Here is a 42,403-nt window from a genome sequence, read left to right on the forward strand (position 1 = left end):
TTCTCGCCGCCATGCTCGCGGGCGATGGCCTGCGCGATGTGCAGGCCCAGCCCCAGCCCGCCCTTGTTGCGGACATTGGGCTGGGCCGCGCGCTTGAAGGCGCTGAAGAGGTCGGCCGCCACCTCGGGCGGGATGGCCGGCGCCCTGTTCAGCACCTCGAAGCGCACCCGCTCGCCCAGGTCCGCGAGGCGCACCGTCACCGGCTCGCCGGGCAGGCCGTGGTGGCGCGCATTGCTCAGCAGGTTGCCGAAGAGCTGCGCCATGCGGTCGGGGTCGGCCTGCATGGGCAGGTGCTCAGGCATGTCCTTCAGCAGGCGCACGCCGGGGTAGGCGACCACGGCCTCGTCGAGCAGGTCGTCGAGGATGCGGGCCAGGTCCACCGGCACGCGGCGGATCTGCAGGCCCAGGTCGGCCTGCAGCCGCGAGGCGTCGAGCACCTGCGAGATGAGCCGCGCCATGCGCGTGCTGGACGACTGGATGCGCTGGCCGAGGCGGGCGCTGGGCCCGGCGCCGTCGGTCCCGGCGGCATCGCCGCCGCGCTCCAGCACGCGCGCGGCCATGGCGATGGACTGCAGCGGATCGCGCAGGTCGTGGCCCAGCATGGCCAGCAGCTGCGTGCGGGCGCGGTGCATCTCGGCCAGCCGGTGCGAATGGGCGCGCGTGAGTTCGTCCAGCAGCTGGCGCGCCAGGTTCTGCTCGAAGGCGCTCCAGGGCACGCTGATGCCGCGCACCTCCTGCTTCCACAGGTCGAAGGAGCCGCGCGGCGTGAGGCGCGGGCCGTTGGGGCCGGTGGCGTAGTCCTTGTCGGGCTTGCCGCCCCAGTGGATGGTCTCGATCTGCTCCTTGCGCAGCATCAGCAGCCAGCCGCCCTGCACCGGATCGAAGCGCAGGCCCAGCAGGCCGCACCAGGGCGCGGTGACGGGCATGGGCGGCGGCAGCACCTGCTTCATGGCCTGGCTGACGACCAGGTCGCGCTCGGCCAGCTGGGCGCGCTGCAGGCTCTGCACCAGGCCGGCGGCGATCTCGTGCGGCAGCTCGCCGTGCACCACCAGCTTGCCTTCCTGCGCCAGCACCACGGCCTGGGCGTCGAAAGCGCGGGCGATGGGCTCGGCCAGGGGCGCGAGCGCGGCCAGCAGCTCGTCGCCATGCAGCGCCGCCTCGATCACCTGGGCGCGCAGCTGGGCGGCCATTTCGGCGGCGCGGGCGCGCTGGCGGGCCAGCAGGCTCTGCACGTTGGCGGCCAGCACCTGGGCCAGCACGTCGCAGGCCATGCGCACCGCATAGGCCACGTGGCGCGGTGCCCGGTGGTGGCAGGCGATCATGCCCCACAGTTCGCCCTCGACCACGATGGAGATGCTCATCGAGGCCGCCACGCCCATGTTGCGCAGGTATTCCAGATGGATGGGCGAGACGCTGCGCAGCACGCAATGGCTCATGTCGAGCGGCGCGTCCCGGTGGCCGACGCCGAGCACGGGCACGGGCGCCGCATTCACGTCGGCGATCAGCCGCAGCGTGTTGACGAGGTAGAGCCGGCGCGCCTGGGCGGGGATGTCGCTGGCCGGGTAGCGCCGGCCGGCGAAGGGCTCCAGCGCCGCGTGCCGGTCTTCGGCCACCACCTCGCCGCTGCCGTCGTGCAGGAAGCGGTAGGCCATCACGCGGTCGAAGCCGGTGAGCTCGCGCACGGCGGTGGCGGCGGTCTGCAGCAGGCTGTCGACGTCGGGCTGGCGCTTGAGGCGGTCGATGGCGCGGTGGGCGCGCAGGGCGTATTCGCTGACCTGGGGCTCGTCGCGGTCGCGCAGTTCCAGCTCGAGCACGACGGTGTCGCCGCTGCGGTGCACCAGCAGGTCGGCCGGGCGGTCGCCGCAGCGCACCTCCTGCTGGATGGACAGCTGCGGATCGGGGTTGCGCAGGCCGGCGGACAGGGCCTCGCCCAGCGCCGGGAGGGCGGCAGCCCAGCCGTCGGCGGCGGGCTCGCCCAGGGCGGGCAGGCCGCTGCCGAGGATCTGCGCCGCGTTGGCGCTGCCGTACACGAGCCGCCGTCCGGCATCGAAGGCCAGCAGCAGGCCGTGCGACTGGATGGCGCCCGGAATGTGGATCGGCTCGCGGTCGCAGTTGTCCAGGGTGACGGGCGGCGCGGCCGGGGCGCCGGGGATGGCTGAAGGGGCGGTCACGGCGAAGCGGCGTCTTGTTCTGTGGGTGGGGGCGGCGCCTGCGCGGCGGCGGCGTCCAGGGCCTCGCGCACGCGCGCGGCCAGCTGGTCGATGGTAAAGGGCTTGCCGAGCAGCAGCACGCCCTGGTCGAGCACGCCGTTGTGGGCCATCACGTCCTGCGCGTAGCCGGTGGTGAACAGGACGGGCAGGCCGGGGCGGCGGCGCAGCACCTCGTCGGCCAGGCGCCGGCCGTTCATGTCGGGCATGAGCACGTCGGTGAAGAGCAGCTGGATGTCGAGCCGCTCCTCCAGCAGCCGCAGCGCACGCCGGGCGCCGTCGGCCTGCAGCACGTCGTAGCCGAGCTCCTGAAGGGCATCGGCGGAGAACTGGCGCACGGCGGGCTCGTCGTCCACCACCAGCACGAGCATGCGCTCGCCGGGCCCGCGGACCTCGCCTGCCGCCGGCGGCGCCGATGGAAACGCCGCGGCGGGGGCGGGGGCGGCGGCGGTGGCGCGCGGCAGGTAGAGCCGCACGGTGGTGCCCTGCCCTGGCGTCGATTCCATGTCCACGTGGCCGCCCGACTGGCGCACGAAACCGTAGACCTGGCTCAGCCCCAGGCCGGTGCCGCGCCCCACGGCCTTGGTGGTGAAGAAGGGCTCGAAGGCGCGGGCCAGCACCTCGGGCGCCATGCCGGTGCCGCTGTCGGTGACGGCGATGCACACGAAGTCCCGCTGCGGCCCGGTCTGGCCGGCCGCCATGGGCAGCGCACCGGCAGGGACGTTGGCGGTGCGGATCAGCAGCCGGCCGCCCTCGGGCATGGCGTCGCGCGCATTGACGGCCAGGTTGAGCACCACGTTCTCGAGCTGGTTGGGGTCGGCATGCGTGTGCCAGAGCTCGGGCGAGAGCGAGGTGTCCAGCCGGATGTCCGCCCCCAGTGAATGGCGCAGCAGGTCGGCCATGCCAGCCACCAGGCGGTTGACGTCCAGCGACTCGGGGCTGAGCTGCTGCTGGCGCGAGAAGGCCAGCAGGCGCTGGGTGAGCTGCGCCGCGCGGCGCGCGCTGTCCTTGGCCGACTCGACGTGGCGCAGCGCGCGCGGATCGTCGCCGACGAAGCGGCGGCCCAGCAGCTCCAGCGAGCCCATGACCACCGCCAGCATGTTGTTGAAGTCGTGCGCGATGCCGCCCGTGAGCTGGCCCACGGCCTCCATCTTCTGCGACTGGCGCAGGGCTTCCTGGGCCTTCAGGCGCTCGGCGACTTCCTGCTCCACACGCCGCTCCAGCGTCTGGTTGAGGTCGCGCAGGGCGATCTCGGCGCGGCGGCGCTCGGTCACGTCCTGGAACAGCACGGCCACCTGCCGGCTCTCGGGCGGCTCGACGCGGAAGGCCGACAGCTCCAGGTGGCGGCCGGTGGCGACCAGCTCGCGCTCGAAGCGCACCGGCCGGCCGCTCTGCAGCACCTCGCGGTAGATGGCGACCCAGCCCTCGGCTTCGTCCGGCACCATGTCGCGCACCTTCTGGCCGACCACGTCGCGGATGCCAGCGTTGGCCGCGTAGGCCGGGTTGGCCAGCACGTGCACGTAGTCGCTCAGGGGGCCGTGCGGGCCGTCGATGAATTCGATGACGCAGAAGCCCTCGTCCATCAGCTCGAACAGCGTGCGGAAGCGGTTCTCGCTGATGCGCAGCGCGGCCTCGACGCCCTTGCGCTCGGTCAGGTCGAGCATGGCGCCGATCATGCGCAGCGCCTGGCCGTCGGGCCCGCGCAGCACGGTGCCGCGGTCGAACACGTGGGCATAGCTGCCGTCGGCCCGGCGGAAACGGTATTCGTCCGACCAGGTCAGGCCGCCGCCCAGGATGACCGAGTGGATGCCCTGGTCGATGCGTCGGCGGTCGTCGGGATGGATCTGCGCCAGCCACCAGTCGGCGTCGCTGTCGATGCGGGCATGGCCGAAAAGGCGGCTGAGGGCCTGGCTCCAGGTGACGTGGCCGTCGGCCAGGCGCCAGTCCCAGATGGCGTCGTTGGTGGCGAGCGCGGCCAGGCGGTAGCGTTCCTCGATCTCGCGCTGGGCGGGCGGCTGGCGCTGCACCTCGTCCTCGGGCCGGCGCTGCGGGTCCAGCAGGTGCGTGGCGTCCTGCGCGATCATGCAGTGGCCGCAGACCCGGCCGTCGGCGTCCAGCAGCGGGCGCAGCCGCAGGTCGCAGGTGCGCCAGCCGCCGGCCGCGGCATCGGGCACGGTGGCCACGGCGGTGGTGGCGCGCTGGCCGCCCAGGGCCGTGCGCCAGGCCTGGCGCCACGGTTCGGCGAAGGCCACGTCGCGCAGGGCCAGCACCTCGCCGCCCAGTTCGGGCGGCTGCGCATACAGCGGCGCCAGGCCGTGGCGGGCGGAACGGTTGAGCGCGATCCAGCGGCCCTGCAGGTCGACCGCCTGCACCATCGCGTCCGAGCCTTCGAGGATGGCGGCGAACATCGCCTCCTGGTCCGGCGCCTGAAACAGCGGGACAGCGTCGTTCATGAAAAGCGGCGCCCTCCTGTGCGGCGGCGAGGCGCCAGGCCGGCGGCGTGGCGGTGGCACAGGGGCATGGGGCAAGGACGGGCGGGCATCGGGCGGCGACCGATGATCACCGAAGACGGCGATTTTTGTCGGCGCCAGTTAACAATTTTGTGGGACGGCAACCCGTCCCGCGCCGCGCGCCCTCGGGGCGCCGCGTGCGGGCGCCGGACCGTCAGGCGCCCGGCCTGGCACCGGCCATGATCACGGCCATGCCGGCCAGGCAAAGCCCCACGCCGATCAGATCGGTGGCGCTCGGCACCACCCGGTCGACGGCCCAGAGCCAGAGGATCGCCACCGCGACGTAGACCCCGCCGTAGGCCGCGTAGACGCGCCCCGCACCCGTGGGATGCAGCGTCAGCAGCCAGGCGAAGAGCGACAGGCTCAGCGCCGCCGGCACCAGAAGCCAGGCCGAACGGCCCTGCCGCAGCCAGAGGTAGGGCAGGTAGCAGCCCACGATCTCGGCCAGCGCCGTGAGCAGGAACAGGCCGAAGGTCTTGAGCAGGTCCACGGGCGGCATTGTGCGCGTGCCGCGCTTCGGCCCGCGCAGCGGCGGACCGGTGCGGCGACCCTCCGAATGGCGGTACATGCGGTCTTTCTGGCATGCCGCCACGGTGCCGCGTAACACTCTATGAACTAGGTCAATCAAGGTGAACTGATCGTTAGACTCGCCGCCCTCATGGCGATCCACGACCGACTGCAGCTGCGCATCCCTCCCGCATTTCCGCTTCTTCTCCGCCGCGTTCCCGGCGCCGTCCTGGCCGTGGCATTGGCCGCCGCGCTTGCGGCCTGCGGCCCCTTGCACGGCAGCGACCGGCGGGCCGTCGCGACACCCCGGCCTTCCGCCGTGGCCGAGGCCGCCACCGCCCGTTCCCCCGCGCCTGCGCCGGCGCCCGCCGCCGCCACGGCGGGCACCGGCTTCGCCGCCTGCCCCCAGTTCTTCGTCGGCGGCCGCGCGCCGGCCGTCGCGGTGGCGGGGCGGCTGCGCGAACTGTGCTTCGACGGTTTCGCGGTGCTGCATTCCGGCGAGAGCCGCACGCCGGTCTATGTGGCCGAGCGGCTCAGCCGCCAGTCGCTGCAGCGGGCCCGCGGCATCGAACGGCACGACCGCTTCTATGCCGACGCCCGCCTGCCCGCGGCCGAACGCGCGGACCTGACCGACTACCGGGGCTCCGGCTACGCACGCGGCCACATGGCACCGGCCGCCGACATGCCCACCGACGCGGCCATGGCCCAGTCCTTCAGCCTGGCCAACATGGTCCCGCAGGACCCGCGGCAGAACAGCGGCCCCTGGGCCAAGGTCGAGGAGGACACGCGCCGCTACGTGCAGCGGGCCAAGGGCGAGGTCTACGTCATCACCGGGCCGGTGTTCGCCGACCGCAAGGCCATCGGCCGCAACCAGGTGCGCGTGCCCACCCACCTGTTCAAGCTGGTCCACGACCCGGCCGCCGGCCGCACCTGGGTGCACTGGCAGCAGAACGCGCCCGATGCGCAGGTCAACAGGCCGCTGACCTATGCCGAGTTCCGCCAGTGGCTGAACCTGGACCTGCTGCCCGGCGCCGCCGTGCAATGAGGCTGCGCCGGGGCCCTGCGCCTTGGGGGGCACGAGCGCGCCTGTTCCGACGCTGAGGTGGCCGGGGCCGGCTCAGCCGCCCACCATCGCCTGCACGCGGCGGCCGAATGCCTCCAGCCCGAACGGCTTGGTAAGCACCTGCATGCCGGCGGGCAGCGCGACGTCGCCGATCGCGGTGCCTTCCGCATAGCCGGTGACGAAGAGCACGCCCAGCCCCGGGAACAGCACCCGCGCCGCATCGGCCAGATGCCGGCCGTTCATGCCGCCGGGCAGGCCCACGTCCGTGACCAGAAGGCGGGGTCGCGGCAGGCCGGCCAGCCGTTTCATCGCCTCGGGCCCGTCGGCGGCTTCGAGCACGTCGAAGCCCATGGCGCGCAGCGCCTCCACCATGATGCCGCGCACGCCGGCCTCGTCGTCCACCACCACGACCGTGCCGGAGGCAGCGACCGCGCCGGCAGTCGCCGGCTCGGCCGCGCCGCTCTCGGCCACGGCCGCGCCCTGGTGGGCGGGCAGCAGCAAATGCACCGCGCTGCCCCGGCCCTGCACGGAGGCGATGTGCGCCACGCCGCCCGATTGCTGCGCGAAGCCGTAGACCATCGACAGGCCCAGCCCCGTGCCCAGGCCCAGCGGCTTGGTCGTGAAGAAAGGATCGAAGGCGCGCGCCACCACCTCCGGCGGCATGCCGCAGCCCGTGTCGCGCACGCAGATCGAGACGCGCGGACCATCCGACGGGGCGAGCCCCTCGGCCACCCGCGCGCCCGGCGCATGGTTGAGCGCTTCGATGACGAGCCGACCGCCGTCCGGCATGGCGTCGCGGGCATTGATGCACAGGTTGAGCAGCGCGCTTTCCAGCTGAGCCGGGTCGGCATAGACCGGCCACAGCGTCGGCGCCGAGCGCACCTCGAGCGCGATGGCCGGGCCGATGGTGCGCTGGATCAGGTCCTCGAAGTTGGCCACCAGCGCATGCACGTCCACCACACGCGGCTCCAGCGTCTGCTGGCGCGAGAAGGCCAGCAGCCGGTGGGTGAGCGCGGCGGCGCGCCGGGTGGCCGTCAGGCCCACCTCCACATAGCGGGCCGTGGCCGCGTCGGCCCCGGCGCGGCGCTTGAGCAGCTCGAGGCTGCCGGAAACCGCGGCCAGCAGGTTGTTGAAGTCGTGCGCCAGGCCGGCCGTGAGCTGGCCCACGGCCTCCATCTTCTGGGCCTGATGCAGCGCGGCCTCGGAGGCGATGAGCTTGCGGGTGCGCTGCTGCACCTGCTCTTCCAGCGAGGCCGCGAGCTGGCGCAGCTCGTCCTCGGCACGGCGGCGCTCCACGGCCTGGCGGGTGCGGTGGGCGACTTCGCGCACCAGCGACATCTCTTCCTCGGTCCAGACCCGCGCCGTAGTATGGTTGAGGTAGAGCAGCGCGACCAGCCCGCCGTCCTCGCTCACGGGCATGTTGACGACGGCCTGGGCGCTGATGGCGATGAGCGCGTCGGCGGTGTCGCGCGTGCGCGGGTCGGTCCGCGCATCGTCGAAGACCACCGTCTCGCCGCGCTTGAGGTCCTCGATGTAGCTGCCGTAGTCGCGAAAGTGCAGGGTGCCCGCCAGTGTGCGGATGCCGGGCGCGTTCCAGTCGCGCTCGATGGTGATGGTCTCGGCCCGCTTGTCCACCGTGCCGTAGCCGGCCCGGCTCACGCCCAGCGCGCGGCCCAGGGCTTCGGCGGCGCGGTAGGCGATCTCGGCCGCGTCGGCGGCGCCGCCGTACAGGTCATGCCCAAGGAAATCGAACAGGGCGATGCGGTGCCGGGCCAGGCGCAGGTCGGTGATGTCCTGGTAGGTGCCGGCCACTTGCCGCCAGCCGGTGTCGGGCGGCGCGTCCACGCGATAGACCGTGAGCCGCAGCCAGGCCGTGCGGCCATCCGCGCGCATGACCTGGTGCTCGATGCAGGCACCCACGGCGGCCTGCGCCACCAGCCCGGCGATCCGGGCGCGGTCGTCGGGATGCACGGCCTCCAGCCACTGCGCCTGGTCGAACGGCCCTTCGCCACGCAGGCCGAGCTGACGCGCACCGCGAGGCGACACCGTCACCGCGCCGGTGCCGGAATGCCACGACCACAGGCCGGTGCCGGCCGCTTCGAGCGCAGCGCTCAACTCAGAGTGCTCAGGATCCATGGGCGCCGATGCTAGCCGTCGGCGACGGGAACGGGTGGCGTCACGCCCAGCCGCTTCGTCATCGGCAGCGGCGTGTGTGCGGCACCGCCCTTGCCACTGCGGCTCGAAAAACAAAAAGCCCGGCTCTTGCGCGTCGGGCCTGGTGTTCTGGGTGAACGGAAGAAATTTGGTGGCTGCGGCGGAATCCGAAGATCTCGATAAAGCCACATCAGGACCATAGGTCCGGGATGCGACCACGCGCGCCACTGCATTTGCTACTGCAGGTCGCGCGCAAGGCCGCAACACCGAGTTCCCAGGCAAGCAACTGCCAGTCGCAATGCTGAGAGTACCTGCGTCGATCAACGCCGACCAAGGCCCGAGTCCGCAGGCCGTTTCGCCCCTGCCACAGGGCGCGACGAAGGCCTCAAAACCCACACCACCCATCGCTCACCTGCTTCGAGCATTTCCTGCGATCAGGGAATTTGACAGTTTTCCGCATAGGAAAGTATCATTCGACCAGACTGAAGGAAACAGTCATGATCCACCCATGCAGCTCCTGGGCCTTCTCAAGCTGGACGACTTCAAGCGCAAACATGCTGACGCACGTGGGCCGCTTGACGCTTGGCGCTCCGAGGCTGAGCGCTCCCGGTGGACGGGGCCACAGGACATCAAGACCCGGTATCCCAACGCCAGCATCCTGGCAGACAACAAGGTCATCTTCAACATCATGGGCAACACCTATCGACTGGTCATCAAGGCCAAGTACCGAAACGGCTTGATCCTGATCGAGTGGGTTGGCACGCATGCTGAGTACGACAAGCAGAAGTTCTAGGTCGGACGCAGCACATGAAAGGAACGGACATGAGGCAACAGGTGAAAGTGATCAAGACGCAGCGTGACTACGATGCGGCGATCGCTCGTCTGTCGGCTTTGATGGATGAAGACGTGACGCCGGGTTCCAGCAAGGAAGCCGAGTTGGAATTGCTGGCCCTGGTCATCGAGTCTTACGAGCACAGCAAGGTCGAGCCGGTGGTGCTCGACCCGATCGAAGCCATCCTGTTTCGCATGGACCAGCTCGGCCTCAAGAAGGTGGACTTGGTGCCCTACATGGGCTCGCTGCCCAAGGTGTCCGAGGTGCTCGCGCGCAAGCGCCCGCTCAACCTGGCCATGATTCGAAAACTGCATCAGGGCCTCGGCGTCCCGGCTGATGTGTTGCTGGCGCAAACCGATGATGCGGTGGATCTGGATGAGGCGCTCCCCTATGACACGGCCAAGTTCCCCTTCAAGGAGATGTTCGCCCGCGGGTACTTCGAAGGCTTCAACGGCACCCTCCGAGAAGCCAAGGACAAGACGGAAGAATTGATCCGCAGGTTCATGCGCGGCTTCAACCTGCAGCCGATCCACCAGGCTCGGCTGCGTGCCCCGATGCACCAGAGCGGCAGTCGCCTGATGGACGAATATGCCCTGCTGACCTGGCATGTGGCGGTGCTCAAGAAGGCACGTCAACTCAAGCTCAAGTCCGCATTCGTGAAGGGCAGCTTGACCGAGGAGCGCCTGCGCGAGCTGGCCCGCCTGTCGCGGTTCGAACAAGGGCCACGGCTAGCGCAGGAGTTCCTGGCCGACATGGGCATTGCCCTGGTGTTCGAAGAACACTTCAGCAAGACATACCTCGATGGTGCCGCCATGTTCGATGGCGATCTCCCCGTGGTGGCTCTGACCCTGAGACACGACCGGCTCGACAATTTCTGGTTCGCGTTGCTGCACGAACTGGTGCACATCCAAAGACACCTGGGCCCGGATCGCTGGTTCATCGCAGACAACCTCGAAGACAAGGTCCATCAACAGACTCAGGAAGAACGCGAGGCCGACGACGGCGCTCGGGACATCTTGATCCCACAGGCCGAATGGCTTGCCTCGGGGTTGACCGTAGAGCCGACGATGGAGGCCGCGATGGCCTTGGCGGACAAGTTGCGCATTCATCCCACCATCGTGGCTGGGCGCGTTCGTCACCAAACGGGCAACTGGCGCCTGCTCAGCAGCATCAAGGCGGATGTGCGTCGACTGTTTGCCGACCAACTGCAGGTGACCCGTCCTGAATTAGGTTGACACCCAAACAGCCGGCGTTCAGCCGGCCAGGGACGCCCGGTGCACCGCATCGGGCGTTTGCATTTTGGTAAGCGTCCTCTCACCACCGCCTTGAAGTGCATGCTGCAACACAGCAGCATGCGTGCACATGCAAGACAGCGGACACATCCCGATCTGGCCCGGTGAGCGAGTCGAGAGCACCAACGCACGAGGCCGTCATCGCTACCACGCAGCCTTCAAGGCCTGGATCGTCGAGCAGGCGCAGCAGCCGGGCATGTCGCTGGCGGATTTGGCCATGCGCAACCAGATCAACGCGAACCAGTTGCGCCGCTGAGTCGTCGTGCTGCAAAGACCAGGCTGCGCCGAGCCCTCTGCGGTGATGCTGCCCGTCACGCTCGCCGCAGCGCCGCAGCGCCGCTGCCTGCGGCCGCCACCACCGCATCACCACGGGCCTGCATCGAACTGTCCATCGCCGAGGTCATGATGCGAGTGCACGCGGGTGCGGACACCCAGACCCTGCGGGCTGTGCTCGAAGCGCTGAGAGGTGACCTGCGGTGATCGGCCTTCCCGCCAACGCGCGTGTGTGGCTGGCCGCCGGCCACACCGACATGCGCAAGGGCTTCGACGGCCTGGCCGCGCAGGTGCAGGGCACGCTGGCGGCCAATCCTTTCGGCGGTCACGTCTTCGTCTTCCGCGGGCGCCGCGGCGACATCGTCAAGCTGCTGTGGTTCGACGGCCAGGGCCTGCTGCTGGCCAAGTGCCTGGAACGTGAACGCTTCGTGTGGCCAAGCGCGACGCAGGGACGGGTCGTGCTGACGGCGGCGCAACTGTCGATGCTGCTGGAGGGTATCGACTGGCGCATGCCCGCCAGGACGCACACGCCCTCACTGGCAGCCTGAGCCCTGGGCCGAGGGCTCGCGTGCGCACGCGGGCACGCGTGGCGCGTGACGCAGCGCCGAACCTCGGGCACATTACGGCCCGTGCCCAGCCCCAGCGCCCATCCCGAACGACTGCCCGACGACCCGCAGTGGCTCAAGGGCGAGGTCAAGCGGCTCGAACTGCTGGTGCAGAAGCTGACGCTGCAGCTGGCACGCCAGCAGCGCGCGCGATTCGGCGCGAGCAGCGAACGCTACGCCGATGGCCAGGCGAGCCTGATCGAGGCCGAGTCCGCTCAGGCAGAACAACCCGCGGCCCCCTCGCCGAAGCCGGCACTCGCCGCCGCCAACCAGGGCCTGGACCGCAGCCTGCCCGCACATCTGCCCCACGAGCAACTGCTGCTGAGCGCGCCGGCAAGCGAGGCGCACCACGACGCGCAAGGCCGCCCATGCGGCTGCGCTGCCTGCGGAGGGCGACTGCGGGCATTGGGCCATGACGTCTCGCATCACCTGGAGTACGTGCCCGGGCGCTTCAAGGTCATCCGCACCGTGCGCGAGAAGCAGGTGTGCACGGCCTGCGAGGCGATCTGGCAGGCCCCTGCGCCCAGCCGTCCGATCCCCCGGGGCCTGGCCGGCGCGGGCCTGCTGTTGCACGTGATGGTCAGCAAGTATTGCGACCACCTGCCGCTGCACCGTCTCAGCCGCATCTTTGCCCGCGAGGGTGTGCCCATCGAGCGTGCCACGATGGCCGGCTGGGTCGAGCAGGTCCACACGCTGCTCGAGCCGTTGGTCGCCGCGCTGGGGCGCCACGTGCTGCAAGGCGCGAAGGTGCACGCCGACGACACCCCGGTGAAGGTGCTCGCGCCAGGGCGCGGCAAGACCCTCACCGGGCGGCTATGGGTGTATGTGCGCGACGACCGGCCCAGTGCCGGCACCGCGGCGCCGGCGGCGTGGTTCCGCTACAGCCCCGACCGCAAGGGCGAGCACCCACGCGCGCACCTGCGCGGCTTCGGCGGCATCCTGCAGGCCGATGCCTATGCCGGCTGGGGCGGCCTGTACGAGCAGGGCGTGACCGAGGCGGCCTGCTGGGCCCACGCGAGGCGCCCGTGGTGGGACTTGTACGAGCAGCACCGCGGCGATGACGGCCTGGCGGCGCAGGCGCTGCGGCGCATCCGGGCGCTGTACGCCATCGAGGCGGACATCCGAGGGCGGCCGCCGGACGTGCGCCGCGCCCAGCGCCGGGCGCGGGCTGCCCCCCTGCTGCTGGCGTTTCATGCGTGGCTGCACGGCGTGCTGGCCCAGGTCTCGGCCAAGTCGGAATTGGCCAGCGCCGCGCGCTACAGCCTGGCGCGCTGGCCTGCATTGACGCGCTACGTCGACGACGGGCGCATCGAGATCGACAACTCGGCGGCCGAGCGCGCCATCCGGGGCGTTGCACTGGGGCGCAACAACTACCTGTTCATGGGCTCGCACGAGGGCGGGCACCGCGCTGCCAGCCTGTACAGCCTGATGGAGACGGCCAAGCTCAACGCTCTGGATCCGCAGGCCTGGCTGCGCGAGGTGCTCGCGCGCATCGCCGATCACCCGGTCAACCGGATCGAGGAGTTGCTGCCGTGGAACATGGCCGCCCAGCCCTGGGCGCAAAGGAAGGCGGCGTGAGCGCGGCTGGCGTGGACTCGCGCCTGCTGGAGGTGCTCGGGCGCGCCAGCAGCCTGGAGCTGCTGCAGCTCAAGGGCGTGATCGAGCGGATGCTGGCCGATCCGAAGCGCAGTGTGCCCATCCGCCTGAACCTGCATCTGGGGCAGGCGGTGCGGTTCATGGATTGGCGGGACGGCCGGATGTGCTCGGGCACGGTGCTGGCCATGAAGGAGACGCAGGCCACGATCCAGGAAGAGGGCACGCGCATCGCCTGGTCCGTGCCCTACACGGCCATCGAGCCGCCGGCGCATGCGGCCCGGGCTGCAGCCGCACCCGAGCCGCCGGCTGCGCCCCAGCCAGGGCGCAACGACTTGCGCTGCGGCGAGAAGGTGGCCTTCGAGGACAAGTACCTCAACACCGTCGTGGGGACCATCGTGCGTATCAACCAGCGCACCGCCAGCATCGACCCCGGCGATGGCACTACGTGGCGCGTCGGCTTCCCGCTGCTGCGCCATGTCGTGGATATCTGACCGCCATAGCCCCGCCCAGAGGGCCTTGGGGATACGCTTACCGATAACCGGCACGCATGCACTGCTCAAAGAAGCCGACCACATCGAACTGTCCCTGCCCAGGAAAGTTGTGGTGGTGCCACGCCCAGTCGATCACGTTCAGCCCCATCAGTGGTGCATCGGCCATCTGCACGAAGAAGAGCTTGGCGCCAACCTCGGCGATGCCCTCGGGACTGTCACCCAACGAAGCCGTGTGGAAGCTGTCGACGAACAGACCCAGATATGGATGGATTGGCGCGCTGCACGATGTCCCAGGCTTGGCGCCATTTGTTCACATGCCGGCCCCAAGCGAGTGCCTCTAACCCGATGCGCAGGCCCCTGCGCGCAGCGCGCTCGGCCAGCACCCGCAACTGCTCGGCCGCGCGCTGCGGCTCGGGCAAGGCCAGCGGTGAGGTGTTGGAGCACACGACCAAGGGGCAGTCCAACGCCTGCATGAAGTCGTCTTGCGTTCGACCCGCACCAGGCTGCGCGCGAAGCTGTCCGCCGGCATGCCCTCGAAGTCGCGCAAGGGCTGGAACAGTTCGATCTTGAGACCGTGGTCGGCGCAGCGCGAGCTAAGCCCGGCCGCCGACATGCGTGCATTGGTGGAGTCCGGCTCGAACAATTCGATGCCGCCGAGGCAGCCGCCGCGATGGCATCGAGCTTGTTGGCCAGCGTGCCGGACAGCGAGACAGTGCCAATGGAGCGGCGCATGGCTTCTTGCTTCGGTGCCTCAGTAGACGGCGCGCCCGCCCGACACGTCGAAGGTGAACCCCGTCGTGAAGCTGCAATCCGGGCCGACGATGAAGGCCACCGTCGCGGCGACATCGTCCACCTGGACGAAGCGCCCCATCGGGATGCGGCTCTTCATGTTGGCGATGTGCTCGGGCGTCATCTGCCTGAACAGGTCGGTCTCGGTCATGGCGGGCGCGACGGCGTTGACCATCACGCCGCTGTCGCACAGTTCGCGCGCGACGGTCTTGGTGAACGAGATGACACCGCCCTTGGCTGCGGCGTAGGCCGCGATGCCCGGTGCGCCTTCCTTGCCCGCCATTGACGAAATGTTGACGATGCGACCCTGCTTGCGTTCGCGCATGGCTGGGACCATCACGCGCGTGCAGTAAAAGACCCCGGCCAGGTTCACCCCCATGACCTTGTCCCATGTCTCGACGGGGTAGTCCCACATGTTGACCACGGGACCGTTGATGCCCGCGTTGTTGACGAGGATGTCGACCTGGCCTAGGGCCTGCACGGTGTCGGCGTAGGCCTGCTCCACGCTGGCGAAGTTGGAGACGTCGACCGACTGAGTCAGCGCCGGCACGAAGCCTGCAGGCTCGCTGCTGAAGCCGTCGAAGCCAAGGTCCCATAGCGCCACGCGTGCGCCGTCTTGCGTCAGTCGCCGGGCGATGCCCAGGCCGATGCCGCGAGCGCCGCCGGTGACGACGGCGACCTTTCCAGAAAGAGCGTTCGTCATGATGTTTCCTCTGAGGATGGTGAAGTGACGGATCGGAGGCGGTGGGCCGCTCAACGCGCGGGTTGGCGCGCCGCAAGCACGGCGCGCGCGGCGGCACTGGCGCGCTGGGCGCGTTCGTGCGCGTCCCAGGCCGGATGGGTCGCAGCCGTCGGGACTTCCACGCCCATCGGGATGTCCAGGGGCAAGGCGTTCAGGTAGTCCAGCAGCGGCAGCTCGCCCTCGCCAGGAAGAAGCCGCCCCTCTCTGGCCTCGGCCACGATCGCCGCATCGCCCGGGTCGGCGAGCCGGGCATCGCACAGCTGCACCGAGCCGAAGAGCTCGCCGGGCGTGGCGGCCAGTTGTTCGGCCGTGCCGCCAGAACGGTGGAAGTGCAGCAGGTCCAGCAGGACCTTGCCGTTGGCACGCCCCGCCTTGGTCACGAGCGCGACCGCTTGGCCCAGATTGGCGAGGACCCGAAAGCGCATGAACTCCAGGTCGACGACCAGGCCGAACTGGCCTGCCAGGTCGCAGATGACACCGAACCGGTCCACCAGGCGCGCGAAGTCGGTGTCATCGCCCGAGACATTCAAGCGTTGGGCACCGAGTTCTGCCGCCAGGGCCAGCGTCGGCGCATAGGCTTCGACCTGCACGTCCGGCGTCAGCGGAATGAATTCCACGTCGTAGACGCCCACGCCCGCGTCTCGGGCACGTGCGCGCCACGTGGCCAGCGTTGCCGGCGTGAGCGCGTAGGCGACGGCGCCTGGCGCGGCCGGCAGGATGCGGATGCCCACGCTCTGGTAGCCGGTAGCGGCGGCCAGGTCGAACAAGGCCGGCGGGGCGACATCTAGCGCGGTGAGATGGGCGAGAGAAAGTGCGGTCATCGTGTCTACCCGGAGGGCATGTCACCGCAGATCAACAGACAAGGCTGCGCCATCCCGGCAATCGATGTGCATCGATAGCGTGGCTGCTCTGTGCTGGCCGAAGCGGTGTCGCCGTGCGGCGTTGGTTACTTGTGGAGGATCTGTCCGAGGAAGTCGCGCAGGCGTTCATGGCGGGGCGCCGTGAAGAACTCCTCGGGCGGCGCCTGCTCGACGATCTCGCCGCGGTCCATGAACAGCACGCGGTCGGCCACGCTGCGGGCAAAGCCCATCTCGTGCGTGACGCACAGCATGGTCATGCCCTCGTCGGCCAAGCCGATCATGGTGTCCAGGACCTCCTTGACCATCTCCGGATCCAGGGCCGAGGTGGGCTCGTCGAACAGCATGATCTTGGGCGTCATGCACAAGGCCCGCGCGATCGCCACGCGCTGCTGCTGGCCGCCCGAGAGTTGTGCAGGGTACTTGCGGGCGTGGTCTGGAATGCGCACGCGGGTCAGGTACTTCATGGCGATGGCTTCGGCGTCGCCCTTGCTCGTGCCGCGCACCTTCATCGGCGCCAACATGCAGTTCTCCAGCACCGTCAGGTGCGGAAACAGGTTGAACTGCTGAAACACCATGCCGACTTCGGCGCGCACGGCCTGCACGCTCTTCGTGCTGGCGCCGAGGTCGATCCCATCGACGACGATCCGGCCCTTCTGGAAGGGCTCCAGCCTGTTGATGCAGCGGATCGTCGTCGACTTTCCAGAGCCCGATGGCCCGCAGATCACGATGCGTTCGCCCTTGCGCACCTTCAGGTTGACGTCAGTGAGCACGCGCATGCTGCCGTACCACTTGCTAACGTCCTCCATGGAGATGATCGTCTCGTCGCTGGCAACATGGGCGACCGCATGGTCTGCCGTGATACCTGAATCTGTGGGAAGCATCTGGAGTCTCGCTCGGGATCGTTGCGGCGCTTACTTGGCCAGCATGACAGCCAGCGCCGCTTCGCCTTCGCCGGTGGTGGGCATATCCTTGGCCATCTCCTGGCCCATCCACTTCTTGTACAGGGCATCGAGTTCGCCGCTGGCGATCTTGCGGCCGATGAAGTCGTTGATGTAGGTCATCCACTCACGCTCGCCCGGGCGCACGGCTGCGCCCTGGTAGTTGCGCGAGATGGGGAACTTGATGGCGTACTTGCCGGCGCCGGCGACCTGGTCGATCGGCGCGATCTGGGTGTTGGAAGCCCCCACCAGATCCACCTGGCCAGACAGCAGTGCCTGCACGGCGGCTGCGTCGTCGTCGAAGCGCTGGATGGTCGCGCCCGTCTTGGCCTGGGTCACAGCGGAGTCCTGCACGCTGCCGCGCGGCACACCGATGCGGTAGCTCTTGAGGGAATCCCAGTTGCCAAGCGCCGGCATGCTGGCCTTGCCGATGAGCACGACCTCGTTGTAGGAGTACGGACGCGAGAACAGCACGACCTTCTGACGGTCCGGGAATATCGACACCACCGCGGCCAGCACGTCGACCTGACCCGTCAGCAGGGCCGCGGTGCGGTTGGCCACCGTCACGGGTGTGAAGTCGGCCCTCACGCCCAGGTCCTTGGCCAGCATCTCGGCGAACTCGATGTCGTAGCCCGTGAGCTTGTTGTTCTTGTCCGTGAAGCCGAACGGCACCTGGGCCACCTGGGCGCCGACCTTGAGCACGCCCGACTTCTTGATGTCGGCAACCTTTTGGGCATGGGCCGTGCCGGTCAGTGCCGCCATGACGGCCAGGGCAACGGCTGCGCGCCGCGTGATCTTGTGAAGCATTCTCAGGTCTCCTGAAGTGGGTGCGGATGTGCCGCGGTTGGGGTGAAGGGGTCAGTTGTTGACGGCGAAGCGTCGTTCCAGGCGCGCGCTGTAGCGCGACAGCGGGAAGCAGATGGCGAAGTAGCACAGGCCGACCAGGCCAAACGCCAGCAGCGGCTTGTAGGTGATGCTGGAGACCAACTGGCCCGAACGCGACAGCTCGACGAATCCGATGATGGCGGCCAGAGAGGTGCCCTTGATCAGTTGCACCAGAAAGCCGACCGTGGGCGCGAACGACATGCGCAGTGCCTGCGGCAGCACGACATAGCGCATGCGGTCGTAGTACCCCAGGCCCAGCGCATCGGCCGCTTCGGACTGGCCGCGCGCAACCGCCTGGATGCCGCCACGCCAGATCTCGCCCAGGAAGCCGCCCGCGTGCAAGGCCAGGCCCAGGCCGGCGGCGACCCACAGGTTCACCTTCACGCCCAGCACCGGCAGGCCATAGAACACCAGGAAGAGCTGGAGCAGCAGCGGCGTTCCCTGGAAGAAGTCGATGAAGGTCGCGGCCGCGATGCGCAGGCTCTTGATCGGCGCGGTGCGTGCCAGGGCCACGCCCAGGCCGGTCAGCCCGCCCAGACCGAACGCGATCAGCGACAGGGCCAGCGTGGCCCAGATGCCGCTGACGATGACCCAGACTTCGGTCAGTGAGAATTCTCGAATCATGGCCGGCTCACTTGGTCGGGTAGGAGAAGTACACGCGGTCGATCAGGCGGAACACCGTCGAGAAGATGGTCGACATCGCCAGGTAGAGCAGCGCGGCGACGATGTAAACCTCGAAGCTACGGAAGGTCATTGAGTCAATGTTCTGGGCCACCGAGGTCAGCTCCTCCGCCGAGATCGAGGACACGATGCTGGTAGTGAGCAGCAGCATCACGAACTGACCGGACAACGCCGGATAGATGGTGCGCAGGGCAGGCTTGAGCACGATGGAGACGAAGGTCTGGAATGGGCTCAGGCCGAGCGCTGCACCCGCCTCGAACTGCCCGCGTGGCACCGATTCGATGCCGGTGCGAATGATCTCCGCCGAGAACGCGCCAAGGTTCAGGCTCAATGCCAGGACGGCAGCAACCATGGGCGTAAGACTGACACCAGCGGTCGGCAAGCCGAAGAAGATGAACAGCACCTGCACCAGAAATGGCGTGTTCCGGATCACCTCGATGTAGGTCTGCGCCGCCAGGCTGACGGGTTTAAACCCACTGCGCTTGCACACTACAGCGGCCAGCCCGATGCCCAGTCCGATCAGCACCGAAATGGCGGACAGACGCAGGGTCAGCCAGCACCCCTCGGCGAATTGCTCCCAGTACGGCAGCAAGGCTCCGAAATCGAACTTGTATGTCACCCGTCTCTCCTGAACTGCGGCCGCTCGACTGCACCAAAAACCTGTCCCGACGACAGCGCCTTGGCGCCCACAATACTGTTACCCTCACGCCTGAAGTACGGTACCTCAGTCGATCTGGGGCACTGTACCTCAGTCAAATCACCTCCCCATAGGTGGTAACCCGGGAGCAAATCGAGCCCGCATGAATTAGTGAGGTACTGAACCTCAGAGTGCTACAGTGGGCTTCAGTCTCGGAAAAGATCTATGGAACCGACCAGTGACAAGACGGTCCGTCGCCCCCTGCGCCACCAACCCATGGCGCGCGCGCCCACGCTCGTGGCGCGCGTCACGGAACATGTGCGCCGCTGCATCGTGGAAGGTGAGTGGAAGCTCGGCGAGTACATCTCGGAGGAACGCATCGCGTCGTCCATTGAGGTCAGCCGCACGCCGGTGCGCGAAGCGCTGACCGCCCTGCAGATGCAGGGGCTGGTGACCATTCAGCCCCAGCGCGGCACCTTCGTATTCCTGCCGACGCAGGAAGAGGTGGTCGTCCTGTGCGAGTTCCGCAAGATCATGGAATGCCAGGCCATGTCGCTGTGCATGGAGAAGAGCGCAGCGGCCACGCTGGCGGCGCTGCGGGCGGCCAATGTGGAGATGCAGGCCGCTGCCGCGCGCGGAGACAGACTCACCTATGGCAAGTCGGATGCGGACTTCCACAACGTCTTCTTCGACAACTGCGGCAACCGCTTCTTCGCCGAGGCCTACTACCTGATGTCCGGGCGCTTCGATGCGCTGCGCAACTTTTTGTCAGGCAACCTGAGCCGGGCCAACCCCAGCCCAGCCGACGAGCACGAAGACATCATCGACGCGTTCGCCAGCGGCAAACTCGAGGACACGCAAGCGTTGCTGAGTTCCCATGTCCTCGCCATGAGCGGTCGGTTTGCGACAGCCATGGCCAGTGGCGCTTCCCCGCCTCAAACCTAGCTGTACGCCACCTCGGACCAGCGCTACCGCCAACTGTCTGTTCAATCACATCGCACGACTTTCAGACGCCTTGCCATTGCGGCTGCCACTTTGGGCCGAGGCCATGTGGAAACACAGGCGATCAAAGCCTGCAGGCGCGGCGGAAGGTCCGTCAGGCAATTTGCGTTTTTCCCCGGATCTCAGGCCGGCTTGAGCTGGCATGGGCCTTTCTAGTCCCATGTGAAGCGCGTCACGCAAGGTTTGAAGCGCATAAGGCCGCTCAGAGGTTGATGCGGTGCTCCTTGGCCAGCAATCGATCCAGGATGGTATCGGCTATGGTCGGGTCGCCCAGCCAGGCATGCCAGTGCTCCACCTGCAACTGCAACTGCAACTGCAACTGCGTGGTGAGGATCGTGGCGCGAGCCACAGTACCGGCACGGTCGTCAATGACCCGGCTCGCCGGCTCCAGCGGGGCCCGGGCCCAGTCGTCGAGCACCAGCATCTCGGTGCGCGCCAGATTCGCCAGCCACGCCGCGAAGCCGCCCTTGCCGTGCAGGATGCGCAGTTGCTCGGCCAGACGCAGCACGCGCAGAAGCCCGGCACGTGTGGATTGGCAATCCTTCAGGCTTTCGCCCGCTGACGAACTGCGAAGTTCAGCAGAGCACGTTGGTCGTCCGAGTTAGACGCGTCGCCGACCCTTGACACCAGGCATGACAACATCGCTACGAACACGAGCACCGCCTCGGCTCCCTCGCGCACCGGCAGGCACGACCAAGCAAGCGCCCCGACAAAGCAGTCGGTCAAGCGATACCCGCGGCGGTCGCCCGCAGCAGCGCCGGTGCCAACCCGCAGCGCAGCAGCGCAACGACCTCTGCCAGTGGTCGCGGGGCCATTTCGTTCTTTCGGAGAAACGCCAGCCACAGCGCTTGGCGCGACGGGTCGTTCGCAAACTCATCACTAAGCCCCGAAGGCGGTGAACGCGGCACTTCGGTACCGCGTCGCGTAAAGGTCGCTGAGATGGCCTTTGCCAGCATGTCGGCGTCCAGGGACTCACGGCTCATCAGCACCGACAGATCCAAATAGTCCTTGAGCCCGGTGTTGGTCATGCCCAGGACGGCGATGGCGTGCAGCTTTTCCGCGACGACGGTGTACACCGGATAGGTACGTAGGCGCGGTGCCGGCAGGTCAGCGATCAACACCGGGTACACCGCGTCCAAAGGGCCGGGCGTAACAGCGTCTCCGAAGCCGACATCGATCTGCGTCTTGCACCGGGCCTTGGCCAGGTCCGCCGCGATCAGGATGCGTGCCCCGGCATAGCCTGCATCCTTGCGGATCTCCTCCACCTTGACTGACGCCGGATCGAAATGGATGCCATCGTCCGCCGCCATGGCGGCGATGTCTCGAAAGATCTCAGCTACCGATCCCAAGTCACTCGCACCGGACCCGAGCAGGTCGGCATCGCGCGTCGCGCGGTGCGGCATGTCGTACCAGAGCGTGAAGAGCAAGGCGCCCTTTAGCAGGAAGCGATCGGCGTGCGCGGACTGCCAGAGCCGGTACAGCATGCGCTCCAAGGCAAAGCGCACGAGCACTTGGTTGAAGTCCACGCCCTGCGCCTTGGCGATGTTCAGCAGACGGGCTCGTACCGACGCCGCAAGGTCCTTGCTCACACGATGGCCTCTAGGTAGGGGCGCATCACGTTAGCGACGCGGCAGATCCCGGCGTAGTGCCAAAGCTCGTCTGCCGTGGCCTTCTTCTGTGTCCAGGCATCCCTCAGCGCCTCCAGGGCCACGTCGAGTCCGATCTTGTGGCGATGCTTAAAGCAGTCTGCCACCGTCTTGGCCACGCCATAGACGCGCAGCGGGACCTGATCGCGTTCCACAATCTCGATGCCGGCTGAATAGGCCTCGCCCGAGAACTGGACCATCGTGACGGGGGGATAGTCGATCCGCGGCACATGGCTGCCGCGCGGCATGGCGATCCAGACCTGACGCGGCAGTTGCGTGGTCAGCTCGTGGAGCTGCAGCGCCGTGAGCAGACAGAACACGGCCCGAGGAACCCGGGCAGCGACGGTTGCCAGGCTCTCGTGCTCGGAACCCGGAGAGTCAGGCAGGCGATACAGGCCTCGCCCGACCCGCTCCAGTTGACCCGCAGCGGTCATGCGCGATAGCACCACCCGGGGAGCATCGACGGCATCCAAGTCGCTAGAACGCAGCATCCCCTTCCGAGCCAGCAGGTCGAGAACGCGCTGAGCGTGACTATTCGGCAGCATGGCCCAGAGTATGTTCCAATTTATCGTCAAATTAAATTTTGCGACGTAATTAAGGAACAACTTGCCAGCGACTTGACAGCAAGTCACCCACCTCTTTCCATGCTAAACGGACAAGTTTCAGCATGACGCCGGAGCATTCACTGCCCGAGGCTTTCGGATTCAGCGTGATGAACCGGCCGCGCCGGTGGCCGCACGAACTGCTGCACGTTGTCGCGCAGCAGCAACCCCTTCCCAGCTTCCAAGTCGTCCAGGAAATCGGCCCACTGCTGCACCATCGTCTTGCGCTGCATCAGAAAGGTCGTGCGGTCGTAACTGCCGCCGAGTTCCTCGTCCGACACATGCGCCAAGTGGTGCTCGATAACGTCCGGCGCCCATCCGAGGTACTCCCGGATCATGGTCCGGGCAGTGGCTCGGAAACCATGGCCTGTGATCTGCTCCTTGGTGTCGTAACCCATGCTGCGCAGCGCGGCATTGATGGTGTTGTCGCTGATGTAGCGGGTCTTCTCGGAACGACGCGACATACTGCGAAAGACCGGCCCGATCGGACCAGTCAACGGAAACAGATCCCGCAGGATCTCTGTTGCCTGGCGCGGCAGCGGCACCAAATGCGCCGGTGTGCGGCTGTCGCGCTTCTGCCATTCGCGCAACTTCATCTTCTCGGGCGGACAGCGCCACAGCTCATCCTCCAGACGGATGTCCTCCCATTCGGCGAGGCGCAACTGGCCAGGCCGCTGGAAAATCATCGGTGCCAGCCGCAGGGCGCAGCGCGTGATGAAGGAACCCTTGTAGGAGCGAATGTCCCGCAGCAACCGCCCGAGCTGGACAGGGTCGGTGATGGCGGCATAGTGCCGGCTGCGCGGCGCCGGAAGGCCGCCGGTGTTCTTGTTGACGAAGTTCCCGGCCGGCTCCAGAGCACCCACGTCGACCGCGTACTGGTACACGTGCTGCACTGCCTCTCGTACGCGCTGAGCAGTCTCCAAGTTGCCGCGGTCCTTGATCCGGTGCAGGCATCGCACGATCTCGGTCGGGGCGATTTTCTCGATCGCCCGGTTACCGACCCAGGGGAAGACGTGGATCTCCAGGTGTCGGATGACTTTGTCGGCATAACCGCTCGACCATTGCCTGTCTTTCTTTGCACTGGCGACCCACGCACCCGCCAGCAGAGCAAAGGTGTTCAGCGCCGCAACACGCTCCTGCTCCTCACGTTGCCGACGAACCTCCTTGAGGTCCTGTCCACTCGCGCGCAAGCTACTGGCCTCGTAGGCCTTGGAGCGCGCCTGTGGCAGTGTCACTGCCGGGTACGACCCCAGCCCAAGCTTGACGGTCTTGCCGTCCTTGTCGTAGCGGTAGATCCAGGCCTTCCCGCTGCTGCGCACGCGCAAGAACAGGTTGTCGCCATCATTGAGGAAGGACTCCTTCGGCCCAGGCTTGGTGGCCTTGATTTGTGTCTCGCTCAGCAGCCCCATCTCGTACCCCGTACCCCCGAAAGGTGTCTTTCACGAGATCACTCTAGAGTACAGCTTGGCGTACGGGCAAACGCGGGATGTAACGGGACGACTTGGAACGTTGTGGGCGACATCTCGGAGCCAAGTCCTTGTCGCACAAACAAAAACGCCTAGTCTGGAGGGACTAGGCGTAGGTGTTTGGTGGCCTGGGGCGGAATCGAACCACCGACACGCGGATTTTCAATCCGCTGCTCTACCAACTGAGCTACCGGGCCTTCAAGGCTTGCCTGACGCGTTGGTCATCAGGCGAGCCTCAGATTATAGGGCAGTTTTCTTCCCTTTGGACAAGTCCACCCCCAACTGTTTGAGTTTTCTGTAGAGATGGGTGCGCTCCAGCCCCGTCTTCTCGGCCACGCGGGTCATGGAGCCGTTCTCCATGGCCAGGTGGAACTCGAAGTAGGCCTTCTCGAAGGCATCGCGCACCTCGCGCAGCGGGCGGTCCAGGTCGAAGGTCTGGCGCGCCTGGGGGCCGGTGTCCACGGGGGTGGGGGGCACGGCGGCCAGCACCGGTGCCGTCGCGGGCGCGGCCGGGCCGTTCGCCGCCGGCGCGGCGGCGGGCACCGAGGCCGGCGCGGCCGCGGCCGCCTGCGCCGCGTCGGGCCGGGCGGTGTCCTCGCGCTGCAGGCACTTCTCGACCTCCTTGAGCAGCTTCTTCAGCGTGATCGGCTTTTCGAGGAAGGCGGCGGCGCCGATGCGTGTAGCCTCCACGGCGGTGTCGATGGTGGCGTGGCCGCTCATCATGATCACCGGCATGCTCAGCAGGCCGGCGGCGGACCATTCCTTGAGCAGTGTCACCCCGTCGGTGTCGGGCATCCAGATGTCGAGCAGCACGAGGTCGGGCCGCTCGCGCTGGCGCGCGGTGCGCGCGGCGGCGGCGTTCTCGGCCAGCTCGACGTTGTGCCCTTCGTCGTTGAGGATTTCGAAGAGCAGGTCGCGGATGCCCAGCTCGTCGTCGACCACCAGGATGTTTGCCATGAATGCGAAGGGAGTTCTCGTGCTTGCTGCGGCTGCGCGCTCAGCCTCTCAGGCTGTGGATGGGGCCGTGCGGCCACCGGGGGGCGGCGAAGCGACCGCAAATGATAGCGACACCTGCGCGCCGACCACGACGCCGTCGGCCACGCGGTTGGCGAGGTCGATGCGCGCGCCGTGTTCGTCGGCGATCTTCTTCACCACGGCAAGGCCCAGGCCGGTGCCCTTGCTCTTGGTGGTGACGTAGGGCTCGAAGGCGCGCTTGAGGATGTTCTCGGCGAAGCCGTGGCCGCCGTCGAGCACCGACAGCCGCACGCGCTGGCCCGAATCGCCGAGGCGCGTGCGGATGAGCACCGGCGGCGCCTCGCCCGCGCCGGACTGGGCCGATTCGGTGGCGTCCTGCGCGTTCTGCAGCAGGTTGTGGATGACCTGGCGCAGTTGCTGCGCATCGCCGCGGATCGGCGGGCAGCGCGGGTCCAGCTCGGTCTGCACCGGCACGCCGGCATGCTCGGCGGCGTAGAGCTGCAGCACGTCGCCCACCAGCGCATTGAGGTCCAGGGGCTTGAGTTCGGCAGCGGGCAGGCGCGCATAGTCGCGGAACTCGTTGACCAGCCGCTTCATGGCGTCCACCTGCTCGACGATGGTGCGCACGGACTTCTGCAGCACCGCTTCCTCTGGCGGCGCGACCTTGCCGGTGAGCTTGAGCTCCAGCCGCTCGGCCGACAGCTGGATGGGGGTGAGCGGGTTCTTGATCTCGTGCGCCAGGCGGCGCGCCACCTCGCCCCAGGCCTGGCTGCGCTGGGCCGAGACGATTTCGGAGATGTCGTCGAACACCAGCAGCCGCGCCGCGCCCGGCAACTGGGCGCCGCGGGCCACGATGTTGACGGCGTTGCGCTCGACGCCGTGGCCCACCGCATGCAGCTCGTAGGCATGCTGCCAGTGGTCCAGGCCGTGCTGCTGCGCCTCGGCCTCCAGGTCGTCGAACTGGCGCTGCACCGCGAGGCCGAATTCCGCCAGGCCCGGCACCTCGGCCAGCGGCCGGCCTTCGTAGGCGGCCAGCGGCGCGCGCAGCACCCGGGTGGCACCCGGGTTGGCCGACAGGATGGTGCCGGCAGCATCCAGCACCAGCACGCCCGAGGTGAGGTTGTCCAGGATGGTCTGCAGGTTGGCGCGGGCCGCATCCAGCTGCTGCATGCTCTGCTCGACGGCCATGCGGGCCTCGGCCAGCTGGCGCGTCATCTCGGCGAAGGAGCGGGTCAGGCCGCCCAGCTCGTCGCGCGCACGCGAGACCTGCGTGGGCCGCAGGTCGCCGGCCGCCACCTGGCGCACGCCCTCGGCCAGCACGAGCAGCGGGCGCGCCAGCTGATTGCCGAACAGCACCGCCAGCAGCACCGCGCCGAACACGGCCAGGAAGAGGCACAGCGTGAGCGTGCCGATGTACATGCGCCGCAGGCCGTCGCGGGCGAGGGCCCGCTCCTGGTATTCGCGGTTGGCCTCCTGCACGGCCAGCGCATTGGCCACGATGGCCGGCGGCAGCGGCTGCACGATCTGCAGGAAGCGCGGCTCGTTGAGCTCGAAGCCGGGCCGCGGCACCAGGGCCCAGGCCTTGACCACGGCCTGCGTGGACGCCGTCACCCCGCCCTCGGCCGTTTCGTCCAGGCCCTCGATGCGGGCCGTGGCGCGGTCGGCGCGCACCTGCCGCAGCTGCTGCGGGCTGGGGCGCTCGGGATTGAGCTCGAAGCGCAGCGCGCCGGCGCTGGCCACGAGCTGCCCGGTGGCCGACCAGACCTGCACGCTGTTGGCACCCAGCTGCTCGCGCAGCCGGTCCAGCGCCACCGGCAGCGAGGTGTCGGGCGTGTTGGCCAGCTGGCTGCCGGCGGTGCGGGCCTTGGCGGCCAGGTCGTCCGAGAGCGAATCGAGGGTGGCGCGGCCGAGGTTCAGGCCGGCGTCGAGCGCGCCCTCGACCTTGACGTCGAACCAGCTCTCGATGGAGCGCGCCACGAACTGGTAGGACACCGCATAGACCAGGATGCCCGGCACCACGCCCACCAGCGCGAAGATGGCGGCCAGCTTGATCAGCAGCCGGCTGCCGAACTTGCCCTGCCGCAGCCGGCGCGTGAGGCGGAACGCGACCCACACCAGCACCAGCATGAGCAGCGAGGCCACGACCACGTTGACGGCGAACAGGCGCGGGTAGTTCTGCTCGTACAGCGCGCGGTTGTTGGTGGACTGCGCGAGCAGGAACATCAGCACCAGCCCCAGCGCCGTGACGGCCGCCGCGGCCACGCCCACGCCCCAGCGCCGTGCCCGGGAGCGCCGGCGCGGCGCCTCGCCCAGGCCGCCGGGCAGGGTGTCCTTCACCGTCCGGTCTCCAGCGGCAGGCGGGCGGCGCGCTCGACCGAGACGTTCCATTCCGACTGGCCCACCAGGCCGATCTGGAAGGGCCGCGGCAGCTGCGAGGTGTCGAGGCGGAAGCGGAACACCACCGGATGCAGGCCGCCTTCGGCCACGTCGCCGGCATCGGCCAGGCGCATGCGGCCGATGCGGCGCACGGCGTCCAGCGCTTCGTCGAGCGTGTCGAAATGCTGGCTGAGCGTGACGTTGGAGGTGAGCGGCGTGATGGGGGTGGGCGAGACGTTGAGGCGCCAGCGCCGCATCAGCGGCTGGTAGGCCAGGCGCATGTAGCGGCTGGCCTGGCCGACGCGCTGGTCGGTCCAGTACCAGCGCTCGCGGAACAGCTCGGCCTCGGCCACGAAATGCAGCGCGATGCCCTTGTCGAGCACGTCCGCCACGGCGGCCGGCAGCTCGAAGCGCACCGTGGTGCTGAGGTAGATGGCGTCGTCGCTGGACTCCAGCCGCATCTGCACGATCTCGGCGCGGGCCTGCTGCGCCAGCGCCGCCGCCGGCAGGGCAGCGACGAGGCCGGCGCCCAGCATCCCTGCCAGAAGCCGCCGCCGCGCCGGCTCAGGCCGGGCGCTTTTGCAGCAGCGCGTAGAAGAATCCGTCGTGCTCACCGAGCGCATTGTCCGGGACGCCGCGCCGCCCCGCACCGCCCTGGGGCAGCAAATGCCCGGGCGAGGGCAACAGGCGGGCGTCGGTGTTGTGCGCAAGAAACGCGTCGATCTGGCGCGAGCCCTCCTCGCGGAAGACCGAGCAGGTGCAGTACAGCAGCCGGCCCTCCGGTCGCACGAGCGGCCACAGGGCGGCCAGCAGCATGGCCTGCTGCAGGGCGAGCTGCTCGACGTCGCTCTCGCGGCGCAGCCAGCGCACGTCAGGATGGCGGCGCACGATGCCCGAAGCGGTGCACGGGGCGTCGAGCAGGATGCCGTCGTAGGGCTGGCCGTCCCACCACGACTCGGGACGGGCGGCGTCGGCCACGCGCACGTCGGCGGCCAGGCCCAGGCGGGCGAGGTTCTCGTCGATGCGGCGGGCGCGCTGCGGGTCGATTTCCAGCGCGGTCACGTCCAGCGGCACGGGGCCGGCGCGCTCCAGCAGATGGGCCGTCTTGCCGCCGGGCGCGGCGCAGGCGTCCAGCACGCGCAGACGGGCGCCGGCGGGCGCCAGGCCCTCCAGCAGCAACGGCGCCGCCAGCTGGGCGGCGGCATCCTGCACCGAGAACTCGCCGGCCTCGAAGCCGGGCAACTGCTGCACCGGCCGGGCGGCGCCCAGCTCCACGCCCTGCTCGGCCACCCGGCGCGCGGGCAGCTGGAGCGCCGCCAGGGCGGGCAGGTATCGCTCGACCGAGGTCGTGCGCGCATTGATGCGCAACGTGAGCGGCGCCGGCCCGTTGTCGGCCGTGAGCACCTGCTGCCAGGCCTGTGGATGGTCGCGACGCAGCCGCTCGATCCACCAGCGGGGGTGGTTCCACTGGGCCACCGGCTCGCGCTCGGTGGCGGCGACCAGTTCCTCGCGCTCGCGCAGGAAGCGCCGCAGGCAGGCGTTGATGAAGCTGGCCTGGGCGCGGGTGTGCGGCTGGCGCTTGGCCGCTTCCACCGTCTGGTCGACCAGGGTGAAGGGTTCGTAGGGCGAGCGCTCCGGCGCCCAGCCCAGGGCCAGGGCGGTGCACAGCAGCGCGTCGGCCGCGGGCGGCGGCGTGCGCTTGGCGAGGTGGCGGCGCAGCGCCTCGCCACGGCCCAGCCAGCGCATGGTCTGGAAGGCGATGGCCTGCACGCCGGGGCGCAGTGCCGGCTCGACGGCGTCGAGCGCCGCCGTGCCCGAAGCGCCGCCGCGCACGGCCGCGAGCACGCCGGCCACCAACTGAAGCTGGCGCCACAGCGGCGGCCCCTGGGGGGCGGGGGAGGAAGGGGAATCTCCGATGGACATCGGTTTGAGGCAGGAAGAGCGCGATGGTAATGGGTGGTGGCCCCGGGCCATGCCGGGCCGCCGGACTCAGACCAGCGGCGCCCCGACCCGGAAACGTGCGAGCCAGGCCACGATCACGGCCGGGAACTGCGTCACCGCGGCGTTGTACTGGGCGACGGCGGCATTGAACTGCGGCAGCGCCACCTCGATCGCCGAAGCAGGGAGCGGCCAGGCCGTGCCGGCGAGCAGGTCGCCGGGCCGCAGCGCCGGCATGTCCTGGCCGGGTTGCTGCGAATGGCGATGCCAGGCAGCCACCCAGGCGCGCACGGCGGCGCCCACGGTGGCCATGGTGGGCGCATGCAGCGGCCGCACGCGCGCGGCGCCGAGCGAGGCCGCCAGCTGGCCGCAGGCGCCACGCAGGGCGGTGTCCAGCCCGCGCCGGACTTCGTCGGCCGGTGGCGGCGTGTCGGCCAGCATGGCCTGCACATGCTGCACCTGGGCCATCAGTGCGGCGTCGAGCTGGCCGTAGGCCTGCGTCGCTGCCGCCCGCAAGCGCACCAGGCGGTTGTGGGCACCCACGTACCAGAACACGCCGATGGCGATCAGGCCCCAACTGGTGAGCGAACCGATCCAGCCGTTCATGCGCGCACGCCGCCCGGCCGGGGCGGGCAGGAAAAAGACAAAGAAAAACGCCCTCGCGCCACGGAGGCGGGAGGGCGTCGGAGCGCGGTCATGGAATGGCGCGGTCGTCGTCAGGGCCGGAACCGGGCCACGGGGCTCGCAGGTCATGCGAGGCCCCGCGGGCCGTGTGCCGTGCGGCCCGCTCAGTCGGCGCTGCCGCCCTCGCCGGCATCGGCGGTCGCGTCGGCCGACTCGCCAGGGGCAGCGGCCTCCAGCTCGGCGGCCTCCGCCTCGGCGATGGCGCGGCGCTCGGCCTCGTCCATGGCTTCGCGGGCCTTGCGGGCCTGGTGGTACGCCAGGCCGGTGCCCGCGGGGATCAGGCGGCCGACGATGACGTTTTCCTTCAGGCCACGCAGTTCGTCGCGCTTGCCCATGATGGCCGCTTCGGTCAGCACGCGCGTCGTTTCCTGGAAGGAGGCCGCGGAGATGAACGAGTCGGTGGACAGCGAGGCCTTGGTGATGCCCAGCAGCAGGTTGCTGTAGGTGGCCGGCAGCTTGTCTTCGCGCTGGAGACGCTCGTTGGTGTTGAGGATCTCCGAACGCTCGACCTGCTCGCCCTGGATGTAGCCCGAATCGCCGGAGTTCTCGACCACGACGCGGCGCAGCATCTGGCGAACGATCACCTCGATGTGCTTGTCGTTGATCTTCACGCCCTGCAGTCGGTACACGTCCTGGACTTCGTCCACGATGTAGCGGGCCAGCTCTTCGGAACCCAGCAGACGCAGGATGTCCTGCGGATCGGCCGGGCCGTCGACCACGACTTCGCCCTTGTTCACCACCTGGCCTTCGTGCACCAGGATGTTCTTCTCCTTGGGCACGAGTTCTTCCCACACCTTGCCTTCGGGGTCGGTGATCTGCAGGCGGATCTTGCCCTTGGTCTCCTTGCCGAAGGAAATGGTGCCGGTCATCTCGGCCAGCAGGCCCTTGTCCTTGGGCGAGCGGGCTTCGAACAGCTCGGCCACGCGGGGCAGACCGCCCGTGATGTCACGGGTCTTCTGGCCTTCGACCGGGATGCGGGCCAGCACTTCGCCGGGGCCCACGTCCTGGCCGTCGCGCACCTGGATCAGCGCGCCCACCTGGAAGCCGATGGCCACCGAGTGGTCGGTGCCCGGGATCTTGACTTCCTGGCCCTGCGCGTCGAGCAGCTTGACCAGCGGACGCACCACCTTGGCGGCGCCGCGGCGCTTCGGATCGATCACCACCAGCGTGGACAGGCCGGTCACTTCGTCGACCTGCTTGGCCACGGTGACGCCCTCTTCCACGTTCTCGAACTTCGTCTGGCCGGCGAATTCCGTGATGATGGGTCGGGTCAGCGGGTCCCAGTTGGCCAGGATCGTGCCGGCCTTGATCTGCTGGTCGGCCTTGACGGTCAGCGTCGCGCCGTACGGCACCTTGTGGCGCTCGCGCTCGCGGCCGTGCTCGTCCTGGATGATGATCTCGCCCGAACGGGCGATGACCACCAGTTCGCCCTTGGAGTTGGTCACGTAGCGCATCGTGGCGTTGAAGCCGATGATGCCGTTCGACTTGGCTTCCACGCTCGAGGCGATGGCGGCGCGCGAAGCGGCACCGCCGATGTGGAAGGTCCGCATCGTCAGCTGCGTGCCGGGCTCGCCGATCGACTGGGCGGCAATCACGCCGACCGCTTCGCCGATGTTCACCAGGCCGCCGCGGCCCAGGTCGCGGCCGTAGCACTTGGCGCACAGGCCGTAGCGGGTGGCGCAGGTCAGCGCGGTGCGCACCTTCACCTCGTCCACGCCGGCGGCTTCGAGGATCTCGATGGCGTCTTCGTCCAGCATCTCGCCGGCCTTGACCAGCACGCTGCGGTTTTCCGGGTGCAGCACGTCGTCGGCGGCCGTGCGGCCGAGGATTCGGTCGCGCAGCGACTCGATCACCTCGCCGCCTTCCACGATGGCGCGCATCGCGGTGCCGTCGCTGGTGCCGCAATCCGGATCGGTCACGACCAGATCCTGCGTCACGTCCACCAGACGGCGGGTCAGGTAACCCGAGTTTGCCGTCTTCAGCGCCGTGTCGGCCAGGCCCTTACGGGCACCGTGCGTGGAGATGAAGTACTCCAGCACGTTCAGGCCTTCGCGGAAGTTGGCCGTGATGGGCGTCTCGATGATCGAGCCGTCCGGCTTGGCCATCAGGCCCCGCATGCCGGCCACCTGGCGGATCTGGGCGGCGGAACCCCGCGCGCCCGAGTCGGCCATCATGTAGATGGAGTTGAAGGACTCCTGGTCCACTTCCTTGCCGTGGCGGTCGGTGACCTTCTGCTTGGACAGCTGGGCCATCATCACCTTGGAGACGGCGTCACCCGCGCGGCCCCAGATGTCCACGACCTTGTTGTAGCGCTCGCCGGCCGTCACCAGGCCCGAGACGTACTGCTGCTCGATCTCCTTCACCTCGCGCGAGGCGTCGTCGATGATCTTTTCCTTCTCCGGCGGCACCAGCATGTCGTCGATGGCGATCGAGATGCCGGCCTTGGTCGCGAGGCGGAAGCCGTTCTGCAGCAGCTTGTCGGCGAAGACCACCGTCTCCTTCAGGCCGCAGCGGCGGAAGGAGGCGTTGATCAGCTTGGAGATCTCCTTCTTCTTCAGCGCCTTGTTGATGTTGCTGAAGGGCAGGCCCTTGGGCAGGATCTCCGACAGCAGCGCGCGGCCGACGGTCGTGTCCACCAGGGAGGTCGAGGGCTCGAACTCGCCGGTGTCCTTGTTCTTGTTCCACTCGGTGATGCGCACCGCCACCTTGGCGGTGAGCTCGACCTGGCCGGCGTCGAGTGCGCGCTGAACTTCACCGATGTCGGAGAAGATCAGGCCCTCGCCCTTGCCGTTGATGCGGTCGCGGGTGGTGTAGTACAGGCCCAGCACCACGTCCTGCGACGGCACGATGGAGGGCTCGCCCGAGGCCGGGAACAGCACGTTGTTGGAGGCCAGCATCAGCGTGCGGGCTTCCACCTGCGCCTCGACCGACAGCGGCACGTGGACGGCCATCTGGTCGCCGTCGAAGTCGGCGTTGAAGGCCGCGCAGACCAGCGGGTGCAGCTGGATGGCCTTGCCTTCGATCAGGATCGGCTCGAAGGCCTGGATGCCCAGGCGGTGCAGCGTGGGGGCGCGGTTCAGCAGGACGGGGTGCTCCTTGATCACCTCTTCCAGGATGTCCCACACCACCGGCGTGCCGGCTTCCACTTCCTTCTTGGCGGCCTTGATCGTCGTCGCGATGCCCATGGCTTCGAGGCGCGAGAAGATGAAGGGCTTGAAGAGTTCGAGCGCCATCAGCTTCGGCAGGCCGCACTGGTGCAGCTTGAGCGTCGGGCCCACCACGATGACCGAACGGCCCGAGTAGTCGACGCGCTTGCCCAGCAGGTTCTGGCGGAAGCGGCCGCTCTTGCCCTTGATCATGTCGGCCAGCGACTTCAGGGCGCGCTTGTTGGCGCCCGTCATGGCCTTGCCGCGGCGGCCGTTGTCCAGCAGGCTGTCCACGGCCTCCTGCAGCATCCGCTTCTCGTTGCGCGCGATGATTTCCGGGGCCTTGAGCTCCAGCAGGCGGCGCAGACGCGAGTTGCGGTTGATGACGCGGCGGTACAGGTCGTTCAGGTCCGACGTGGCGAAGCGGCCACCGTCCAGCGGCACCAACGGACGCAGGTCCGGCGGCAGCACGGGCAGCACGTCCAGCACCATCCACTCGGGCTTGATGCCCGACTTGCGGAAGGCTTCCAGCACCTTGAGGCGCTTGGAGTTCTTCTTGACCTTGACTTCGGAGCCGGTCAGGTCGCCGCGCAGGCGCTCGATCTCGGTGTCGAGTTCGATGGACTGCAGCAGGTCCTTGATGCCTTCGGCGCCCATCTTGGCGATGAACTCGTCACCGTATTCGGTGCGCTTCGCCTCGTAGTCGTCCTCGGTCATGATGCCGAACTTCTTCAGCGGGGTCATGCCGGGGTCGACGATCACGTAGGCTTCGAAGTACAGCACGCGCTCGATGTCGCGCAGCGTCATGTCCAGCACCAGGCCCAGGCGCGACGGCAGCGACTTCAGGAACCAGATGTGGGCGCAGGGCGCGGCCAGGTCGATGTGGCCCATGCGCTCGCGGCGCACCTTGGTCTGCGTGACTTCGACGCCGCACTTCTCGCAGATGACGCCGCGGTGCTTCAGGCGCTTGTACTTGCCGCACAGGCACTCGTAGTCCTTGATGGGCCCGAAGATCTTGGCGCAGAACAGGCCGTCGCGCTCGGGCTTGAAGGTGCGGTAGTTGATCGTCTCGGGCTTCTTCACCTCGCCGAAAGACCACGAACGGATCTTCTCGGGCGAAGCCATGCCGATCTTGATGGCATCGAAATGCTCATCGGGCGTGAACTGCTTGAACAGGTCGAGTAGCGATTTCATGTGACTCTTTCCCTTTCAATTACGAGCGCTCGAGCTCGATGTCGAGACCCAGCGAGCGGATTTCCTTGACCAGCACGTTGAACGATTCCGGCATGCCGGCCTCGATGGCGTGTTCGCCCTTGACGATGTTCTCGTAGACCTTGGTGCGGCCCTGGACGTCGTCGGACTTGACGGTGAGCATTTCCTGCAGCACGTAGGAGGCGCCGTAGGCTTCCAGCGCCCACACTTCCATTTCACCGAAGCGCTGGCCGCCGAACTGGGCCTTGCCGCCCAGCGGCTGCTGCGTGACGAGCGAGTACGGACCCGTGGAGCGGGCGTGCATCTTGTCGTCCACCAGGTGGTGCAGCTTCAGGAAGTGCATGTAGCCGACGGTTACGGGGCGCTCGAAACGATCGCCGGTGCGGCCGTCGTACAGGTAGGCCTGGGTACGCGTGTCGGTCAGGCCCTTGAGCTTGGCGATGTCGTCCGGGAAGGCCAGCTTCAGCATCGCGCGGATGTCCTCTTCGGCCGCGCCGTCGAACACCGGGGTGGCGAAGGACACACCGTTTTGCAGGTTGTGCGCCATCTCCACGATCTCGGTGTCGTTCAGGGCGTCCAGGTTTTCCTTGCGGCCGGTGCTGTTGTAGAACTGCTCCAGGAACTGGCGCAGCTCGGCCACCTTGGCCTGCGTCTGCAGCAGGTTGCCGATGCGCTCGCCGATGCCCTTGCCGGCCCAGCCCAGATGCACTTCCAGCACCTGGCCCACGTTCATCCGCGAGGGCACGCCCAGCGGGTTCAGGCAGATGTCGCACGGCGTGCCGTCGGCCATGTGGGGCATGTCCTCGACCGGAACGATCTTGGACACCACGCCCTTGTTGCCGTGGCGGCCGGCCATCTTGTCGCCGGGCTGGAGGCGGCGCTTGACGGCCAGGTACACCTTGACCATCTTGAGCACGCCCGCGGGCAGCTCGTCGCCCTGCGTGAGCTTCTTGCGCTTCTCTTCGAAGGCCAGGTCGAAGCTGTGGCGGGTCTGCTCCAGCGAGTTCTTGATGGACTCGAGCTGGGCCGCGACTTCGTCCTCGGCCGGACGGATGTCGAACCAGTGGAACTTCTCGACCGACGACAGGTAGGCCTTGTCCAGCTTGGTGCCCTTGGCCAGCTTGTTCGGGCCGCCGTTGGCGGTGCGGCCGGTCAGCAGCTTCTCGATCCGGTCGAAGGCGTCGGCCTCGACGATGCGCAGCTGGTCGTTCAGGTCCAGGCGGAAGCGCTTGAGCTCGTCGTCGATGATCTGCTGGGCGCGCTTGTCGCGCTGGATGCCTTCACGGGTGAAGACCTGCACGTCGATGACGGTGCCCGAGGAGCCCTGGTCCACGCGCAGCGAGGTGTCCTTCACGTCGGAGGCCTTCTCGCCGAAGATCGCACGCAGGAGCTTCTCTTCCGGCGTCAGCGTGGTCTCGCCCTTGGGCGTGACCTTGCCCACCAGCACGTCGCCGGGGGTGACTTCGGCACCCACGTAGATGATGCCGGACTCGTCCAGGCGGTTGAGCTGCTGCTCGGCCAGGTTGGGGATGTCGCGGGTGATTTCCTCGGCGCCCAGCTTGGTGTCGCGGGCCATGACCACCAGTTCCTCGATGTGGATCGAGGTGTAGCGGTCGTCGGCCACCACGCGTTCGGAGATCAGGATCGAGTCTTCGAAGTTGTAGCCGTTCCACGGCATGAAGCCGATCAGCATGTTCTGGCCCAGGGCGAGCTCGCCCAGGTCGGTCGAGGCGCCGTCGGCCACCACGTCACCCTTGGCCAGCTTGTCGCCGCGCTTGACGATGGGACGCTGGTGGATGTTGGTGTTCTGGTTGGAACGCTGGTACTTGATGAGGTTGTAGATGTCCACACCCACCTCACCGGCCTGCGCTTCGTCGTCGTTGACGCGCACCACGATGCGGGTGGCGTCCACGTAGTCGACGATGCCGCCGCGCGTGGCCGTGACCACGGTGCCCGAGTCCACGGCCGAGACGCGCTCGATGCCGGTGCCCACGAAAGGCTTCTCGGGACGCAGCACGGGCACGGCCTGGCGCTGCATGTTGGCGCCCATCAGTGCGCGGTTGGCGTCGTCGTGCTCCAGGAAGGGCACGAGCGAGGCCGCCACCGACACGATCTGCGCCGGCGACACGTCCATGTACTGGATGCGGTCGGCGCCGACCAGGATCGATTCGCCCTTCTCGCGGGCCGACACCAGGTCGCCCGTCAGGCGGCCTTCGTCGTCCAGCGCCGCATTGGCCTGGGCGATGACGTACTTGCCTTCCTCGATGGCCGACAGGTAGTCGATGTCCATCGTGACCTTGCCGTCCACCACGCGGCGGTACGGCGTCTCGATGAAGCCGTACTCGTTCAGGCGGGCGTACAGGGCCAGCGAGTTGATCAGGCCGATGTTCGGGCCTTCCGGCGTTTCGATCGGGCACACGCGGCCGTAGTGCGTGACGTGCACGTCACGCACTTCGAAGCCGGCGCGTTCGCGCGTCAGACCGCCCGGGCCCAGGGCCGAGACGCGACGCTTGTGCGTGATCTCGGACAGCGGGTTGGTCTGGTCCATGAACTGCGACAGCTGCGAGGCGCCGAAGAATTCCTTCAGGGCGGCCGAGATCGGCTTGCTGTTGATCAGGTCGTGCGGCATGAGCGGCTCTTGCTCGGCCTGGCCCAGACGCTCCTTGACCGCCTTCTCGATGCGGGCGAGGCCAGTGCGGTACTGGTTCTCGGCCAGCTCGCCGACGCAGCGCACGCGGCGGTTGCCCAGGTGGTCGATGTCGTCGACTTCGCCGCGGCCGTTGCGCAGGTCGACCAGGATCTTGACCACGGCCAGGATGTCCTCGTTGGTCAGGACCATCGGGCCCGTGGCCTCGTCGCGGCCGATCTTGGCGTTGAACTTCATCCGGCCCACGCGCGACAGGTCGTAGGTGTCCGGGTTGTAGAACAGGCGCTGGAACAGGGCCTGCACGGCGTCTTCCGTCGGCGGCTCGCCGGGGCGCATCATGCGGTAGATGGCCACGCGGGCGGCGAACTCGTCGGCCGTCTCGTCGATGCGCAGGGTCTGGCTGATGTAGGCGCCCTGGTCCAGCTCATTCGTGTAGATGCACTGGATCTCCTGCACACCGGCGGTGCGCAGCTTCTTGAGCACGGTCTCGGTCAGCTCGTCGTTGGCCTTGGCCAGCACCTCGCCCGTGTCGGGGTCGATGATGTTGCGGGCCAGCACGCGGCCGACCAAGAAGTCTTCCGGCACGCTGATGTGCGTGGTGCCCGACTGCTCCAGATCGCGGGTGTGGCGGGCCGTGACGCGCTTGTCCTTGGCCACGACCACCTTGCCGGCCTTGTCGGTGATGTCGAAGCGCGCGACTTCGCCGCGCAGCCGCTCGGCCACGAACTCCATCTGGCCGCCGCTGTCCATCAGGCGGAAGTTGTCGTTGACGAAGAAGTTCGCCAGGATCGATTCGGGGTTCAGGCCGATGGCCTTGAGCAGGATCGTGACCGGCATCTTGCGGCGGCGGTCGACGCGGAAGTACAGGATGTCCTTCGGGTCGAACTCGAAGTCCAGCCAGGAGCCGCGGTAGGGGATCACGCGGGCCGAGAACAGCAGCTTGCCCGAGCTGTGCGTCTTGCCCTTGTCATGCTCGAAGAACACACCGGGGGAGCGGTGCAGCTGCGACACGATCACGCGCTCGGTGCCGTTGATGATGAAGGAGCCCTTGTCGGTCATCAGGGGCACTTCGCCCATGTAGACCTCTTGTTCCTTCACTTCCTTGACCACCTTGGACTGCGAGGTCGAGGACTCGCGGTCGTAGATGATCAGCTGCACCTTGGCGCGCACGGCCGAGGCGAAGGTCAGGCCGCGGGTCTGGCATTCGCGCACGTCGAAGGCGGGCTTGGCCAGGTTGTACTCCAGGAACTTCATCTCCACGAAACCGTTGTGGGAGACGATGGGGAAGGCGGCGTTGAAGGCGGCTTGCAGGCCTTCGTCGCTGCGCTTCTGGGGCGCCGAGGAGGCCTGCAGGAAGGCGGTGTAGGCGTCCTTCTGCATCTGCAGAAGGTAGGGAATCTGGACGACGCTGTCGCGGTGGCCGAAGCTTTTGCGGATGCGCTTGCGTTCGGTGTAACTGTAGGTCGATGCTTGGGCCATGAGAGCTCCGGGGCTTGAGATCATCAGCGACTAGGGTCAGCAACGCGCGGGCGTTCCTGCTTGGCGGCTGGCCACTACCAGCCGATGGCGGACGGCGATGCATTGCACATCGCCCGAACCAAGAGTCCTTCTGCAGTCGGGGTCAGAAGACACTCGAAAGCCAGCGGCAGGCGTCGGCTTTCGGGTGCGCTCTGAAAGCGGCAAAGGCTGGAAGGCCCGCAAGGGCACTTCCAGCCTCCAGGAGAAGCCGAATTACTTCAGTTCCACCTTGGCGCCGGCGTCTTCCAGCTTCTTCTTGGCGGCTTCGGCGTCAGCCTTGGCCAGGCCTTCCTTGACGGCCTTCGGAGCGGCTTCCACCAGGTCCTTGGCTTCCTTCAGGCCCAGGCCGGTGATTTCGCGCACGGCCTTGATGACGGACACCTTGTTGGCGCCGGCATCGGTCAGGACGACGTTGAACTCGGTCTTCTCTTCGGCGGCCGGAGCGGCAGCGGCGCCGCCGGCAGCGGGAGCAGCCATTGCAGCGGCGCTCACGCCGAACTTCTCTTCGATGGCCTTGACCAGGTCGTTGAGCTCGAGGACCGTCATGCTGTCCAGAGCGGTCAGGAATGCGTCTTTATCGAATGCCATGTTGATTTCCTAAAACAGATTGGGTTGATTGCCGCGCGATCAATGGATCAGGCCGCGGCGGCCTCGGCTGCAGGTTCTTCTGCAGCGCCTTCGCCACGCTTGGCCGCCAGGGCACCCAGCACCACGGCGGTGCGGGAGATCGGCGACATCAGCAAGCCGCACAGCTGGGCCAGCAGCACTTCCTTGGTAGGAATGTTGGCCAGCTGCTTCACGCCTTCCACGTCCAGGGCCTTGCCCGCGAAAGCGCCACCGCGAATCACCAACTTGTCGTTGGTCTTCGCGAAGTCGGCCACCACCTTGGCGGCAGCGACGGCGTCTTCGGAGAAGCCATAGATCAGCGGACCGGTCATCTGGTCGCCGACGACTTCGAATGCGCTGCCAGCCACGGCACGGCGGGCCAGGGTGTTCTTCAGAACACTCAGGCTCACACCCTTTTCGCGGGCGGCGTTGCGCAGACGGGTCATGTCGGCCACCGTGATGCCACGGTATTCCGCCAGGACGAGCGTTTGAGCTTTAGCTGCGAGGCCGGTCACTTCTTCAATGACCGCTTGTTTCTCACTGCGATTCAGACTCAAGGTCTACTCCTTTTCAATGTCGCCCGGTTGCCCGGGCGACGCCTTCATGCAGCGACCAACTGTTTCGGAACCGGAATTCCTTGCAGTGGGATCGCCATCTGCGCTGGCCGACCTGAGGTCGATTAAGGCGTCGAGGTTCTCACCCCGGCCGCCGCCAGCGGTCTTGGATGGCCCGCAGCCCCTTCCGCGAGGAAGGAAGCTGCGGCCCACCACATCCGCCGGACCGCCCGAAGGCGACCCGGCAAATCACGTTCAGGCTCAGGCCTGGGCGATGGACTGCGTGTCCACGCGCACGCCCACACCCATGGTGGACGACACGGCGACCTTGCGCAGGTACACGCCCTTGCTGGTGGCCGGCTTGGCCTTGTTCAGCGCGTCGATCAGCGCCACCAGGTTGCCCTGGAGCTTGTCGCTGTCGAAGGAGCGGCGGCCGATGGTGCCGTGGATGATGCCGGCCTTGTCGACACGGAACTGCACCTGGCCAGCCTTGGCGTTCTTCACGGCCGTGGCGACGTCGGGCGTCACGGTGCCGACCTTGGGGTTCGGCATCAGGCCGCGCGGGCCCAGGATCTGGCCCAGCGTACCGACCACGCGCATCGCGTCGGGGGCGGCGATCACCACGTCGAAGGGCATGTCGCCCGCCTTGACCTGGGCAGCCAGGTCGTCCATGCCGACGATGTCGGCACCGGCGGCCTTGGCCTCTTCGGCCTTGGCGCCCTGGGCGAACACGGCCACGCGCTTGGTCTTGCCGGTACCGTTGGGCATCACGACGGCGCCACGCACCACCTGGTCCGACTTCTTGGCGTCGATGCCGAGTTGCACGGCCACGTCGATGGACTCATCGAACTTGGCGGTGGCGTGCTCCTTCACCAGCGTCAGCGCATCGGCGAGCGCGTACAGCTTGGTGGTTTCGATCTTGCCCTGCTGGGCCTTTGCCTTCTTGGTCAGCTTGGCCATCTCACACGCCCTCCACGTTGACACCCATCGAACGGGCGGAGCCGGCGATGGTGCGAACCGCTGCGTCCAGATCGGCAGCGGTCAGGTCCTTCATCTTGGCCTTGGCGATGTCCTCGAGCTGGGCGCGCGTGATCTTGCCGACCTTGTCGGTGTGCGGCTTGGCCGAGCCCTTGTCCAGCTTGATCGCCTTCTTGATCAGCGTGGTCGCCGGCGGCGTCTTGATGATGAAGGTGAAGCTCTTGTCCGCGAAGGCGGTGATCACCACCGGCAGCGGCAGACCGGGCTCGACGCCCTGGGTCTGGGCGTTGAACGCCTTGCAGAACTCCATGATGTTCAGGCCGCGCTGACCCAGCGCGGGACCGATCGGCGGCGAGGGGTTGGCCTTGCCTGCCGGCACTTGCAGCTTGATGAAGCCGACGATTTTCTTCGCCATGCTTGACTCCTTGCGGGTGTTAGCGCCACGGACGTGTCCGCGGCTCCCCGGGGTTGCGACTCAGGAAATGAAGCGGACCGCCGAGTCGTGGGGGCGGACCACCGGAAGCCGCAGCTGGCATCGCCAGCCGCGTTCTTGTCTTTGTCTCAGGTCTTCTCGACCTCGGCGAAGCCCAGCTCCACCGGCGTCGCACGTCCGAAGATCATCACGGACACGCGCAGCTTGCTCTTCTCGTAGTTGACTTCCTCGACGGTGCCGTTGAAGTCGGTGAACGGGCCTTCCTTGACCCGCACCAGCTCGCCGGCGAGGAACTCGACCTTGTGGCGGGGCTTCTCGGTGCCCTGCTGCATCTGGTTGACGATCTCGTCGACCTCGCGCTGCGAGATGGGCGCCGGGCGGTTCTTGGCACCGCCCACGAAGCCGGTCACCTTGCTGGTGTGCTTCACCAGATGCCAGGTGTCGTCGTCCATCACCATCTCGACCAGCACGTAGCCGGGGAACAGGCGGCGCTCCAGCGTGCGCTTCTGGCCGTTCTTGACGTCCACCACCTCTTCGCTCGGCACCAGGATGCGGCCGAACTTGGACTGCATGCCGGCGCGGTTGATGCGCTCGGTGATGTTGCGTTCCACGGCCTTCTCCATGCCCGAGTAGGCATGGACCACGTACCAGCGCAGGTCCGGATTGGAGGGCGGCGCCAGGGCGGGAGACTCGTTGTCGACGTTGTCGTTCATTACTTTTTCCAGCCCAGCAGCAGGTCGTAGAAGAACCACTCGAGGGTCTTGTCCGTCACCCAGAGGAACAGGGCCATGATGACCGCGAAGGCGAACACGTAGGCGGTCATCTGGATGGCCTCCTTGCGCGTCGGCCAGACCACCTTGCGCACTTCGCGCCAAGCGTCGCGCCCGAAACCGTACAGACGCTTGCCAGAGTCGGAAGTGGCGAACACGGCCACGGCCGCGGCCAGGCCGACGATCAGCGCGCCCCACTGGGCCCAGGCGCCCTGGCGGCCGAGCATGTAGAACGCCACGAGCGCACCCACCAGCAGCACCACGGCCGCCGCAAGCTTGGCCTTGTCGGCGCCCGTCTGGACGGTTTCGATTTGAGTTGTGGCCATTCGGCAAATTCCTGGCCTCGCGGCCGCTAGGGACGTCTCATCGCAAGACGCCGAAGCCCGCCGGAGCGCGGCGGGCTTGAATCGGGTCGGTTTCGCCGGACTGTTTCGGCTGGATCCGGTACTTTCGGCCCGGGACCCATCGCCACCTCGTCAGGTGGCAGGGGCAGTAGGAATCGAACCTACAACCTTCGGTTTTGGAGACCGACGCTCTGCCAATTGAGCTATACCCCTAAGGCCTGTTCGACAAGCCTGGAGGCGCCATCCGAGGATGGCACCCCCGCAACATCGCAATTACTCGATGATCTTGGCCACGACGCCGGCGCCGACGGTACGACCGCCTTCGCGGATGGCGAAGAGCCTCTCGCGTATACACATCTGCACCTGCCGACGAAGAGGATAGTGTGGCTTCATGTCGGCTCTGCATCATCCAAATAGACGAAGACACCGACAGTCAAGTACGAA

At 67.8% G+C, this 42,403-nt stretch carries 37 protein-coding genes and 2 tRNA genes; 8 read left to right on the plus strand and 31 right to left on the minus strand.

From position 1 onward, the window contains the following. The 3 genes from NS331_RS18625 to NS331_RS18635 all read right to left on the minus strand — a co-directional run. On the minus strand, positions 1–2,171 hold a 2,171-nt coding region (locus NS331_RS18625), incomplete at its 3' end, for a GAF domain-containing protein (RefSeq protein ID WP_058643453.1). After that, entirely contained in the window at positions 2,168–4,660 is a 2,493-nt protein-coding gene (locus NS331_RS18630) for a PAS domain-containing hybrid sensor histidine kinase/response regulator (protein ID WP_082702610.1), read from the minus strand. The genes NS331_RS18625 and NS331_RS18630, both read right to left, overlap by 4 nt. A 211-nt stretch (positions 4,661–4,871) precedes the next feature. Then, positions 4,872–5,207, minus strand: a complete 336-nt coding sequence (locus NS331_RS18635) for a YnfA family protein (protein WP_193758153.1) — start codon at positions 5,205–5,207, stop codon at positions 4,872–4,874. A gap of 336 nt (positions 5,208–5,543) precedes the next feature. Between NS331_RS18635 and NS331_RS18640 the strand changes: the two genes are divergently transcribed. Next, complete coding sequence (locus NS331_RS18640; protein ID WP_242873817.1) at positions 5,544–6,269, plus strand: DNA/RNA non-specific endonuclease; 726 nt, start codon at positions 5,544–5,546, stop codon at positions 6,267–6,269. A 72-nt stretch (positions 6,270–6,341) separates the two neighbouring features. Here NS331_RS18640 and NS331_RS18645 read toward each other — a convergent pair whose 3' ends face one another. Next, entirely contained in the window at positions 6,342–8,402 is a 2,061-nt protein-coding gene (locus NS331_RS18645) for an ATP-binding protein (protein WP_058643454.1), read from the minus strand. Between the two features lie 547 nt (positions 8,403–8,949). Between NS331_RS18645 and NS331_RS18650 the strand changes: the two genes are divergently transcribed. The 6 genes from NS331_RS18650 (at position 8,950) to NS331_RS18675 (ending at position 13,530) form a co-directional block, all read left to right on the plus strand. Continuing rightward, a complete protein-coding gene (locus NS331_RS18650) occupies positions 8,950–9,234 on the plus strand; it encodes a type II toxin-antitoxin system HigB family toxin (protein WP_058643455.1) in 285 nt (94 codons plus the stop codon). Positions 9,235–9,263: 29 nt separating this feature from the next. Continuing rightward, entirely contained in the window at positions 9,264–10,508 is a 1,245-nt protein-coding gene (locus NS331_RS18655) for a transcriptional regulator (protein ID WP_058643456.1), read from the plus strand. A 127-nt stretch (positions 10,509–10,635) separates the two neighbouring features. Then, positions 10,636–10,821 (plus strand): transposase, encoded by a 186-nt coding sequence (locus NS331_RS18660; protein ID WP_058643457.1) that lies wholly within the window; start codon positions 10,636–10,638, stop codon positions 10,819–10,821. Between the two features lie 220 nt (positions 10,822–11,041). Continuing rightward, the gene (gene tnpB / locus NS331_RS18665; protein WP_058643458.1) at positions 11,042–11,386 is read left to right on the plus strand and encodes an IS66 family insertion sequence element accessory protein TnpB; all 345 of its coding nucleotides are present in this window, start codon (positions 11,042–11,044) and stop codon (positions 11,384–11,386) included. A gap of 81 nt (positions 11,387–11,467) precedes the next feature. After that, complete coding sequence (tnpC, locus tag NS331_RS18670) at positions 11,468–13,021, plus strand: IS66 family transposase (protein ID WP_058643459.1); 1,554 nt, start codon at positions 11,468–11,470, stop codon at positions 13,019–13,021. Next, a complete protein-coding gene (locus tag NS331_RS18675) occupies positions 13,018–13,530 on the plus strand; it encodes a hypothetical protein (RefSeq protein WP_058643460.1) in 513 nt (170 codons plus the stop codon). The genes tnpC and NS331_RS18675 overlap by 4 nt, the downstream gene beginning before the upstream one ends. Before the next feature lie 37 nt (positions 13,531–13,567). Here NS331_RS18675 and NS331_RS27210 read toward each other — a convergent pair whose 3' ends face one another. From NS331_RS27210 to NS331_RS18710, 8 genes are all read right to left on the minus strand, one after another. Then, entirely contained in the window at positions 13,568–13,753 is a 186-nt protein-coding gene (locus NS331_RS27210) for a hypothetical protein (RefSeq protein ID WP_058643461.1), read from the minus strand. Beyond that, positions 13,746–14,003, minus strand: a complete 258-nt coding sequence (locus tag NS331_RS27215) for an apurinic/apyrimidinic endonuclease family protein (protein WP_242873818.1) — start codon at positions 14,001–14,003, stop codon at positions 13,746–13,748. The genes NS331_RS27210 and NS331_RS27215 overlap by 8 nt, the downstream gene beginning before the upstream one ends. A 278-nt stretch (positions 14,004–14,281) precedes the next feature. Then, positions 14,282–15,022, minus strand: a complete 741-nt coding sequence (locus NS331_RS18685) for an SDR family NAD(P)-dependent oxidoreductase (RefSeq protein ID WP_058643462.1) — start codon at positions 15,020–15,022, stop codon at positions 14,282–14,284. Positions 15,023–15,072: 50 nt separating this feature from the next. Beyond that, positions 15,073–15,882 (minus strand): sugar phosphate isomerase/epimerase family protein, encoded by an 810-nt coding sequence (locus tag NS331_RS18690; RefSeq protein ID WP_058643463.1) that lies wholly within the window; start codon positions 15,880–15,882, stop codon positions 15,073–15,075. A 125-nt stretch (positions 15,883–16,007) separates the two neighbouring features. After that, positions 16,008–16,727, minus strand: coding sequence for an amino acid ABC transporter ATP-binding protein (locus tag NS331_RS18695; RefSeq protein ID WP_275936474.1), 720 nt, complete (start codon positions 16,725–16,727; stop codon positions 16,008–16,010). Between the two features lie 105 nt (positions 16,728–16,832). Then, complete coding sequence (locus NS331_RS18700) at positions 16,833–17,666, minus strand: transporter substrate-binding domain-containing protein (protein WP_058643464.1); 834 nt, start codon at positions 17,664–17,666, stop codon at positions 16,833–16,835. Between the two features lie 51 nt (positions 17,667–17,717). Continuing rightward, a complete protein-coding gene (locus NS331_RS18705; protein ID WP_440589396.1) occupies positions 17,718–18,365 on the minus strand; it encodes an amino acid ABC transporter permease in 648 nt (215 codons plus the stop codon). A gap of 10 nt (positions 18,366–18,375) precedes the next feature. Next, a complete protein-coding gene (locus NS331_RS18710; RefSeq protein ID WP_058643466.1) occupies positions 18,376–19,044 on the minus strand; it encodes an amino acid ABC transporter permease in 669 nt (222 codons plus the stop codon). Positions 19,045–19,338: 294 nt separating this feature from the next. Between NS331_RS18710 and NS331_RS18715 the strand changes: the two genes are divergently transcribed. After that, positions 19,339–20,007 carry a GntR family transcriptional regulator gene (locus NS331_RS18715; protein ID WP_058643467.1) on the plus strand — a complete coding sequence of 223 codons (669 nt, stop codon included), beginning with the start codon at positions 19,339–19,341 and terminating at the stop codon, positions 20,005–20,007. Positions 20,008–20,266: 259 nt separating this feature from the next. Here NS331_RS18715 and NS331_RS18720 read toward each other — a convergent pair whose 3' ends face one another. The 19 genes from NS331_RS18720 to NS331_RS18810 all read right to left on the minus strand — a co-directional run bounded on the left by NS331_RS18720 (position 20,267) and on the right by NS331_RS18810 (position 42,172). Further along, the gene (locus NS331_RS18720; protein ID WP_058643468.1) at positions 20,267–20,572 is read right to left on the minus strand and encodes an ATP-binding protein; all 306 of its coding nucleotides are present in this window, start codon (positions 20,570–20,572) and stop codon (positions 20,267–20,269) included. A gap of 214 nt (positions 20,573–20,786) precedes the next feature. Continuing rightward, a complete protein-coding gene (locus NS331_RS18725; protein WP_058643469.1) occupies positions 20,787–21,653 on the minus strand; it encodes a nucleotidyl transferase AbiEii/AbiGii toxin family protein in 867 nt (288 codons plus the stop codon). Further along, positions 21,650–22,255: a type IV toxin-antitoxin system AbiEi family antitoxin domain-containing protein gene (locus tag NS331_RS18730; protein WP_058643470.1), complete on the minus strand. Its 606-nt coding sequence runs from the start codon at positions 22,253–22,255 to the stop codon at positions 21,650–21,652. The genes NS331_RS18725 and NS331_RS18730 overlap by 4 nt, the downstream gene beginning before the upstream one ends. 137 nt (positions 22,256–22,392) lie before the next feature. After that, a complete protein-coding gene (locus NS331_RS18735) occupies positions 22,393–23,721 on the minus strand; it encodes a tyrosine-type recombinase/integrase (RefSeq protein ID WP_058643471.1) in 1,329 nt (442 codons plus the stop codon). Between the two features lie 178 nt (positions 23,722–23,899). Then, positions 23,900–23,975, minus strand: a tRNA-Phe gene (locus NS331_RS18740). Positions 23,976–24,018: 43 nt separating this feature from the next. Continuing rightward, positions 24,019–24,735: a response regulator gene (locus NS331_RS18745; RefSeq protein ID WP_058643472.1), complete on the minus strand. Its 717-nt coding sequence runs from the start codon at positions 24,733–24,735 to the stop codon at positions 24,019–24,021. 48 nt (positions 24,736–24,783) lie between these two features. Further along, positions 24,784–27,090: a sensor histidine kinase gene (locus tag NS331_RS18750; RefSeq protein WP_058643473.1), complete on the minus strand. Its 2,307-nt coding sequence runs from the start codon at positions 27,088–27,090 to the stop codon at positions 24,784–24,786. Further along, complete coding sequence (locus tag NS331_RS18755; RefSeq protein ID WP_242873819.1) at positions 27,087–27,665, minus strand: DUF4390 domain-containing protein; 579 nt, start codon at positions 27,663–27,665, stop codon at positions 27,087–27,089. Before NS331_RS18755 ends, NS331_RS18750 begins: the two co-directional genes overlap by 4 nt. Before the next feature lie 28 nt (positions 27,666–27,693). After that, positions 27,694–29,052, minus strand: a complete 1,359-nt coding sequence (rsmB, locus tag NS331_RS18760) for a 16S rRNA (cytosine(967)-C(5))-methyltransferase RsmB (RefSeq protein ID WP_058643475.1) — start codon at positions 29,050–29,052, stop codon at positions 27,694–27,696. Positions 29,053–29,118: 66 nt separating this feature from the next. Beyond that, on the minus strand, positions 29,119–29,673 hold the full coding sequence (locus NS331_RS18765) for a LemA family protein (RefSeq protein WP_058643476.1): 555 nt from the start codon (positions 29,671–29,673) through the stop codon (positions 29,119–29,121). A 182-nt stretch (positions 29,674–29,855) separates the two neighbouring features. Beyond that, on the minus strand, positions 29,856–34,091 hold the full coding sequence (gene rpoC / locus NS331_RS18770; RefSeq protein ID WP_058643477.1) for a DNA-directed RNA polymerase subunit beta': 4,236 nt from the start codon (positions 34,089–34,091) through the stop codon (positions 29,856–29,858). A 19-nt stretch (positions 34,092–34,110) separates the two neighbouring features. Beyond that, a complete protein-coding gene (gene rpoB, locus NS331_RS18775) occupies positions 34,111–38,235 on the minus strand; it encodes a DNA-directed RNA polymerase subunit beta (RefSeq protein ID WP_058643478.1) in 4,125 nt (1,374 codons plus the stop codon). 252 nt (positions 38,236–38,487) lie between these two features. Further along, complete coding sequence (gene rplL, locus NS331_RS18780; RefSeq protein ID WP_058643479.1) at positions 38,488–38,862, minus strand: 50S ribosomal protein L7/L12; 375 nt, start codon at positions 38,860–38,862, stop codon at positions 38,488–38,490. A 47-nt stretch (positions 38,863–38,909) separates the two neighbouring features. Next, complete coding sequence (rplJ, locus tag NS331_RS18785; protein ID WP_058643480.1) at positions 38,910–39,437, minus strand: 50S ribosomal protein L10; 528 nt, start codon at positions 39,435–39,437, stop codon at positions 38,910–38,912. A 258-nt stretch (positions 39,438–39,695) separates the two neighbouring features. Further along, entirely contained in the window at positions 39,696–40,394 is a 699-nt protein-coding gene (gene rplA / locus NS331_RS18790; protein ID WP_058643481.1) for a 50S ribosomal protein L1, read from the minus strand. Between the two features lies 1 nt (position 40,395). After that, on the minus strand, positions 40,396–40,827 hold the full coding sequence (gene rplK, locus NS331_RS18795) for a 50S ribosomal protein L11 (protein WP_058643482.1): 432 nt from the start codon (positions 40,825–40,827) through the stop codon (positions 40,396–40,398). 146 nt (positions 40,828–40,973) lie between these two features. After that, the gene (nusG, locus tag NS331_RS18800) at positions 40,974–41,558 is read right to left on the minus strand and encodes a transcription termination/antitermination protein NusG (RefSeq protein ID WP_058643483.1); all 585 of its coding nucleotides are present in this window, start codon (positions 41,556–41,558) and stop codon (positions 40,974–40,976) included. Next, positions 41,558–41,941, minus strand: coding sequence for a preprotein translocase subunit SecE (gene secE, locus NS331_RS18805; RefSeq protein ID WP_058643484.1), 384 nt, complete (start codon positions 41,939–41,941; stop codon positions 41,558–41,560). The genes nusG and secE overlap by 1 nt, the downstream gene beginning before the upstream one ends. Before the next feature lie 155 nt (positions 41,942–42,096). Beyond that, positions 42,097–42,172 (minus strand) — tRNA-Trp (locus NS331_RS18810). Between the last annotated feature and the right edge of the window lie 231 nt (positions 42,173–42,403).

The organism is Pseudacidovorax intermedius, assembly GCF_001476815.1.
Taxonomy (GTDB): Bacteria; Pseudomonadota; Gammaproteobacteria; order Burkholderiales; family Burkholderiaceae_C; genus Xenophilus; species Xenophilus intermedius_A.

What these genes read in the sequence shown, in the direction of transcription:
- NS331_RS18630 (WP_082702610.1), bottom strand. Translation starts at nt 4,660, where the DNA reads ATGAACGACGCTGTCCCGCTGTTTCAGGCGCCGGACCAGGAGGCGATG.
- NS331_RS18650 (WP_058643455.1), top strand. Translation starts at nt 8,950, where the DNA reads ATGCAGCTCCTGGGCCTTCTCAAGCTGGACGACTTCAAGCGCAAACAT.
- NS331_RS18655 (WP_058643456.1), top strand. Translation starts at nt 9,264, where the DNA reads ATGAGGCAACAGGTGAAAGTGATCAAGACGCAGCGTGACTACGATGCG.
- NS331_RS18660 (WP_058643457.1), top strand. Translation starts at nt 10,636, where the DNA reads ATGCAAGACAGCGGACACATCCCGATCTGGCCCGGTGAGCGAGTCGAG.
- NS331_RS27215 (WP_242873818.1), bottom strand. Translation starts at nt 14,003, where the DNA reads ATGCAGGCGTTGGACTGCCCCTTGGTCGTGTGCTCCAACACCTCACCG.
- NS331_RS18685 (WP_058643462.1), bottom strand. Translation starts at nt 15,022, where the DNA reads ATGACGAACGCTCTTTCTGGAAAGGTCGCCGTCGTCACCGGCGGCGCT.
- NS331_RS18690 (WP_058643463.1), bottom strand. Translation starts at nt 15,882, where the DNA reads ATGACCGCACTTTCTCTCGCCCATCTCACCGCGCTAGATGTCGCCCCG.
- NS331_RS18695 (WP_275936474.1), bottom strand. Translation starts at nt 16,727, where the DNA reads ATGGAGGACGTTAGCAAGTGGTACGGCAGCATGCGCGTGCTCACTGAC.
- NS331_RS18700 (WP_058643464.1), bottom strand. Translation starts at nt 17,666, where the DNA reads ATGCTTCACAAGATCACGCGGCGCGCAGCCGTTGCCCTGGCCGTCATG.
- NS331_RS18715 (WP_058643467.1), top strand. Translation starts at nt 19,339, where the DNA reads ATGGCGCGCGCGCCCACGCTCGTGGCGCGCGTCACGGAACATGTGCGC.
- NS331_RS18730 (WP_058643470.1), bottom strand. Translation starts at nt 22,255, where the DNA reads ATGCTGCCGAATAGTCACGCTCAGCGCGTTCTCGACCTGCTGGCTCGG.
- NS331_RS18735 (WP_058643471.1), bottom strand. Translation starts at nt 23,721, where the DNA reads ATGGGGCTGCTGAGCGAGACACAAATCAAGGCCACCAAGCCTGGGCCG.
- NS331_RS18745 (WP_058643472.1), bottom strand. Translation starts at nt 24,735, where the DNA reads ATGGCAAACATCCTGGTGGTCGACGACGAGCTGGGCATCCGCGACCTG.
- NS331_RS18755 (WP_242873819.1), bottom strand. Translation starts at nt 27,665, where the DNA reads ATGCTGGGCGCCGGCCTCGTCGCTGCCCTGCCGGCGGCGGCGCTGGCG.
- rsmB (WP_058643475.1), bottom strand. Translation starts at nt 29,052, where the DNA reads ATGTCCATCGGAGATTCCCCTTCCTCCCCCGCCCCCCAGGGGCCGCCG.
- NS331_RS18765 (WP_058643476.1), bottom strand. Translation starts at nt 29,673, where the DNA reads ATGAACGGCTGGATCGGTTCGCTCACCAGTTGGGGCCTGATCGCCATC.
- rpoC (WP_058643477.1), bottom strand. Translation starts at nt 34,091, where the DNA reads ATGAAATCGCTACTCGACCTGTTCAAGCAGTTCACGCCCGATGAGCAT.
- rpoB (WP_058643478.1), bottom strand. Translation starts at nt 38,235, where the DNA reads ATGGCCCAAGCATCGACCTACAGTTACACCGAACGCAAGCGCATCCGC.
- rplL (WP_058643479.1), bottom strand. Translation starts at nt 38,862, where the DNA reads ATGGCATTCGATAAAGACGCATTCCTGACCGCTCTGGACAGCATGACG.
- rplA (WP_058643481.1), bottom strand. Translation starts at nt 40,394, where the DNA reads ATGGCCAAGCTGACCAAGAAGGCAAAGGCCCAGCAGGGCAAGATCGAA.
- rplK (WP_058643482.1), bottom strand. Translation starts at nt 40,827, where the DNA reads ATGGCGAAGAAAATCGTCGGCTTCATCAAGCTGCAAGTGCCGGCAGGC.
- nusG (WP_058643483.1), bottom strand. Translation starts at nt 41,558, where the DNA reads ATGAACGACAACGTCGACAACGAGTCTCCCGCCCTGGCGCCGCCCTCC.
- secE (WP_058643484.1), bottom strand. Translation starts at nt 41,941, where the DNA reads ATGGCCACAACTCAAATCGAAACCGTCCAGACGGGCGCCGACAAGGCC.